This is a genomic window from Chitinophaga eiseniae (assembly GCF_012641265.1).
Taxonomy (GTDB): Bacteria; Bacteroidota; Bacteroidia; order Chitinophagales; family Chitinophagaceae; genus Chitinophaga; species Chitinophaga eiseniae_A.
This window is the reverse complement of sequence record NZ_JABAHZ010000007.1, coordinates 114,924-172,594: the sequence shown is the minus strand read 5'-3', so window position 1 is coordinate 172,594 and position 57,671 is coordinate 114,924. Positions and strand designations below refer to the sequence as shown.

Here is a 57,671-nt window from a genome sequence, read left to right as displayed (position 1 = left end):
GCTGATAGTTTGTATTGTTCCATCTTCATGATACACCAGCGGCGCTACTTTTACATTGCGTAAATGTGTTTTACCAGATAACTGTGTATCATGATAGAACAAGTACCATTTCCCGTTGACATCGATAATAGAATGGTGATTGGTCCAACCTTTAACAGGATTCAACACGATGCCTTTATAGGTAAAGGGACCGTAAGGGTTATCGCCAATAGCATAGGCAATATTATGCGTATCACCTGTTGAATAGGAAAAATAGTACTTGCCCTTGTACTTGTGCATCCAGGTGGCTTCAAAAAAGCGCTTGTCGTTATCCTTCTCCTTAAACAAATTTCCTGCACTGTCAAGTATTTTGATCTCTCTTACCGTTTCCGAAAAATGTTTCATATCCTTGTCCAGTTTCGCCATACGTGGCAAAATAGCGGGTTCGGTTCCCTGGCGTAACCTGGCAGTGGAATCATACACATTATTATTCCAGCGTTGCAGCTGTCCTCCCCATATACCGCCAAAGTACAGGTAACAGGATCCATCATCATCTTTAAATACACAAGGATCGATACTGTAACTGCCTGTTATGGGCGTTTTTTCTGCCACAAAAGGTCCTTCCGGCTTTGGCGCAGTAGCCACTCCTATCCTGAAAATGTCTTGTTTATCTTTTACTGGGAAATACAAATAATAGGTGCCATTCGCAAAAGAGGCATCTGGCGCCCAAAGCTGTCGGCCCGCCCAGGGAATATCCCTGATATGTAATGCTACTCCATGATCAGTGACTTTGCCCCCAACGCTATCCATAGAAAACACATGAAAATCCATCATATTGAAATGATCGCCATTATCATTTTCAGGCGTGCCGGTGGCGGTATCGTGCGATGGATACAGGTATATACGCCCTTCGAACAGATGAGCAGATGGATCGGCAGTATACATCGATGTAATCAGCGGCGGCGAAAGAAACACGGTGGAATCTTTTATCTCTGCGTTTTTGCTGGTATTGGGTGATTGGCAACTTTCGCTGGCAATTACTGTCACTGCGGTCAGCAGCAACAAACTATATCGGATAGCATGTTTCATAGCACGTGGAATATTTTATATGTCAATATAACAATTATTACGCACAAAACATAATACGATGGCTTATCCTCAATATCTATATATAGCCATCAGGTTAGATCAGCCCCATTATTTCTGCAATCCTGCAAGCTTCCAGGGAGTTGGATACTTTTAATTTTTCGAGAATATTTTGGCGGTGCCGGTGTACGGTATTGATACTAATAGATAGCTTCCCGGCGATTTCTTTACTGCTTCTCCCATTTTTAATGTGCCGCAATATCTCTTTCTCACGATGCGACAGTAAGTCGTTACATTGCTCCTTATCGGGAGTAATGGGTTGGCCGGTACGCGTATTAACAATCATTCCCTGGTACCGTTCTATGCTTCCTGGAGGATAACAATGGCTATATAAACAAAGAGCCAGCCATATACTGCCATTGCCTGCACTTAAAATATAAAAAATACGATGCTGTACCGCCACATACTGTTCCTCTTCGTTTTTCATCCGGATAGTGCTCTGTACCTGGTAGTCTCCGCGCTCAGCCACTGGTAAGGACTTTAGCAGCTGAAAGAACTGTAATTCCAGGGCATACTTTTGCAGTAGATCGTCGGGATGAATGCGGCTAAATATATCTTCTTCCCAGATTGACTTGATTTCCGTTACATTGCCGGTAGCAGGAAGCCCCATACCAGCTGCTATGCGCCCATTATAGATATAGCTGGTATTGGCGCTCAGGTCGCTCAGTACACTGATGGCATTTTCCAGTTTTGCATACATCTGTGCTATAAACCGGCCGGTGGCCAATTGTAGCTCCGGCTGTTGCTCGTCACTGAAAGTTTGCCCGAGCAGCGTATCATTTAATGCGGTATGAATATTATTCATTATCTGTCAAAATGGTTATTATTCACCATTGGGCGTTATCCGGTAACACTTTAGTTTTGCAAAGGTAGCCAACCGTTATGGTTAACCGGGATATTTTCTGCTGCATATACACGGCGCAGGATCCATTCATTAGTAATTATGATCATCGATATGAAGAAAATTATTGTCAGCCTAATGGCGCTCATGGCCATGCAATCGCTTACTGCCCAGAGCCTTGAAAAAATGCAATGGTTCAATGAACCCGCAAAATGGGAGATAAAGAATAAGTCGCTCACCATGTTTGTCACGCCTCAAACAGATTACTGGCGTATCTCGCACTATGGATTTACCGTAGATGATGCTCCTTTTTACTATGCCACCTATGGCGGAGAATTTGAAGCCAAAGTAAAGATTACAGGTGATTATAAAGCACGGTTCGATCAAATGGGGTTAATGATCAGAACAGATGAACAAAACTATATCAAAACAGGAGTCGAATTTGTAGACGGGAAATTCAATGTCAGCACCGTAGTCACGCATACGGTAAGCGACTGGAGCGTTACTCCGCTCGACAAAACGCCTCCTTTTATCTGGATAAAGGCGGTACGGAGATTAGATGCCGTAGAAATTTATTATTCCCTGGATGATCAAAACTATATCATGACCCGTAATGCGCCACTGAAAGACAACCATCCGGTAATGGTAGGACTGATGGCTGCATCACCCGATGGGAAGGGATTTGAAGCGAAATTCGAAAACTTCACCGTAAAGCATTTGCCCGATCAGCGCAGGTTGAACTGGCTGAAAAATAACGCAGCCCCTGAAAAACAATAGCGAGCAATATAAGACCCTCCAGCTAGCTGGGGTAATAAAAAAAGGACAAAATGGAGTTGATCCCACTTTGTCCTTTTTTCTGACTTAATTATTTATCAGCAATACAGCAGCCAGTGCTTCCTAATAGCTTTTAATCACTCCCTTCACCTTGTACATTTTATTTATCGCTGATATAGCAAGCGTTGTTGAAGGCTTCGACTGATTCCCGGTATTCAGTAAAATATAATCGTCTTTCTTTTCATGAGGGTATACGTATCTTACTATTTCAGTTCCCTTGTGGGTAAGCACCAGGTAATCATCTCCCATGATAATCTCATTTATATTCACCTCTTTACAAAGTATATAATCTCCATTACAGATTTTAGGGCGCATTTCATCTCCCGAAATCCGGATACCAAATGCACAATCTCTAAACGAAGGAATGGTTACATAACCAACAGGTGTACTTTCGTGATTAATAAGTGACAGCGCTATGGGAACATCAAATATCGGTACACCAATCCACCCGGCTCGCCCCCGCTTCTGCCGATAAGGTGTCGGCTGTTCAGCTACCGTATTGTTATTTGTCTCTTCCTCAACAAACATCTTCCCTTTCCCCGTCACTATCCATTCCCTGCTAATCGAATATACGACCTCCAATCTTTCCCGGAAAAGCTTGTTTATTTTTTTTGATCCGCCAAGGATATCCGACACATAATTTCTTGAATTATATGATAATTCTCTTGAAATTAATTGATTAGTAAGACCCTTTCTGGTCCTCTTCAAAATCTCTATTACCTCTTTTAATCTGTCAAGTTGGGTCATGTTAAGACTGAAGAATTAGTCGAATTTTCGATTTTTTATTTTTAACATTCTAATTTTTCGACTTAATATTGTATGGCAGTTCAATTACAATATTAAAAATCAGAATAAGTAAATATAGACCAAAATGATAACAAAAAAATCAGCATTGAAAGCGGTTGCAACTTTTGATAAAATTTTTATCATTTTTGTAGTACCTTTATCACTAAGCGATAAATTGAATTAATTAGGATTGTAACCTGGTTGGTGGTGTCTTATCTAAGTATTCAAATGGACATACTACAATACATAGAAATAAATCCGGAAATTATGATGGGAAAACCCGTCATTAAGGGCACGCGTATTACCGTTGAGCTCATCCTGGAAAAATTATCTGCAGGTGAAACAATGGAAGCTATCCTTACAGCCCATCCACATATTACCATGGAAGCTATTCAAGCAGCCCTGGCGTTTGCCGCACAGAGTTTAAAAGACACACATTACTATCCCATTGCCAGCTGAGAATGCAGCTATTTTATCGGTCCCTCTATAAAGACATCAAGTATAATCTTTTGATACGAGGGAGCATCATTACCCAAAATACTTTCTGTATTTACTCTTTTTCGTACCTTTCACAAAAGCTATTAATATTGTTGCCAGTGTAACAATGCGTAGCCACCTTACTTTCATATCTTTTTATGATTATTAAAAACAATTCATCCATATTGTTATGAGGTTTGTTGCTGACGAAAGCGTCGATGCACCTATTGTACAAAAGCTAAGAGAAGATGGTTATGACGTCTTTTCTATTGCAGAGCAATCGCATGGAATTAGTGATGAACAAGTATTAGCAATAGCCCATGAAAAAGATTCTTTGTTAATTACACAGGATAAAGATTTCGGTGAATTGGTATATCGGTTGGGCAAAGCACATCATGGTGTGATATTGCTGAGATTAGTGGGGTTAAATCCTTTTGATAAAGCTGATTTGTGTTTGATTGTAATCAATCAACATAAGAATGAACTTCCTGGAGCATTTACCGTCGTATACAAAGATTTTGTGAAGATCAGGAAAGGTCAATAAATAGTCCTCTTACCTAAAAAAGAAAACCGGACAAGCAGCTATTTATTGCACTTGTCCGGTTTTTTGTTGCCCAACCTGGATTCGAACCAAGACAAACAGAACCAAAATCTGTCGTACTACCATTATACTATTAGGCATTGTTTAACGGGATGCAAATGTAGTTTTTTTCTGAAATAAAACAACATTTGTGAAAATAAATTTCATTATTTCCTGATAGACGCGGCTGCGATACCCACAGCCACGGCGTCTTCCACGCCTCCCAGCGCCGCATCTTTTATAGGCAGCCGTTTTCCTGTTTCACGGCGCAAATAGAAAAATGCATACGCCGCAGCAATGGCTGTAACCCCGCCAATCAATGCACCTTTCCATGCTTTTCCATTTTGCGCCTGGTATAAAGTAGCGCCCGATAAAGCACCGGCAAGCGCCCGGCCGGCAATACCGGGAGCGGCTATACGATTTCCAACGCCCGGCGTCTTATCTATTACCAGTTCTCCCGCCGCCATTGTCTGGAGGTAATGCAACGTAGCAAGATGTTGCATAAAGCGCAAAGGTGATCTTCGCAGCTTGCCCGATGGTTGCCGGTTAACAAAGTAACTGGTAAATGCGGGGCCCATCGCACTGCGCATCCCGGTGACTATTCCTAAACCAATAGCCCGGAAAAAGGTAGGTAGTAATGCTTTCTTCATAACAGCAGCATATCAATCATTATGCCACCGGCATTTCTTAACAATACTATAAAAAATAACACGTAATAATATTATAATCAATTAATTAAAATCAATGTAGCTTTTTTGTAGTGTTATTTCCTGGTGATTGTAGATATCATGTAGTAGCTACTTTTTCCCAATTGCCACACCCTCCTTTTACTTTTGCGCTAAATCATTCTTAACTAAAAAAACCTCAACAGCTATGAAAACAAATCAATGGGCGATGATTGCTTACATCACGATTATAGGATGGATTATTGCTTTTGTAAAAAGTAAGGAAGAAAGAAGTTCACTGGTGAGCTACCACCTGGAACAAGCCCTGGGATTGGCTATCGCAAGCATCGTATGGTCTATTGCTGTAGGTATTGTTATTGCTGTTTTACCGGCTGCCCTGTCTGGTGTACTGTCGATTGCCGGCTTCCTGCCATTTATCTTCATGATTTTTGGCATTATCAACGCCAACAATGGCGTACAGAAACCAATACCGGTGATCGGAAAAATGTTTGAGAACAAATTTGCTTTTTTACAAGCCTGATGAAATGGGGACGCGGGTTCACTGCGTCCCCATTTCATGTTATTAACTGGCCACCGTCATCAGGTAGGCATCCAGCCCCTCGTCTTTCCCCAGCCCCAGTTTCTGCTTAATCCGGTAGCGCGACATCAGGATACTCTTTGGCGCCACTCCCATCCGGGAAGAAATTTCTTTTGTAGACAGCCCCATAGAAATATAAGAGCAGTGCTTCAAATCAAGCCTGGTGAGGGAGTTCCCTGCCTTTTCCTGAAGACGGGTAAAAAACTCAGGGTGAATATTTTCTAACTCCGTTTTGGACGTTTCAAAATCCTCATCCAAACGCCGGTCCTGGTCTATCATACGACTGATCTGCCCAATCAGGTTACGGTCTCCCGATTTCTCCTGGAGCTTTGCCTGCAGAGTTTGCAGCAATTCATTCTTTTGCTCTACCTGTAAAGTACCTGCCAGCAGGTCTTTTTGTAACTGCTCCTTCTGGGCCTGCATCAACTGCTGTTCTACCTGTAAACGGGCAGCAGCTTCGCTTTGCAGCTGTGCCTGCAGCGCAGCCTCCTGCTTTTCCAGCTCCAGTGTTTTTGCTTCTTCTTCTTTCAGGCGAACCTGTAATATCGCGTCCTGCTTTTCTTTCTCCAATAATGCCTGTTGTTGAATAGTTGATTTCAACCGGAAGTGATAAGAGCGGAAAAGGAATAGCAGCGCCAGTATACAGGCAACTATTAGTATCACATATGCAATATTCAGCTTTTTATTAAAAGCTGCCTTTTCCTGTAAGGATATCAGTTCCTGCTCCTTTTGTTGTGCCTGGTACTGGGCCTCCAGCTTTTTGGCAATGGCCATTTTTTCGGCATCGAAAGCGGCCGCATAATACTTGCTGTGCTCCCGGGCATAACTGAGCGCCGCCGGCAGATCCCCTTTCTTTTCTGCCACCTCAGACAAGGAGCTCATAAAATGCGCCATCAGGCTATTATCCGGGGTGGGCGATTGTTGTAAGGTATGTAACCCGCTTAGTAAGAGGCCAGCCGCTGCATCGTAATGCCCGTCGGCCAGTTCAAAGCTGCTCTGCATCCCGTAACTGCTGGCAATGATCTCCTGCTGATCGGTTGCTACACCAATCTCCTTGGCTATTCTTAAATAGTGCTGGGCGGAATCGCGGTAACTGCGGGGAAAATACTCGGCATACAGGTTAGCCGTATTCAATGCCAATATACCTAATACGCTCGGAAAGCTGATCCTGTTCTTGTTTTCCAGGTAGTATTGAATGGCCAGCCGGTTATAATACAGGGAAGAATCCAACAGGTTACGTGCACTGCTATCACCCGCAAAGCGGTGTTCATAGCTGGTGGCAATAGCCTGGTAGGCATTGCAGATATCATCGGGATCGGGAAAACGTTTGGCGGCATCGAGACTTGCAAAAGCATACCGGGACTGGTTTTCGAGGTCATCCCAATCACCATATACTGCCGAAAGATTATAATAGATGCTGGTAGCATAGCTGTTGGGCGGCTGTTTTTCCCCGAATTTTAATGCCTGCTGGAAACTCTTTACTGCATCATGCGGCTTGCCAATGCGGTTTTCCAGCCAACCTTTTCTATACCACACATTTTCCAGGGTATAGGGGTCGCCCGATTGTTCGGCCAGCGTAAAGGCGCTGTCTAACTGTAATCTTACCCGCTTTACATCTTCCTGGCCATACATTAATGATACCAGGGAAGAGTGTGATTGTGCGGCATACTTACTATCCTTCAGGGAACGGCTCATGGACAAAGCCACCTGGGCATTAGCAAGCGCTTCCTTTCGATTGGTGCTGAGCAGAGCGCGACTCAGTTTCAATCTTGTCAGTACCTGTTCTTCAGGTGTGAGACCCGGCTGGACCAACACCCGCTTCAGCGAGTCAACTACCGTTTGGGCCGACAAATCAACTTTATATAACAGGCTAATGATGGTACATAATAAAAATACCAGGCCTTTTTGGATATGGTTCATTCCGCAAAAATACTATTTGTAGATGTTTTGTAGATATAAAAAATGGCGTAGTGTAGTTACGTTGTAGAGGCCCTAAATGCCTGTAATCCGCCACCCACATGTATTTTTGTATTAGAGTTCATTTATGGAAAGGATCATATGGAAAAATTGAAAAACCTGCATCCTGGGTCTGAACTTACTATTACGTATATACGGCCTTTCTTCCCATTGTTAGTTGTCCCAAATGCTTTCTTTATAGAAAAGATAAAGGGTGTATCCAAACAGGTACACCCTTTTGTTTTTATCTCTCTAAAAAACATATAGCCATCACAGTGACTTTTCCCCTTTTTTTGCTTTTTTCCATTTTTTTTAAATTAAACATCAGATGTTTAATTTAAACATCATACCTTTACAATTGAAAAATTGAATATATGGAACAAGCCTCCAAATTATCGGACCGGGTCATTAATGCCATCCAGAAAGATATTTCCCAGGGGAAATACAAGCCTGGCCAGAAAATACCGGCTGAGCCCGAATTGATGGTACAGTATGCGGTAGGCCGCTCCACCATCCGGGAAGCCATCAAAACCCTGTCCATGTCGGGCATACTCCGGGTACAACAGGGCGCCGGCACCTTTATCAATGAATCTGTTCAGGCAGAATCCCTGGATCAGCGCCTCAGGCGGGCCGACTTCGAAGAAATTAACCAGGTAAGACGCATGCTGGACTATGAAATCGTAAAACTGGCAGCGGAAAATCATACGCCAGACGATCTGCATGAAATGCGGCTACAACTGGACCAACGCAAAAAAGCCATCCTGGAACAACAATACCAGCCCTGCATGGAAGCCGATATCGCCTTTCATATGGCTATTGCCAAAGCATCGGGTAACCACGTACTGGCAGATCTATATCGCAGCTTCACCAACGTGATCCGCGATTTTTTTGCCAAACGGGATACCCAGAGCATCAGTCACTTTGCCATCAGTCACCATACCCACGAGGCACTTTATAAGGCCATCAAAAGCGGAAACGCCAAATTATCCCGCCAGGCTATGGAGGATATACTAGACAACAACTATTAATTTTTTTATAAGATGAATATCCTGATTTTTAGCCTTATCCTGCTTGGAGGCGCCTACCTGGCGGGGTTGCTGGGCTCTTTAACCGGCCTGGGAGGAGGCGTGGTAGTCATCCCTTTGCTAACGCTGGTATTTCATGTAGATATCCGCTACGCTATCGGCGCTGCCCTGTTGGCCTCCATCGCTAACTCTTCGGGGGCAGCTACCGCCTATATTAAAGAAGGCATTACCAACGTGCGACTAGGCATGTTCCTGGAAATAGCTACCACGGCAGGCGCCGTAGGAGGCGCGCTCATTGCCATTTTTACGCCGGTTAACACCATCGCTATCCTCTTCGGTGTAGTGCTCATCTTTTCCGCCCTGATGACCATCCGGAAAAAAAATGAGCATGCAGCGCAAACCGGCAGTAAACTGTCTTACCTGTTAAAACTCAACGGCAGCTATCCTACTCCCGCAGGAGAAGTCAGCTATAAACTAAAAAATGTGGGAGGAGGGTTCTCTATTATGCTGCTGGCCGGCGTTTTATCCGGACTGCTGGGCATTGGTTCCGGCGCCTTAAAAGTATTGGCCATGGATGGCGCCATGCGCATTCCCTTTAAAGTGAGCACTACCACCAGCAATTTCATGATTGGCGTTACAGCTGCCGCCAGCGCAGTGGTGTACCTGCAAAGAGGTTATATAGATCCGGGTATTGCGTTTCCCGTGGTACTGGGGGTACTGGGTGGCGCTTTTACCGGCGCCCGTTTGCTCACCATCATGAATCCTAAAACATTGCGGATCATTTTCTGTATCGCCATTTCCTTTGTGGCCCTGGAGATGATCTATAACGGATTACATCACCAGTTTTAATTTACGCATCATGAAACTAGTCAGGAAATTATTAGGAGATCGCGATATAGAACTTTTTATCGGGCAGGTGTTGAGAGTTGGCGTCGTTACTGCCAGCAGCATCGCATTACTAGGCGGTATCGCCTACCTCGCTCAACAGGGAGCTGCCAGCATACCGGATTACTCGCAGTTTACCGGTGAAGGCGCCGGGTATACCTCTTTCCGCGGTATCTTCCGGGGAGTAGCCACCGGTAATGCTACTGAAATTATACAGCTGGGAGTACTGGTACTACTAGCTACGCCTATACTCCGCATCTTTTTTTCGCTGGTAGCTTTTGCTGTGGAAAAAGACAGGTTGTATGTGGCGATTACCACCATCGTATTGGGCATTATCCTGCTCAGTATGTTCGGCGGCCTGAAAATATAAACCTATTCTTCCCGTAACCGCTCATCGGTATAGGTGATCTCTGTTTTGCCGTGCGGCACCGGGCGCCCCTGCTCATCTACGCTTACAAACACCATCTTATCGATCGTTAGAATAGTTTTCTGCGTAATCTTATTCCTTACCTGGCAGGTGAGTGTGAGAGAAGTCCTGCCAAAATGCGTGGCTTTAATGCCCAGTTCCACAATATCGCCCTGACGGGCAGAGTTGATGAAATTGATTTCAGACATGTACTTGGTTACACAGCGATTGGTACCCAGTTGGATAATGGAATAAATGGCGGCTTCTTCATCTATCCAACGCAGTAAACTTCCGCCAAACAACGTTCCGTGTGCATTCAGGTCTTCCGGCTTTACCCATTTCCGTGTGTAAAAATTCATGACAATGATTTTATGCGCTAAAATGGCAAAGCTATTTATTTCTTATAAATGATGTACTATTTTTCCCGCTAACCAGCCCTGGAATAAATGCACTTAATTACGTATATACGTTACTGTTATAATTAAACTTCCCCGGCAGATGCCTGCTTACTTCTTCGTTTCCGGCAACTCGGGCTGATGGAGCTTTACCGGTTTTTCAGATTTTGCTTTCATACGCAGGTTGAGGGCCTCTATAAATACGGAAAAAGCCATCGCAAAATAGATATATCCTTTCGGGATGTGTTGGTCAAAGCTCTCAGCGATCAGTGATACACCAATCAACAACAGGAACGACAGGGCCAGCATTTTTACGGTAGGGTGCTGGTTTACAAAACGGCTGATCGTTTCAGAAGCCAGCATCATAACGGCAACGGCTATCACCACGGCAGCAATCATAATTTCTACATGGTCGGCCATACCTACGGCAGTAATGACCGAATCGAGAGAAAATACAATGTCCAGCAACAGTATCTGAACGATCACCTGCCCGAATTTCAGGGCTTTGGCATTGGGGTTACCATGTTCTCCTCCTTCCAGTTTTTCGTGGATCTCGGCAGTGCTTTTATAAATCAGGAAAAGTCCTCCTATCAGCAAGATCAGGTCCCTGCCTGAAAGCGCCGTTTTTTCCAGCCATTCAGGATTTTGCATGCCTATCCACGTACCCGGATTAAATAGCGGTTGTGTGAGCGACATAATCCAGCTGATCGACAGCAGCAGCAATACCCGCACAAACATTGCCAGTCCCAGACCCAGTCGCCGGGCTCTCTTTTGCTGGCTTTCCGGTAATTTTCCGGATAAAATAGAAATAAATACAATGTTGTCGATACCCAGTACAATTTCCAGCACAGTGAGTGTGAAAAGGCTTATCAATGCATCCACGGTAAGCAGCTGTTCCATAATAATTCGCAGTTATATATAGGTTATGTGTGGCTAAGATAGCGTCTTTTTCAACAGCGCGGAAATTGCGCTTATTCAGATGCCGGCGCCTGTAATTGGTCGCGGTAAGCGGAAGGACTGATCGTATGATATCTCCGGAAAAATTTATTCAGGTGGCTCTGATCGTTAAACCCCAGCTCATGACTGATTTCCTTCAATGACAACGAACTGTAGTGCAGCCGGTTTTCCAGTTGCCGTAATTTATATTGGTTCACATAATCGCGCAACGTGCTTCCCGTTTGCTCTTTGAAAAAAGTACCCAGGTAATGTTTGGAATATCCGAAAATATGCGCCAGCTGCTCCACCTGTACTTCGGCTACATCATAAATATGCTCATGGATATAATTCAGGATAGCTGTTACACGGGCGCCCGGATGCGGGCCTGCAGACGCCATGCCGGTAAGGGTCCATTTCTTGATCATCGCAAACAATGCCTGTAGCAGGAAAAAAATGGTTTCACTGTTCTCCTGTTTTTCTTCCTTCCATTCTCCGTTAATCAATCCCATCAGGGTAGCCATCCGGCCGGTAGGATCCGTAAAAGCCCTTTGCTGACGAGCCTGTAGCAACAGCGTATCCAGCTCCCGGTTCCAGTTCTGCTGTAATTGCAGGTTGCCGGTACCATGCAGGTATACATTGGTAAACTTGATAAAAGTAAAAGTAGTCGCAGTAGCAATGTGGAAATGGTGCGCATCACAGGGCGCCAGCAAAAACAGGCAAGGCCCGGTGTAAGGATAGCTCATATCTCCAATATGATGCGTACCGCTACCCCGGTGGATAAAAATAAGTTCGAAATGATTATGATTATGCACCGGATGCTGCCATTCTTCGCTGGTAAAATGCGACACCTTCAGGTATTCATGCTGTATATATCTCTTCATGGTTGAAATATACCAATTTACCCTGCTTTGATACAAGGCCAGCCAACCGTTTCCGGTGGATCTTTGTGTAGTGAAAAATTACTGGTAAAAATACAACATAATATGGAACAGCATCATCAACGGAAAGTAGCATTGGTAGCGGGTGCACAGGGCGTTATAGGCCGTAACCTGATTAATTACCTGCTAAAGCAGGAGGCCTGGGATATCATAGGGTTATCACGGAGGGGAGGCAACAATACCGATCATGTAACACATATCGCAGTAGACCTGCTGAGCGGGGAAGACAGCCGGCAAAAGCTCGGGCAACTGACTACGGTCACGCATATATTTTATGCCGCTTACCAGGATAGCAACAGCTGGTCGGGACTGGTAGCTCCTAACCTAACCATGTTGCGCAACGTAGTAGAAACGGTAACCCCGGTGGCCCAACAGCTGCAACACATCAGCCTGATGCAGGGATATAAAGTATATGGCGCGCACCTGGGACCCTTTAAAACACCCGCCGTAGAAACAGATGCCGGCACTTTTATGCCGCCGGAATTCAACATGGAACAACAACATTACCTGGAACAGCAGCAACAGGGGCAGTCCTGGACCTGGTCGGCCATACGTCCTTCTGTAGTAGGCGGTTTTGCCCTTGGCAACCCGATGAACCTGGCTATGGTAATCGCTGTATATGCTGCCATTTCCAAAGAGCTGGGACTACCCCTACGTTTTCCCGGCAAGCCGGGCGCCTACGATAAACTGATGGAAATGACAGATGCCCGGCTGCTGGCCAAAGCTACTGAGTGGGCGGCAAACAGCCCTGCCGGCGCTAACCAGGCATTTAATATCAACAACGGCGACCTATTTCGCTGGTCGGATCTATGGCCCCGTATCGCCCGTTATTTTGATATGGAAGTAGCTTCACCACTACCGATGCAACTGGAAGTTGTGATGGCCGATAAAGAAGCATTGTGGACTACTATGATGAAAAAATATGGACTGCAATATACTTACGCCGAAGTATCATCCTGGAAATTCGGCGACTTTGTCTTCTCCTGGGACTACGACTTCTTTGCGGATGGCTCCAAAGCCCGCCGGGCGGGGTTTCATGAGTTCGTGGAAACACCGGCCATGTTTATGGAAATTTTTGACAATTTCAGGGAGTGGAAGGTGATTCCATGATAAATACAGAGGGCAGCGATTTCTATAAAACCGTTGTCCTCTGCGCTTTGTTGCATATACAGCATCGTTTCGTTTATTTCGTTTATTTCGCTACATTTGTAATACAAATAATGACCCATGGAAGCGATATTGGAGAAAACGACAAAAAGTGATCAGAAAATTGCAAAGGCACTGAGAGCGAAAGTGACGGAGGCGGCTATCAAAGTCGCAAAGTCTGACACGGACACGGTTGCACTGAAAATTGATGGATACAAGCCTTCTCTCGACATTCCTAAATCTGCTATCAGGCTATTTTTTACCATTCTTAACAATATGGCAGATGGTAATTCCATTGCACTGCTACTGTCTGATAGTAACACCGATATCAGTACACAACAAGCCGCAGACTTGCTGGGTGTATCCAGGCCACATGTGGTGAGTTTGTTAGAGAAACGAGAAATTCCGTTCTTCAAAGTAGGCACACATCGTAGGATTCATTTGAAGGACCTGATTGCCTACGATAAGAAAGTAAAAAAGAACAGAGCCGATAAGCTGGACTTTCTGGCATCGCAGGCTCAGGAACTCAATCTTGGTTATTAACATGAAGGACCCCAAAAAGATTATTGCAGTACTGGATGCCAATGTACTGTATCCTGCTCCATTGCGGGATTTTCTTCTTCGCTTGGCACAAGTTGACCTGTTTAGCCCAAGATGGTCAAACGAAATTCACCACGAATGGACCCGAAATCTGTTAAAAATCGACCTGACCTGAAAGCGGTACAATTGAAAAGAACCTGTCATGCAATGGATAATGCCTTTGCAGAAGCAAATGTAACGGGATATAAAAATCTTCTCGCTGAATTAGAGTTGCCGGATAAGGACGACAGACATGTACTTGCCATAGCCATAAAGTCGGGGGCAGATACTATTATCACATTTAATAAAAAAGATTTTCCTGCAAGAAATCTTAAACTATATGGTATCGACTGCAAAGATCCAGACGAGTTTATTGGCCCATTACTTAAATCAAATCTATCAAGAGTATTGGTCGCCTTTGAAAGGCTTGTTAACGCGTTGAAAAATCCGCCTCAAAGCAAAGAGCAGGTATTAAATACACTGGAAAACTGTGGTTTGAAAGAAAGTATCATTGTTATCAGAACAGTAGCTATGGCGTTATAAAGAAGATTATATCCCATATTAAATTTTAAAACCCGCGTTTTTACAAAACCTGTTCTATCCTGATTAAATGAAATCTCCGGTCATTTTTGATAAAATCCTCCATCCAGGTATCGGTATTAATAAAAAAGTGCTTTATTGACATTATTTATAACAATTCGGCTAACCAATCTTACAAATAAAAAAAGGACAAAATGGAATCACCATTTTGTCCTTTTGTAGTTGCCCAACCTGGATTCGAACCAAGACAAACAGAACCAAAATCTGTCGTACTACCATTATACTATTGGGCAATACCCTTTATTGTTTGGGATGGCAAAAGTATAACTTTTTTTATTTCTGCAAAAAAAACTTGCGATAATTTTTAAATATCCTTTCAAATCAGCCGCCATGGCTCACCTGAAAATCACTGCATTTACCTTATCCGCTATCTGCGCGGGTTTTATCCACTCCATACAGGCATGATCCCCTCTGAAACAGGGTTTATTGCCAAATACAGAGCAAGGTCTACAAGCGAGGTCATCAATTTGTACAGCATGGGTGGCAGATTGCCCATATCCCATAAAACCGGCAAATGGGTGTGTAGCTCCCCAAATGGATACTGCGGGCACACCAAATAACGATGCCAGGTGCATATTGGCGGAGTCCATACTGATCATTACATCCAGCTGACTGATGATTGCCATTTCTTCTGCCAGTGAAAAGCGTCCTGCTACCACAATGGCGCCGGGCAGTTTCTCTGCTACGGCGGTCAGCTGCGCTACTTCCTGTGGCCCTCCCCCCATCAGCAACAGTTGTTGCCCGGGTTCCTGCGCCAATAACGCCAATGCTGCTTCCATTTTTTCCAGTGGGTACATTTTTTCGCGGTAAGTGGCAAAAGGAGCCACGCCTATCCACTTTTTACCGGCTTTGGCACCAGTCACCGCCAAAACGTTTTCAGGCAAAGAACGGGGCGGGAAAACGGGTTGTTGCCCCATTTGACAACGCAGTCCCAATTGACGGAAAACAATGGCATATCGCTCTATCGTAGTGGTCAACGGTTGCAGTACCTTATTTTCCTGCCGGGTGAGCGCCTTTTTCTCCGCACGTCCCTTGTCGATAACGGCGACCGGGGTACCCGTGAAACGGAAAAAGGTCCGGATAATCTTTGATCTCAGCACATGGTGCAGGTCGGCCACCGCATGAATGCGCCGCTGCTTCCTCACTTCCCGGAACAGGCGGTATAATCCCTTCACACCTTTATGAATTCCCTTCACATCTGCAGCGAAAAAGTGCAGGCGGGGTATACCCGCGCATAAAGCTCCCCAGTTCCGGTTGGTCACAAAAACAATCTCCACTTCCGGGTTCTCTTCCAGCACCTGTTTCATAACAGGGATGGTCATGGCCACATCTCCCATGGCCGACAACCGGGTAACCAGTATCGTTTTTACAGTGCCCAAATGATTGCGGATTTATTGTTCGGTTTTGTATAAAACGGGATTGAGAGAAGGATCATTATACATCTTCATCTGCTTATACACTTTCATAAATTTTCTACCTGCAGCAATATCCGCCAGCAACGCTTCAATAGCGGTAGCCAGGTCTTTTTGCTGTTCCAGTAAAATATTCAGTTTACGCTGGCAGGCTGCCCGGTGCTCAGGCGTAGCATCTGCACGGGTAGCTTCCTCCCGCATATGGTAGATCTTCAGTCCCAGGATAGACAAACGGTCTATTGCCCAGGCCGGACTTTCGGTATTAATACTGGCATCTGCCGCCGGCACTACCTCTTTATATTTATCCAGGAAATAGCTGTCTATATACTCCACCATATCCGTACGCTCCTGGTTAGAACGGTCAATCCAGCGCTTGAGCTCCAACGCAGCTACCGGGTCTATGTTCGGGTCCCGGATAATGTCTTCCAGGTGCCACTGTACTGTATCGATCCAGTTTTTCAGGAAAAGTAAATGCTCAATGCTGCTTTTTTCATACGGATTAGAAATAGCCTGATGCACATCATTGTGCTCATGATAGGCGGCGATACTCTGGTTAAATATCTTTATAGACAGTTCTGTAAACATGCCGCAAATGTACAAAAAACAGCCATTTTCAATAGCTGAAAGCAAAAAGCGCATGGTGGAAACCATACGCTTATTGTAAAAGATTGTCATGTGAATGTTCGAGAATGCAAATCGTGAAGGCTTTTAATGGTTATCTTGGGGTTGAGATGCCGTCAAGGTTATACCACCTTATTTCCTTTTTACCCTAAAAATGATGCGGTTACACACCATAGTTGGCAATAAATGTTTTTATAGTTATTTGTTGTTTTTTATTTGAATATCTTTTGAATGCAGTAAAAATCAACTACTCTAATGGCTATACTTTTATTGAGGGTTTGTAAATAATTGCTGTAATTGTTAACAAATTCCAGGTCACAAATTACAGGGTTCAAATCACAGACGTTTCATAAAATGGCGCAGCCTCTTGCTACATCTTTTTTATGGGATTCCTTCGCTAATGTTGACAATATCCTATGTTAAAAATATTCTCTAATAATTACCGGGTTTTCTAAATCGTCTAGGGTCCATTTTTCAGACATCACTATCGCCGTGTGTCTTAGTGCAAATTAAATGTGGCCACTGCAATACCGATTGCAGTGGCCACACTTTTTTATACAACGTTCGTGGTAAATCTCTGTTTTACTTGTCCATTTTAGCTCAATCAGCTCAAACTGCCTTTGCGCTGACGCGCCATAGCCAGGTAATACAGCGGAATACCCAACAAGATAATTCCAAGTCCAGGTAAGGTATAACTGGTTTCAAATACCAACAGCAACAATGCCAGCGAGGAAGCTACGATGATGTAAATCATCGGTAACACCGGGTATCCGAAAGCTTTATACGGACGGGCAGCTTCAGGGCGTTTCTTTCTTAAAATAAAAATACCCAGTATCGTCAGCACATAAAATATCAGTACGCCAAATATTACCAGCGCCAGCAAATCGTTGTAACGGCCTGTTAAACAAAGCAGCGAAGCCCAGGCACATTGGATCCATAACCCATGAGCAGGTACGCTGTACTTATTGAGCACGCCGGCCTGGCGGAAAAACAGCTTGTCTTCTGCCATCGTATAATAAATCCTGGCGCCTGATAATATCAGTCCATTATTACATCCAAAAGTAGAGACCATAATCATCACAGCGATGATAATAGCCCCGCTGGAACCAAATATTTTAGCCGCTGCAGCCACGCCCACACGGTCATTGGCAGCAAAGGCAATGTCATTCAGCGGTAACACCGCCAGGTACATCAGGTTGCAGCTCACATAAATAATCGTTACAATCAACGTTCCCAGGAACAATGAACGACCAATGTTTTTAGCCGGGTTCTTAATTTCCCCCGCAATAAAAGTCACGTTATTCCACGCATCGCTGGAAAACAGCGATCCCTTCATAGATACCGCAATAGCACCAAATAACGCCAGCCCCGACAACGCTGCGGTAATCACCTCTCCATTGGGTGAACTCACGGCGGTGGCATCCCAGGCATGTTGCCAGTTTGCCTGCCAGATTTCCTGTTTGGCGCCAATAGCAAATCCGAAAATAATCAACCCAAATAGCGACAACAGCTTCGCCAGCGTAAACACGGTTTGTATTACCTTGCCATGCTGTACGCCACGGGTATTGATAAACGTTAGTAAGATGATGGAGATAATAGCTACTATCTGCGCGGCAGAAATCTGTACAATACCAGCATCCAGCAGGATGTTTTTTTCACTGAACCCCGGAATCAGGTAGGCGGTAAACTTGGCAAAAGCCACTGCTACGGCGGCAATAGTACCTGTTTGGATCACGCCAAACTGCGTCCAGCCAAACAGAAAGGCTATAAACGGGTTGTATGCCTCCCGGAGATAAACATACTGGCCACCAGCCTTGGGATACATACCCGACAACTCTCCATAACTCAGGGCCGCAATAAGCGTTACCACTCCTGCCAGCACCCACATGGCAGTGATCCAGCCGGCGCCACCCACGCTACGGGCAATTTCTGCAGTTACAATAAAAATGCCGGAGCCTATCATGGAACCCGCCACAATCATGGTGGCATCCAATAAACTCAGCGATGGCTTGAACGATTTAGTCTGGTTGATTTCCATATGATGCACTATAAAAAATCCCGGCGCATAAAAACCGGGGAATAAGGTAGAATAAAATAGTTGTTTTACCGGCTTATACAGGGTTATACCTCATATATTCCTTCCTGCAATATAATAACATCTGCTGTTAACTGCTAACCTATTCCCTGATTTTCCCGGTATAACATAGCTGATATAAAAAATCCCGGCTCTTGACGAACCGGGATGATAAAAAGTTAGTTGACAGTATTCACTTATTTGGCAGGCGTTACATCCAGTGCATTCATGCCTTTAATAACATCTGCCGTTACATCATAGGCAGGATCTTTATACAGAATATTGCTGGCCGTGCTACGATAAGAGAATATAAATGCATAACGTTTGTCGGCATTGAAGGATTTCAGGAAAGCATCCAGTCTCTTCTGGAGTTCTTCGTTAAATTTAGTTTCCTGCTCTGTATAGGCAGCGCGTAAATTCTGCGCTTCCTGCTCCAGTTGCTGTTGTTTAGACATCAAACTACGCTGCGCGGTTTCTCCCTGCTCTTGTGTGAGGGTATTAGCTCTGCGCTGCAGGTCGGCATATTCGCTTTGTAAAGCGCGGGCCTTGCCTTGCAGCTGGTTGTCCATCTGTTGCTGTTTCTGCTCCAGTACCGCTCTTTTCTCTTTGAAATATTCAAAATGTGCTTCCAATGAATCCAGATCTACATACGCCATTTTGAAACCGCCCGCAGCAGCAGTATTGGTTCCTGCGGCAGGGGTGGCGGCTGGCGTAGTGCTGTTACCAGCTTTGTTTCCCTGGCAAGACATCAATAATCCGGCTGCTAATGCCGCTAATAATCCTTTGGTCACTAATTGTTTACGAGTGCGCATGTTAATAGGTGGATTTGCTTCTTTTAGTACATTTTTAAAAATGGAACGGCTAAAATAATGTTTTTACCGGATTTTCAAATTCCGGATACCTTTTTTTAGCTAGGTTTTAACTAATATCGCTACTTTACTTTATCCAACAGGATTTCGGGCTCATTGGTGGTAATAAAGTCGATACCATCCTTCAATAACGTATCCATTACTTCCGGATGATCTATTGTCCACGCATTGGTGGTTATTTTTTGCTGCCTGGCAGTGGCTATCAGCTGCGGATCTTTCTTAAATACCGCCTGGTTATAGTCCAGCCCCCAGATCCCATCAGCCTGTAATTCAGCAGGTGTTTTATCGCCATTCAGATAGGCAATCTTCGCCGTTGGCTCCAGTTGCTTCAGTTTCTTACAAATATTATAATCAAAACTGATATAAAACATCCAGGCCTGGGCCTTTTTGGCGCGAATCATCTCCACCGCTTTAGTGGCCAGCAATTCGCCCCTACCCGTTGCAGATGGTTTCAACTCCAGTACCAGCCTGGTTTTATGCTGTTCCATCACTGTATTGATATACTCTTCCAGGGTAGGAACCCGGTCGCCATTCTTTAACTGTACTGTCTGTAAATCAGCCAGGGTAGACGCTTCTACCTTCTTCCCTCCTATTTCCGGATCGTGGGATATCACCAGCTGGTCGTCGGAAGACAACCACACGTCAAACTCAGATCCTTCACAACCCAGTTTAATAGCATCTTTCAGAGAAGTAATACTATTCTGGCTGCCTTCATGATGTTTCCAGGCGCCACGGTGCGCTACTACCTTGTTACGGATAAACTGGTCAGCCACCAGCAGAAAATCAGCAGTATCTGCTCCCGCTTTAATCTTCACCGGGTAAACGGCCTTACCGGAAGCATCCACGGCGGCCTTCTTCTTAAGCTGTAACAGCCCATTGTTGATGGTAAACAGCCCCGATTTGTCTTCCAATAAGGTAGCAGGACCAATATTACCTTGCTTATCATAAATCTTTCCTATAACGGCCTGTTTTTGCTTTACCGGAATCGTGTAGGCATCGAGGTAAGGACCGGCTGCCTGTTGTGCCTGCGCCCCAGCCCCCATAAAGGCGATTCCAGCCATAAGCAATACTTTTTTGCAATTGTTCATGTTATTGGCGTTTTCTCTAAAATAACGTGCAATTTATCTATTTCCATCCCCGGACAGGGAAATAGGGTATTAAATTAAAATAAAGCTTTAATAATAATACATAAAAAACGAGGAAGTATTCATTTGAAATACTTCCTCGCGCTATTTCGATAACCGGAGCCGGCTATTAATTATTATTTACCTGCAATACATCCATTTTCGTTGAATCCAGCGGATACCCGGCCGTAATCAACGTGTATACCTTCCCGGTTTGTGCCGGCAGCTTGTACGACTTTAGTACCTTCAGGGAATCTGTCCACCGGAAATTAATTGTATAGGTGCTGTCGCCCGTTATGGGGGCGAAATCCGTTTGCGATGGGAATCCAAGGCCCCGGAAAAAACGGGGGAAAGTATCCGAATAAACATCTATTCCCAATGGCGTTCCGTTAGGTTTGAATCCCTGGCTCAAATCAATCACCCTGAATTTAGCCTGGTTGGCCTGCACCGTCAGGTCATCCTCTGTAATAATCAGCATTAATCCCCGTTTGGTGGTATCAACTCCCAGGAAAGCCGTGTAATAACGATTGTTTCTTAAAAAGATCTGTTGATTATATAATATGTTGCCGGGGTTACCTGCAGTGGTAATAATCAGGTTATATTTTTGTGCCCGGAAAGATTTATACCCGGTGCTGGTTTTGTAAGGTACATTACTGGCAAAGTCAATACTATCCAGCTTTACATTAAACAACGTGTCAGGTATCTGTGCAGCATTAACAAACATCAGGCTGCCATGCGTATCTGGTACGGCACTATCGCTGTTCTTCTTACAAGCCCCCAGCAACACCAGCCCAATAATTATAGGAATGATCAGGTATTTCATGAAATCCACTTCGTTTTACAACGTCAAAAATAGGTTTTAATTGGTTTTTAATAATCCCCCATTAAACAAATATTATCCAGCGCCGTCTATTCTTTACAAACAAATTAATTATCATATATTAAAACCTACAACAATTATGAAAATCACTACTGTCCTTGTACCCGCGCTTGTCTTAGGATTGACTTCCTTTACCACACAAGCCCAGCACCGTGTAAAACATGATAGAATCGATATTCACCACGACCGGAAAGACATTCAGCACGACAACAACGATATCAACAATTCAAAAAAGGATATCCGGCACGATCGTAACGAGGTAAAGCAAGACAACAACGATATCCATCGCGATAAAAAAGATATCAACAACGACCGTAAAGACCTCCACCACGACTACAACGATGCCCGTAAAGACAGGCATGACATCGCAAAAGACCAGAAAAAAGGAGATACCAAAGACCTGGCAAAAGATAAGGCAGACCTGAAAAACGATTACAACGACATCCATCACGATAAAAAAGACCTATCACGCGATGGTAAAGATCTGACGGCCGACAGAAAGGATAGAAATCGCGATAACAAAGACATTCAACAGGATAAACACCAACTGAACCGGGAAAGAAAAGATAAACAGCATGATGTAAAAGACCTGCAGCACGATAAGAAAGACCTGCAAAAGGATCAGAAAAATTCATAACAAAACGCTGGCAAGCAATCATCATCCATTTCATCCCCTTTTCTTAACATCCTGATGGCTGGCCCCAAATAAATGACAGGTGTCTCGAAAGTAATTTTGAGGCGCCTGTTCCATTTTATCCAGTCACTATCAGGCATAAAAAAGAGGGAGTTTCATATAGAAACTCCCTCTTTACTATTTCGTGAAATGCTTTGCAGCACTATTCTTCTTCATCAAACTGGAACACTTCCTTAGAAGAGGCCAGGATATCGTATTCTTCCTTAGAACCTACGATCATGTTTTCGAATTCACGTAAACCAGTACCGGCCGGGATCAGGTGCCCTGTGATCACATTCTCCTTCAGACCCATCATATCATCGGTTTTACCGTTGATAGCTGCCTGAGACAGTACTTTGGTGGTTTCCTGGAAGGACGCAGCGGAGATCCAGCTACGGGTACCCAGTGACGCCTTGGTGATACCTTGCAGTAATGGACTGGAAGTAGCCGGCTGTGCATCGCGGAATTCTACCAGTTTCTTATCTGCACGACGCAGTAAGGAGTTTTCTTCGCGAACCTGACGGAGGGTTACTATCTGACCTGCTTTCAGGTTAGTAGATTCACCTGCTTCAGTTACCACCTTCTTGTCGAAGATCATATCGTTTTCTTCGAAGAAATCGAACCTGTCTTCTGTATCGCCCTCGAGGAAGCGGGTATCACCCGGATCTTCGATGTTTACTTTACGCATCATCTGGCGAACAATCACCTCAATGTGTTTGTCGTTGATCTTCACACCCTGTAAACGGTATACTTCCTGGATTTCATTTACCAGGTATTCCTGTACAGCAAACGGTCCTTTGATAGACAGGATGTCGGCAGGCGTAGTAGAACCATCGGAGAGAGAAGTACCAGCCTTCACGAAGTCACCATCCTGTACCAGGATATGACGGGTTAATGGCACCAGGTATTTCTTGATCTGACTTTCACGGCTTTCGATGATGATTTCGCGGTTACCACGTTTGATGTTGCCAAATGCTACCACACCATCAATTTCAGAAACGATAGCTGGGTTGCTTGGGTTACGGGCTTCAAAGAGCTCGGTTACACGTGGCAGACCACCCGTGATATCTCGCAGTTTACCGATAACACGTGGGATCTTCACAATTACCTGACCTGCTCTCACCTTGTCACCTTCAGAGATAACGATATGAGAACCTACTGGTAAGTTGTAAGATTTCACCTCCTTGTTACCTTCTACCAGGATAGACGGAATCTTATTTTTGTCTTTCGTTTCAATTACTACTTTCTCACGGTGTCCTGTTTGCTCATCTGCTTCTTCACGGAAGGTAATACCTTCAATGATGCTGTCGAAACGAATGCTACCAGGTATTTCAGACACGATAACGGCGTTGAACGGATCCCATGTACAGATCATTTCACCTTTCGCTACTTTCTGTCCGTCTTTTACCAACAGGGTAGAACCGTAAGGAATATTGTTGGTTACCAGCAGACGGTCGTTTTTCACGTCCATGATACGCAACTCACCGGTACGACCGATAACCACCTGTACTTTTTCACCTTCGTTGTTTTCGTAGGTGGTAGTACGTAAGCCATCGAATTGTACAGTACCGTCAAACTTAGCTGGCATACCGGATTCAACAGAAGTAGAACCGGCCACACCACCCACGTGGAAGGTACGCAGTGTCAACTGTGTACCAGGCTCACCGATTGACTGGGCAGCGATGATACCTACTGCATCACCTCTCTGCGCCGTGTAACCACTGGCCAGGTTTTTACCGTAACATTTTACGCACACACCACGACGGCTTTCGCAAGTCAGTACGGAGCGGATTTCTACGGTTTCAATCGCACTCTCTTCAATTCTGTGCGCAATTTCTTCAGTGATTTCGGCACCAGCAGCAACGATCAGTTCCTCGTCGTTATGAGGATCAAATACATCGTGCAGGGAAGTACGTCCCAGGATACGGTCGTACAGTGTTTCGATCACTTCTTCATTGTCTTTCAATGCGGAAGTAGCAATACCACGGAGTGTACCGCAATCCTCTTCATTGATTACCACATCCTGCGCAACGTCTACCAGACGACGGGTCAGGTAACCCGCATCCGCTGTTTTCAACGCCGTATCCGCGAGACCCTTACGGGCACCGTGCGTAGAGATGAAGTATTCCAATACGTTCAAACCATCTTTAAAGTTGGACAATACCGGGTTCTCGATGATCTCAGAACCAGTAGATCCACTCTTACGTGGCTTAGCCATCAGACCTCTGATACCAGCCAGCTGTTTAATCTGCTGTTTGGAACCACGCGCACCGGAATCCAACATCATGTATACAGAGTTGAATCCTTGCTTGTCTGTTGCCAGCTCACGGATCAGGGTTTCTGTCACCTTCGTATCCACACGTGACCAGATATCGATGATCTGGTTGTAACGTTCGTTGTTGGTGATCAGACCCATGTTATAGTTATCCCAAACTTCTTCTACTTCACCGGCTGCACCATCAATCATGTCCTGCTTAACATCCGGGATGATCAGGTCATTAATGTTAAATGACAGACCACCGCGGAACGCCATGCGGAAACCTAATTGTTTGATGTCATCCAGGAACTTGGCAGTTGCAGGGATATTGGTAGCTTTAATGATATCACCGATGATTTCACGCAGTGATTTTTTGGTCAGCAAGGCGTTTACATAACCGGCAGCTTTAGGTACGAACTGGTTGAACAGTACGCGACCTACGGTTGTTTCGATCAGTTTTTTCTCCAGCTCACCGTTTGCATTTCTTACATCAGCTTTAACACGGATGTGAGCATGCAGGTCGATGCGGTCTTCATTCAGCGCAATGATCACTTCTTCAGCAGAGTAGAAAGCTTTACCTTCTCCCCTTACCACTACATCTCCCATTGTTTTCTTACCCTTGGTAATGTAATACAGACCAAGCACCATGTCCTGTGAAGGCAGGGTGATAGGCGTACCATTCTGCGGGTTGAGGATGTTGTGAGAAGACAGCATGAGCAGTTGGGCCTCCAGGATCGCAGCATTGCTCAAAGGCACGTGTACCGCCATCTGGTCACCATCGAAATCGGCGTTGAACGCAGAACACACGAGCGGGTGCAGCTGTATCGCTTTACCTTCCACCAGTTTAGGCTGGAATGCCTGGATAGACAAACGGTGCAGGGTCGGAGCACGGTTTAACATTACCGGGTGACCTTTCAGTACGTTTTCCAGGATATCCCAAACCACCGCTTCTTTACGATCCACCAGCTTCTTCGCTGATTTCACGGTTTTAACGATACCTCTTTCGATCAGCTTACGGATAATAAACGGTTTGAATAACTCAGCCGCCATATCCTTGGGCAAACCACATTCATGCAGTTTCAGTTCAGGACCTACCACGATTACAGAACGTCCGGAATAATCCACACGTTTACCGAGCAAGTTTTGACGGAAACGACCTTGTTTACCTTTCAGTACGTCTGACAGGGATTTCAGTGCACGACCACCTTCCGCTTTTACCGCGTTGGATTTACGGGAGTTGTCGAACAGGGAATCCACTGCTTCCTGTAACATACGTTTTTCGTTACGAAGGATCACCTCAGGCGCCTTAATTTCGATCAAACGTTTCAGACGGTTGTTACGGATAATTACCCTGCGGTAAAGGTCGTTCAGGTCGGAAGACGCAAAACGGCCACCATCCAAAGGAACTAACGGACGCAGTTCTGGTGGTACCACAGGAATATATTGCATAACCATCCATTCAGGACGGTTTTCTACACGACCATTGGCTTCACGGAAAGCTTCCACTACACTCAAACGTTTCAGCGCTTCCGCTTTACGTTGCTGGGAAGTTTCAGTTGCCGCCTGGTTACGCAGCTGGTAAGAAAGGCCGTCCAGGTCAATCCGGGCCAGCATCATTTCTACGGCTTCCGCTCCCATCTTGGCAATAAACTTGTTAGGATCTTCATCCGGTAACAGCTGATTGTCTTTTGGTAACGTATCCAGGATATCCAGGTATTCTTCTTCTGTGAGCAAGTCACCGTAGTTCATACCTTTCTCCTGTTTCATACCCGCCTGGATGATCACATACCTTTCATAGTACACGATAGTTTCCAGTTTCTTGGAAGACATACCGAGCAGGTAACCAATCTTATTAGGCAGGGATTTGAAATACCATATATGTACAACGGGCACCACTAAACGAATGTGTCCCATTCTCTCACGACGTACTTTCTTCTCCGTTACCTCTACACCGCAGCGATCACACACAATACCCTTATAACGGATACGCTTATATTTTCCGCAATAGCACTCGTAATCCTTTACAGGACCGAATATTCTTTCGCAGAACAAACCATCACGTTCCGGCTTGTAAGTACGGTAGTTGATGGTTTCAGGTTTCAGCACTTCACCGTATGAACGCTCCAGAATAACATCCGGAGAAGCCAGACTGATGGTAATGCTGTTAAAATTTGATTTAGGACGATTTTCTTTCTTGATAGCCATCTGTAATTAGCTTTTAGCTGTTAGCCGTTGGTGATAAGCCAGCGACAAAAATTTTATTCCTGCGAAATATCCAAGCTATCAGCCACTAGCAGTGCTGCTAATGGCTGGTAGCTAAAAGCTCTTAGTCAAATTTCAGATCCAGACCCAGACCACGCAATTCATGAATCAATACGTTGAAGGATTCAGGTACACCCGCTTTCGGAATGTTGTCACCTTTCACGATAGACTCATACGCCTTGGCACGACCTACGATATCATCTGATTTAATAGTAAGCAGTTCCTGCAGGATGTTGGATGCACCATATGCTTCCAGTGCCCACACTTCCATCTCACCAAAACGCTGACCACCAAACTGGGCTTTACCACCCAGCGGCTGTTGGGTAATGAGACTGTACGGTCCGATAGAACGGGCGTGCATCTTATCATCCACCATGTGGCTCAGTTTAAGCATATAGATAACACCCACGGTTGCTTTCTGGTGGAAACGATCTCCCGTTTCACCATCATGCAGGTACGCGTGACCAAAGCTGGGCAATCCAGCTTCGCTGATATAAGCAGCAATTTCTTCGGTAGTAGCACCATCAAAAATCGGCGTAGCAAAACGTACTCCCAGTTTCAGACCAGCCCAACCTAATACGGTTTCGTAGATCTGTCCAAGGTTCATACGGGAAGGTACCCCGAGTGGGTTCAGTACAATATCCAGTGGTGTACCGTCTTCCAGGAATGGCATGTCTTCATCACGCACAATCTTGGCAACGATACCCTTGTTACCGTGACGTCCCGCCATCTTATCACCTACTTTCAACTTACGCTTGCTGGCCAGGTAAACCTTCGCCAGTTTCAATACGCCCGCTGGCAGCTCATCACCGATAGAGATGTTGAACTTCTCACGTTTGTAACGACCCAGCTCTTCGTTGAACTTGATGTTATAGTTGTGCAAGAGGGTATTGATCTGATCATTCACCACTTCGTCTGTTGTCCAGCCCAGTGGGTTTACGTTCATGAAATCAATATTTACCAGGTTCTTCGGAGAGAACTTGGAACCCTTAGAGATCAATACTTCACCGTAAGTGTTGGTAATACCCTGAGAGGTTTTATCCTTCAGTAATACCAGCAACTTGCTCATCAGCACTTCCAGCAGGTCTTCAGCGTTCTTCTGGTGAATTTTCTCCAGTTTCTCGATCGCTGCTTTCTCACGGGTCTTGGAATTCTTATCTTTCTTAGCGCGGCTAAACAGTTTTTTGTCGATTACCACACCTTCTGTTGATGGAGGTGCTTTCAGCGACGCATCTTTCGCATCAGAAGCTTTATCACCGAAGATCGCTCTCAGGAGTTTTTCTTCAGGAGAAGGATCAGATTCACCACGCGGAGTAATTTTACCGATCAGGATATCACCTTCCTTGATGTGCGCACCAACACGGATAATACCGTTCTGGTCGAGGTCCTTGGTAGCCTCTTCACTCACGTTAGGAATATCCGGTGTCAGCTCTTCTTCACCCAGTTTGGTATCGCGAACTTCCAGCTCATATTCATCAATGTGGATGGAAGTAAAGAGGTCTTCACGTGCAACACGCTCAGAAATTACGATCGCATCCTCAAAGTTGTAACCTTTCCATGGCATGAACGCTACCTTCAGGTTGCGTCCCAGCGCCAGTTCACCACCGCGGGTAGCGTAACCTTCTGTGAGGAAGTCGCCATCTTTCACGCGCTGACCTTTCTTCACACAAGGTCTGAGGTTGATACAGGTGCTTTGGTTGGTTTTAACGAATTTAGTCAGCGTGTAAACGAGCAGATCGTCTTCAAAGCTCACCAGTTTCTGCATTTCATCACGCTCGTAACGAACATGAATTTCGTTTGCATCCACAAATTCTACCACACCGTTACCATCTGCGGTAATCTGCAAACGGGAGTCACGTGCAGCCTTGCCTTCCAGACCGGTACCTACGATAGGTACTTCAGGATTCAGCAATGGTACTGCCTGACGTTGCATGTTTGATCCCATCAACGCACGGTTGGCATCATCATGTTCCAGGAACGGAATCAGGGAGGCGCTCAAACCTACGATCTGGTTAGGTGCCACGTCCATGAACTCCACTTCATCTCTGTCGAGAATCGGGAAGTCGCCGGTTTCGCGGGATTTCACCTTATCATTTACGAAATTGCCTTTATCATCCAGTGGGGCGTTTGCCTGCGCAATCTTCACAGAATCTTCCTCTTCAGCGCTCAGGAACTCCACTTTATGCATATCTACTTTACCACTGTTTACTTTGCGGTAAGGCGTTTCAATGAAGCCCATTTCATTCACCTTCGCGTGTACGCAGAGGGTAGAAATCAGACCGATGTTTGGTCCTTCTGGTGTTTCAATGGTACACAAACGGCCATAGTGGCTGTAGTGAACGTCACGCACCTCAAAGCCTGCTCTTTCACGACTCAAACCACCGGGTCCGAGAGCGGAGATACGGCGTTTGTGGGTGATTTCAGACAGCGGGTTTGTTTGATCCAGGAACTGTGACAACTGAGAAGTACCAAAGAAGGAGTTGATAACAGAAGACAAAGTCCTCGCGTTAATCAGGTCTACCGGAGTAAATACCTCGTTATCACGAACGTTCATTCTTTCACGGATGGTACGGGCCATACGTGCCAGACCAACACCAAACTGAGCATATAACTGCTCGCCTACAGTACGCACACGACGGTTAGACAGGTGATCGATATCATCGATTTCCGCCTTACCGTTAGTCAGCTGTACCAGGTACTTGATGATGGAGATGATGTCATCCTTCGTTAACACTTTCATGTCTAACGGAGTAGGAAGACCTAATTTTCTGTTGATCTTATAACGACCTACGTCACCGAGATCGTAACGTTTGTCGGAGAAGAACAGTTTATCGATGATACCCCTTGCTGTTTCATCATCCGGCGCATCGGCACCGCGCAGTTGGCGGTAGATGTGCTGAACGGCTTCCAGCTCGGAGTTAGATGTATCCTTATTTAATGTATTGTAGATGATGGAGAAATCACCGCTCACCTCTTCCTTCTGAACGAAAACGCTCTTCAATCCCATGTCTACGATGGTCTCGATGTTCGCTTCATCCAGGATGCTATCACGCTCGAGCATAATTTCGTTACGCTCAATGCTCACCACTTCACCGGTATCTTCATCCACAAAGTCTTCTACCCAGCTTCTTAAAACACGGGCAGCCAGCTTTTTGCCGGCATATTTATCAAGACTCTTTTTGTCTGCTTTTACTTCATCTGCCATGCCAAACAGCTGCAGAATATCCTTATCTGTTTCATAGCCGATGGCACGTAACAGTGTGGTAACCGGGAATTTCTTCTTACGGTCGATGTAAGCGTACATCACGTTGTTGATGTCAGTTGCAAACTCCATCCACGCGCCCTTGAACGGAATCACCCTTGCAGAGTAGATTTTAGTACCGTTCGGATGTACAGATTGACCAAAGAAAACACCAGGTGAACGATGCAGTTGGGATACAACTACGCGTTCAGCACCATTAATAACGAAAGTACCTCTGGGAGTCATGTACGGAATGTTCCCTAGGAACACATCCTGCACAATTGTCTGGAAATCCACATGCTCCTCATCATTACAGCTGAGGCGGAGTTTCGCTTTCAACGGTACGGAATAAGTAAGCCCACGCTCAATACACTCCTCAATAGTATAACGTGGAGGATCCACGAAATAATCGAGGAATTCCAGATTAAAGATATTTCTGGTATCTGTAATCGGGAAGTTCTCTTTAAATACTTTAAAAAGGCCTTCGTTGTTTCGCTTGTCTGGTGTGGTTTCTAATTGGAAGAAATCCTTGAAAGATTGGATTTGGATAGCCAACAGATCCGGTGTCTCAGTAACTTGTTTGATCTTTCCAAAATTTACTCTTTCGTTTGTTTGGGCTTTTTTTAGAGACATATTCGAAGTTAGCAGTTATATGACTTGTAAGAATTAGGGAAATTAAGATTTCTTTGCCAATACCATCCCAATTTATTTATGCCTTCTGCACGTGGTCAAAGTCACTTAACGTGATTCCCCGTTTTGACTCTCTGAAAAAGACACTTTCCCAAAGGGAATAAGGCCAAAAGTGCAAAAGCACTTTTGACCTTTAAAAGATGTATACTTAAGCAAAGAATTACTGAATTTCAACTTCAGCACCAGCTTCAGTCAGCTTAGCTTTCAGGTCTTCAGCCTCAGCTTTGCTTACGCCTTCTTTCAGAGCTTTAGGCGCGCCGTCAACCAGTTCTTTCGCTTCTTTCAGACCTAAGCCGGTCAGGTCTTTAACGACCTTAACAACGTTCAGTTTGCTAGCACCTGCAGATTTCAGGATTACGTTGAAAGCAGTCTTTTCTTCAACTGCTGCTGCACCTTCACCTGGAGCTGCAACTACTACTGCTGCTGCTGCTGGTTCGATACCGTAGTCAGCTTTCAGAACATCTGCCAGTTCTTGTACTTCCTTAACAGTTAAACCTACTAATTGTTCAGCTAATGCTTTTACGTCTGCCATTTTATAATGTTTTAATGTAATGTTTGTAAAATGTTGTTAGTTATATTGTGACTTGGAAGCCAATGTTATATACGGATAGCGGGTAGCTATTCGTACTATTCTGCTGCTGGTGCTTCCACTGCAGCTTCTTCTTTGTTGCCTTTCTCCAGCAAAGCAGCGATAACGCGTTTTGCAGGGGATTGCAACAGACCAACGATTTCGCCGATGAGCTCGTTCTTGGTCTTGATGTTGGTCAGCGCTTTCAGCTGGTTGTCGCCTACGAATACTTCGTCAGCAACGAAAGCAGCTTTCAGTACTGGTTTTTCCAGTTTACCGTTAGCCTTACGGAAAGAAGAGATGATCAATGCCGGCTCTTTAGGGCTGTCAGAGAACATCAGCGCAGTTACGCCATGCAGACTGTCATAAACACCTGCATACTTTTCGCTGTCCAGAGATTCCAGTGCCTTACGGATCAGGGTGTTCTTAGCCACCTTCATTTCCACTTTCTTGTCAAAGCAAACCTTCCTCAGATCATTTACCTGCGCAACCGTTAAGGACTCAGTGTTAGTGATATAGAAGTTGCTGTATTGAGAGAACTTGCCTTTCAGCAGTTCAATCACTTCATTTTTTTGATCTTTATTCATATTAAAACGTTTGTAGCAAGCCCCATCTTCACAGATAACGGCTACAACTCGTGATCAATTTAGTTTTGAACAGATTTAGTATCGATAACAATACCAGGACTCATGGTGCTTGCCATAGACAGCCCTTTCAGGTAAGTACCTTTTGCAGTAGCTGGTTTCAGCTTGATAATAGCATTGATCAGCTCCAGGGAGTTCTGTTCAATTTTATCAGATGCGAAAGATACACGACCGATAGAAGCGTGGATGATACCAGCTTTATCTACCTTAAAGGTGATTTTACCGCCTTTAACATCGTTTACTGCAGCTGCAACATCGTTAGTAACAGTACCGGTCTTAGGGTTCGGCATCAGGTTACGAGGACCTAAGATCTTACCCAGTTTACCGATTTTCGGCATTACAGCAGGAGTAGCTACGATTACATCTACATCAGTCCAACCAGCTTCGATCTTCTGGATAAATTCATCCAGACCTACGAAGTCAGCACCTGCTTCTTTTGCAGCAGCTTCTTTATCAGGTGTGCAAAGCACTAAAACCTTCTTGGTTTTACCGGTACCGTGTGGAAGCGTAACGGAACCACGGATAGCCTGGTCTGCTTTCTTAGGATCAACGCCTAAGCGGATATGTAAATCGACAGAACTGTCGAATTTAGTACAGTTAATATCTTTAACTAAGCTGGAGGCTTCTTTCAGGCTATACACCTTATTTTTTTCCACCTTCGTGTCAGCTACTTTTCTCTTTTTAGTTGCCATTTGTCAAAATGATTTTAAGTCCTGCCTCAACAGGGTGAAACAATTAGTTTTCCCAAGGAGCTTTACCATCAACAGTAATACCCATGCTACGTGCAGTACCAGCTACCATTCTCATAGCGCTGTTCAGCGTAAAGCAGTTCAGATCAGGCATCTTGTCTTGTGCAATCGCCTCAATCTGAGCCCAGGAAACTTTACCCACCTTGTTACGGTTAGGTTCTTTAGAACCACTCTGTAATTTAGCAGCTTCCAGCAGCTGTACAGGTGCCGGAGGAGTTTTGATTACGAAGTCGAAAGATTTGTCAGTGTAAACTGTCAGCAACACAGGCAATACTTTACCCATTTTATCCTGGGTGCGGGCATTGAACTGTTTGCAGAACTCCATGATGTTCACACCTTTGGAACCCAATGCGGGACCAATTGGAGGTGCAGGGTTGGCCTGGCCGCCTTTAACCTGCAATTTCACGTACGTTGCGATCTCTTTTGCCATGTTTTTTGATTTAATTTGGTTAAACGTCCCCCGTCAAACAGAGAACTCCCAAAACTAAAAGGAACTTAAAATAACCTTTTAAAGGGGATGCAAAGGTATATATTATTGTGAAATTGTCAAAAAGTATTTGAAATTGGGCATCCTTTTTGCTCTGGTTCACATTTTTTTTACAAATCTATTGCATTTCCCGGAAATTTTCCTTATCATTCGAAGCCGGCAAAGTTACAACTTATCCGCCACTTGTACATAAAACAATTCCTTCCGCTTCTCTCTGGCCGTCTTTATATACTTATTCACAAAAGCCTGCTCATTTACCACCTTCTCCTTCATCTCTCCTATCGCATCAGATAATTCCTTCATATTATGCTGCATACTGTCATCTCCCACAGGAAGCCCGGCAAGCGCCTTCTCTGCTCCCAGCAGTTTCACGGAAATCCCCTCAATCATCCGCTTGATCGCCTCATCCTTCATTTCCGGCAGAAACTGGTGATTTTTAAAGGCTACATATTCGTTATACTGTTTCACCACCTCCGTATAATTCCTGTTAATCTCATTAAATTGGTCTATACTCCGGTTCCTGGCTTCTATTTGCTGGTTATCCGCCAGCACCCGGATGGTCTGATCCATCCAGTCGAGCTCCGATACTATAAATGGATTACTCATTCCCCCATAACGCCGTATCCTTGCTGCCGCTCCCTGCAATCGTTCTAACCGCGACTGCCGCGCCCAGACATTCAGGGTGTCGTTAAAGGCAAACACCGGGCGTTGAGTTGCTGCAGCAAAGCCCTGGGCATTCAGCTCATCATGACGCAGCGGAAAAGACAGCAGTTGCCACAACGGATCGTATGGGATATGCCTTTTTACTGCCAACTGCGGCGATAATTGGAACCAGGTCCAGTTAATACCAGGTACAAACCGCCCGTTATCCACGGCGCCAGCTCCCCAGGTAGGATCCGTAATCGTCCAACGCCCACCGTCCTTCACAGCAACCCAGTCGTGCGAACCCGTAGGCGTCATCATATCAGGCAATAAGCCGTAGCCACTCACCATGACTGCATTAATTCCACCCGCCCGGCAAATCCAGGCATATAACACCGCATAGTCTGTACAAAGGCCCTTCCGGGTACGCAAGGTCCTGGTCATTGCGGCCAGTGAATCACGGTAGCTATTGGGGCTGTTCATATTTTCCACGTCATAGGCAATATGCGTGGACATCCAGTTGAATAAAGACTGTTGAAACCCCTGGCTCCCCCTGGTATGGGCTTTCAGCCACGAGGCTATCTCCCCCGGTGTAGCGGTTACCGTTTCCGGTATCTGAACAATAGCGGCGGTAGCCACTTCTTTTACCGGCTTACCTTTCTGCGCACCTGCGGATATAAACAATAATAACCCAAGCAGTACAGCAATGGCTGATTTCATATGTGATGAAGATATAGGGAGTATAAAAAAATTATTTGCGCTAAACCTGACATACTAAAATATAAAAATGCCGGCAGTAAAACTACTTCCAGCTCAGTTTATAAAACAATCCTTTCCGGAATAATTTGCCTGTTTTAATGTATTTCGTTACAAAATCCTGTTCTGCCGTTATCCTTTGGCGCATCCCAGCCATGGCTGTACTGATTTCGGCAATGCTATTCCTGACCGGCGCCTCATTGGAGGTAACACTTTTCAGCAATTTGTCGATATCTTCCAGTTTCTTCGCCATTCCATCCACCCAGTCCCGGATTTCCTGGTCAGGTTTGCTGGGTGTAAACTGCTGATTTTTAAACACTACGTATTCGTTAAAGGAATTAGTCAGTTCGTTATATTGACTGCTGGCCCGGTTCACTACACTTACCTGTTGGTTATACACGGCCACGTGTTCATTTTGTTTAGTGTAGGCTATGAGGTTTTTCAGGTTAGTCAGCTCCACTGAGATCATCTGGTTGGTGATCCCGTAGCGCTCCATTCTGTCAATAGCATTTTGTGCCCGTTGACTTTCATTCATCCTGGCAAACCCCGCGAGCGTGTCGGGGTAAGCAAATACCGGGTTGCCGGCCGCTGCAGTCCATTTACCGTCCCGGATTTCGTCGTGACGTAACGGATGATCCAGGAACTGAAACAATGGATCAAATGGTACATGGGTATGGATATACTCAGCAGGCGCTACGCCAAAGTGTTTCCAGTTGAGCGAGGCCACGTATTTATTGTTTTGTACATAACCTGATCCCCAGGTAGGGTCGTAGAGCAGCCATTTATTGCCGGTAAATGCGGCTACCCAGGCATGGCTGGCGTTATCCATCTTGCCGCCGGTGATGGTATATCCGGTCACCAGCCAGGCAGGAATATCAGCATGCCGGCAGATATCCACAAACAGGCTGGCATATCCCTGGCATACAGCGGTGCGCGTTTGCAGGGTCTTTTGGACGGCATCTGCAGTATCCTTATAATAATCGGGTTTGAAGGTATTCACCATATCGTAAGTGATATGCGAAGCCATCCAACCATATAGCGCTTTCAGCATATCCGTCTGACTGGTATGATGCGTGCGTAAGTATGCTCCCATGGCCGCTGAAGAGTTGGTAACCGCGTCAGGAATAGGAGCATAGGTAATAGCGGTTGCGGGAGCCGGCTTTACTGGTTGCTTTATGTTGACCTGTGCATAGGTGGTGGTACTAAGCGCAATGCAGGTGGCTACCGCCAGGTGTCGAATGTTCATAGTTATGAATACGGGTAAACAGAAAAAAGCGTCCCGAAATATCGGAACGCTTTTCAATAAAGAGTTTATAAAAACTTATGCGAGTTTCTCTACCTGCATAAAGTTGAGTTCTACCGGAGTAGCACGGCCGAAGATCTTTACTGTTACTTTCAGTTTCTTTTTGTCTTCGATCACTTCTTCGATTACGCCGTTAAAGTCGTTGAACGGACCATCGATGATCTTAATTGTTTCGCCAACGATGAAAGGTTCGCTCATGGTGAGTCCCTGATCGCTCAGTTCGTCTACCTTACCTAACATTTTATTTACTTCAGCTTTACGGAGTGCGATAGGTTTTTCCTTTCCGAGGAAGTGGATAACACCGGATACGTTACGTATAGCTTGTATTACTTCATCGGTCATTTTACCATCTACCGCTTCGATCATCACATAACCGGGATAGAAGTTTTTTTCGCGCATTACTTTTTTACCAGCCTGCACTTTATAAACTTTTTCTACCGGCAGGAAAATCTGGCTGATGACGTTACCCCAATCGGAGCGGCGTACTTCAATATCCAGGTATTCCTTTACTTTTTTTTCCTTGCCACTAACAACGCGGAGTACATACCACTTTGTTTCCTGAGCAGGAAGATTGGCTGCATCCATTTATTTAGCTTTGAAAATTTCGTAATAGTGTGTTAACACAAAATTGGAAGCGGCATCCATACCCCAAACCAGCGCGGTAACAAATATTGTTGCTATCAGAACAATCATGGTAGATGACTGGAGTTCCTGCCAGGTAGGCCAGGACACCTTATAAACCAATTCATGATAAGACTCGCGGAAATAATTTCTGATCTTATTCATTATGTAAAGTTAACGATTTATGGTCAATTGTTTAAAGCCTAAAAAATGGTTGACTTGTTTTATTTTGTAATAACAACAATTCAACCATTTAATTATTTTGTTAGACCTGGCACGGGTACTAGGATTCGAACCCAGATCAAAGGTTTTGGAGACCCGTATGCTACCGTTGCACCATACCCGTGTATAAAGCCATTAGCGTTGAGCTTTCAGCAATCAGCAAATCTATATAAATTTTCTGACATTTAATCGCCAAAGCTAATGGCTTTTAATATTGTGAAATGCTTATTTCAGGATTTCAGTTACCTGACCAGCACCTACTGTACGACCACCTTCACGGATAGCGAATTTCAGACCTTTATCCATTGCGATTGGCTGAATCAGTTTCACAGTCAGTGTAACGTTATCACCAGGCATTACCATTTCAACACCAGCTGGTAATTCAACTTCACCGGTTACGTCAGTAGTACGGAAGTAGAACTGAGGACGGTATTTGTTGAAGAACGGAGTGTGACGGCCACCTTCTTCTTTGCTCAGTACGTATACTTCGCATTTGAATTCAGTGTGTGGAGTGATGGTACCTGGCTGGCAGATAACCATACCACGACGGATTTGAGTTTTCTCAATACCGCGGAGCAACAGACCAGCGTTATCACCTGCTTCACCTTCGTCGAGGAGTTTTTTGAACATCTCAACACCAGTACAAGTAGATTTCAGTGGTTCTTCCTGCAGACCTACGATTTCAACGTTCTCACCAACTTTGATACGACCGCGTTCGATACGACCAGTAGCAACGGTACCACGACCAGTGATAGAGAATACGTCTTCAACAGACATCAGGAATGGTTGATCAACCGGACGAGGAGGCAGTGGGATGTAAGAATCTACAGCATCCATCAGTTGGTCGATAGCAGCAACCCATTTTTCGTCACCAGCGAGAGCGCCAGTTGCAGAACCCTGGATTACAGGAACGTTATCACCGTCGAAACCATTAGAAGACAGCAGATCACGAATTTCGATCTCTACCAGTTCCAGTAATTCTGGATCGTCTACCAGGTCAACTTTGTTCATGAAAACAACGATACGAGGTACACCTACCTGGCGAGCCAGCAGGATGTGCTCTCTGGTTTGTGGCATAGGACCATCGGTAGCAGCAACCACCAGGATAGCACCGTCCATCTGAGCAGCACCGGTAATCATATTCTTCACATAGTCAGCGTGACCTGGACAGTCAACGTGAGCATAGTGACGAGAAGCTGTCTGATACTCTACGTGAGCTGTATTGATAGTGATACCTCTTTCTTTTTCTTCAGGAGCAGCATCGATCTCATCATAACCTCTCTTCTCTGCCAGACCTTTATTTGCCAAAATCGTAGTAATGGCAGCAGTCAAAGTAGTTTTACCATGATCCACGTGGCCGATGGTACCAATGTTTACGTGGGGTTTATCCCGCTTGAAGGTTTCTTTTGCCATTGTATTTTCTTTTTAGATGGTTTGTAAAGATTGTATTGATAGTTGTTTTTAAAAAACGGTTTTACAAACTTGTACCGTTGATGAGAATTGAACTCATGGCCTCCCCGTTTTCTGTTGAAGATGGGTTGCTCTTCCATTGAGCTACAACGCTAAGTTTTAATTTCGGAGTGCAGAATTTACAAATTCGAATTCCGAAATTCGAATTTTATGGAGTTTGTTGAGGCGATTATTCACTCACTACAACTATTCTTCTAAAATTCAATTGAGCTGTTGAAGAGAATTGAACTCTCGACCTCTTCCTTACCAAGGAAGTGCTCTACCCCTGAGCTACAACAGCTTGAAAATTGCATTTAATGCGAGCGGGAGACGAGGTTCGAACCCGCGACCTACAGCTTGGAAGGCTGTCGCTCTACCAACTGAGCTACTCCCGCATATGTAATTCACTAAGTTTCCAGCAACACGTAGCAACTTTTCACTTATAGAATTATAGAATAAAAAAAAGAGCTTTAAAAGGCTGTTGTAGCACAAGGCCAGGGTAATCTTAGTATCTTAAATTACTCACCTTTCACTTAACAAGTATGTTCCGCCTCTGCGAAGGGCAAAAGCGGAACACGCTGTTTTGGTGGGCAGGATAGGATTCGAACCTATGAAGACGTAGTCAGCGGATTTACAGTCCGCCCCATTTGGCCGCTCTGGAACCTGCCCAAACATTCTTGGATTTTGTCGCCCGTCACTTTCATGAACAAAGCAAAAATCGATGAGCCAGCAGAGGGATTCGAACCCCCGACCCACTGATTACAAATCAGTAGCTCTGGCCAACTGAGCTATGCTGGCATCTTTTCAAAAAACATTCTTTCAATTAAAGTATTTCTGTTCGTTTAACTCGTTGAAAGAGAGCGCAAAATTAAGAGTTTTTTTCAATTCTCAAAATCTTTTTTTCAGTTTGTTATAAATATTTAAAAATTTATCTACTTCCCTGAAGACGCCCTGCTATAAAGAACTTTGCTACTTTTACCAACCCTCTTTTTGAATCGGGATGGCAAAGGTAGCAAAGAGATTAATATTTCCAAAATTATTTCAGAAAATTATTGAAATTTCTTTTCCTTAGTACGTTTTACCTGGTTAACAAGTGAATCATAGGCTAAATCAAACGACTCTTCGAAAGACTTGGACTCGTGCTTGACAAATAGGTCCTGACGGGGTATTCGAACTCTGATTTCAGCTATTTTATCTTTAACCTGATGTGCTATATTATCCAATTTTAAAAAAACATCCACGCTTACAATACGATCATAAAAGGTGTTCAACTTCTGAATTTTCTTGTTCACGTGATCAATCAATTTAGCATCCGCATCAAAATGCACAGTTTGAATTTGTACGTTCATAGCACTAATTTTTTAAATATTTAACAATCTAGGTTCTAGTTAGTAAACCATGGTCATAGGCACTCTCGTTTAGTAGAAAAGAACTTCATTACTAATATAGTCACTTTATTAATGCAATGCTGCTATACCGCGTAATATTTTGTTAAAAGCTGAAAAAAAATCTACGCCTTTGGGTGCGCCTGCTTGTACACCTTCTTTAATTGCTCTATGGTATTGTGCGTGTAAACCTGTGTGGCAGCGAGACTCGAGTGCCCCAGCAACTCTTTGATCGCATTGAGATCTGCACCATTGTTAGCCAAATGAGTAGCAAAAGTATGCCGCAGCATATGCGGACTTTTCTTCTTTAGGGTAGTGATCTGGTGCTCCGTGAGATATTTTCGCACCATCAGGTATACATACTTGGGATACAACCGTTGTCCTGTATGTGGATGCACCAGCAATACACCGCTTTCAAACTCCTCCAGTTGAACGCGCTTTTGCTCCATATATACGGCTATCTGCGACAGCAGCCTTTCACTGATAGGTATAATACGCTCCTTTCCTCCTTTCCCCATTACCTTCACCGACAGGTTGCTGCGGTCTACCCTGAATTCTGGTAAAGCAATCAACTCCGACAACCGGATACCTGTCTGGTAAAAGATCTCAAAAATGAGGCGGTGGGTCATCCCTTCAAAATCGTCGGCGAAAATATGCAGGGAACTCACAGACACCGGGCTGATATTATCTTCCAGGGCGCGCATTCCCTTTTCCTCAATATACCCCGGCAAACGGCGACTTATTTTAGGTGCAATTACTTTCACCATGGGCGACTGTTTGACAAGCCCCTGGCGAAGACAATATTTGAAAAAGGATTTAAGCGTGGATATTTTCCGGTTTACACTTTTAGCCGTCATGGCATCTTCCATCAGGTGGGCCAGCCAACTGCGGATCATTACATGACTAATATCACCCACCGGGGTGTTGCTATAACTGGCAGTAATGTAATCGAAAAACTGGAGGAGATCATTGCGATAGGCAATGCAGGTATGAGCGGAGTAACGCTTTTCGAGCTGGATATAGGAAATGAACCGCTCAGCTAATGAATATAATGGCTCGTTCAACACAAAAAGATTGATGACTGTAAAGTTATTAAATAACCTTACAATCATCAAATATTTTGAGTTGCAATCAGCCTATGGCTAACGCAATTAATTAAGCATCGAATTTACCGGTAGACAGCTGTTGCTTGTAAACGGCTTTTAACACCTCGTTACGACGTTTAACAGATGGTTTGGTAAAAGACTGGCGCGATCTCAGCTGCAGTAAAATGCGAGCTTTCTCAAATTTCTTTTTATACTTTTTAAGCGCCTTGTCTATGTTTTCGCAATCTTTAGAATCAATGATCAACATAATTTTTGCCTCTTATTTTTAGGAACGCAAAGATAATATAAGATTTACTAAAAAACAAAAGATTGCCGAATTATTCTGATTCTCCGCCTTCCGGGCCGTATAGGACCACCCACAACAATATATCGGCCGTACAATTCCGGAAGCGATGCGTACTCCCTGCAGGCACAAACAGGAAATCTCCGACGCCTACCTGTACTACTTTGTCTTCCAGCTCAAATTCCCCGCTCCCCCGCATCACCAGGTAGATTTCATCCTGGACATGTGGCTCCTGTCCATCCATTTCATCGGGACCGAAAATAATCCCCCTCATGGAACCGTGCTCAAACAATACCGCGAAATCATCATCGCTTTTCTGCAATTGTCGTAAAGACTCGGCAAAAGAAACATGAAACCTCATGCTGTGGTTGATTTAACGTGTGCTGTGATACCCGAATTTAAGAAAGAAATGCGAAACAAAGCGGCAGGCGTCTTCCTGCAGCCAACGAAGATTACCGGGAAAATGCCCACAAAGGGGGTCATTCCGGCAAATGGTGCAATACCGGAGCAATGGGATTCTATTAAATAACAGTGGAATTAAGGCCCCAGGCACGTGGCATATACGCGGAGCAACAGCAACTCCCTGGCCTGCTCTCTCCAGAGAACAGCCATATCCATGGGAGCATTCAACGCAGTCACCCAGGGAGAGGTGGCTCTCCCCTATAACTGCTAATACGTTTGTCTTAGTCTTTCAGCTTCTTTTTCAACAGGCTTACCTGGTCCTGTAGCTGGCTGACCATATCGGCCAGGTGGTTAACGCTCATACGGCTTTGCTGGCCCGCTTTACTGATAACGGCATCAGACTGCCAAAGCTCTAGTACTTCTTCCATTTCTACTCCATATGGTTCAAACTGGGGATTGTCGGATACCAGGGTAATTTTTGACTTAGCGCGGTTATTCTTCTGGATCCGCTTAAACACAATACCTTCACGGGAAGTAACTACAATATATGTTTCATTGTTCTTGATCTCTTCCCAGCCATCTACCTTGTGGCAAACGATGACAGAGCCGGAAGTAACCGGGAGCATAGAATCTCCGGCAATTTCAAAAGCCCGGTAATCGCCGGCGCCCAGCATAGGCAGGGTAAAAGTGTTCAGTTCCTCGATGAATTCATCATCATTATAACCGGCGAGATAACCGGCGGCCGCTTTTACCGGGACAAACTGGATGGCTTGCCTGGAAGTCCCCATTTTGAGCTGGCGGCGCTTTTCCAGGAAACTATCTTTCTGGGAACCCAAATCCCTGCGGAGCAGATCATCGATGGATACCCGGAACATATCGCTTACCTGTTCCAGGATTTCCGTACGGGGCTCTGCACGTTCTTCCTCATATGCCCCCAGCAGGGAACGCTTGATACCGAGTTTATCGGCAAACTCTTGCTGCGTCCAGCCTTTTTGCTTACGCAGATATTTCAAATTCTGACATACTACGGACATAACCTAAATAATTTAGTACCTTGCTAACAAAATTAGCAAATATTTTTATGAATTACCAAATATATTCGACATTCATCGCTTATTTTTGCCCGGTATAAATCCAACTCGACATGTTAAACTATGTACACTCGTTCTTAAGATGGGCAATATTATTAGCTGGGATATGGGCAGTGATCCGCTCTCTCAGAGGTGTTACCGGTAAAACACCCTTTACAGCAGCAGACAGTAAAGCAGGACTTTTTTTTATGATCTTCTGTGACCTGCAGTTGCTGGTAGGGCTGATTCTTATGTTTGTAAGCCCGCTGGCCAAACAAGGCTTTGCAGATATGAGTGTGGCGATGAAAACACCGGTATTAAGATTTTTTACCGTAGAACATGAAGTCATGGCTGTTATTGCCATTGCGCTGGTGCATATTGGTAAATCCAAAATAAAGAAAGCTGCTACAGATGCGCAGAAACATAAGCTGGGCCTGATTTTCTTCGGCCTCGCACTGATTGTTATACTGGCGCTCATTCCATGGCCTTTCCGCGAAGCGCTGGGCAAAGGATGGTTCTAGTCAATAATCGCTCTCTATAAAAATATTAAATGGCGTCCTTGTCAGGGACGCCATTTCTTTTTGTATGAATTGACCACGGAATCACAGCAGGTTTATATTATCCTTTATCCTTATTATACAACCGGAAGGAATAAATATAGGGCAGGGCTGCCAGTACAATGGAAAGAAAGAAAAAGATAAACACTCCTGTAATCAGCGACAGGAAGAATCCGGCGATGATGGTTACAATGCCCGCGCTTGTCCACAGGTTACTGGCCATCAGGTGTGTTTCTTTCCATATCTGCGGGTTCTGCAGCGTCCATGGTGTCCGGACGCCTATATAATTATTGGGCTTTAACCTGCGGAGATAAAGCCCTATTCCGGTGATCAATATCCCCACCCCGATAAATGCCCAGCGCTCCATAACGAACGGGTTTCCCTGGCTTACCAGGAATATGATGACACAGGTAAAAACTGCCAGGCAGGTATGGATTAAAAACCGGATACGGTAATAGTCCTTATGTACGGCTTCTCCTTTCGGCACAGACTGGCTTTCGTCCACAGCAGGGATATAGCGAAAAAGGAAGTACAGCAGGCCGTTTGTAAAAAACAGGAAAATCATGAGTAACAGGAAATCGCTTTTTGACCTTATTTCCGCGGAACCCAGCGGGTTTGCCGCAGCGGGAATGGCGGTGGGTAAATGATTCCAGATAATGGCGAGGTAAGCCATGGGGACCAGCAACAATGCGAGAATTAGTAATTCTTTGGTTAAATCCGGTTGTTTCATTGGAGATCAGTTTAAAGGTAAAACCATTCACATACTCCCTTTCTCCTTCATTTCCACTCTCTTACTCATTACATATTGAATGCCAGATATGCCATACTAAAGTTACGAAAAATAGCAGCGCGAGATTTTTGAATATTTATTGCTAATTTTATTAGCAATAACTAAAATAATTAGTAAATTGCAGGTCCAGATGAAAGTGATTCCGGCTGGCAGGCCTGTTGCCTTACTATCCTTCCCCATTGCCCGGTCCGCCATCCGTATCGCTTTTATACGGTGTACCCGATCCGTCCTTGTTTATCCCTTAAACCAACTTAGTTATGATTACTTTACAACAGCGCACCATTGCGCATTTCGACCTGGATTGCTTCTTTGTATCCGTCGAATGCCAGCGGGACAGCCGGTTAAGCGGGCAGCCATTACTGGTGGGCGGTAGCAGTGACCGGGCCGTAGTAGCAGCTTGCAGCTATGAAGCCCGGCGCTATGGTATTCATTCTGCCATGCCCATGAAAACCGCGCTGCGGCTATGTCCGCATGCCATTATACGCAGCGGGGACATGGAACTGTACAGCGCTAAATCGAGGGAAATCACGGAGATGATTGCAGCAAAAGCACCGCTTTACGAGAAGTCATCTATCGATGAATTTTACCTGGATATTTCAGGGATGGATAAATTTTTCGGATCCCTGAAATGGACCACAGCGCTGCGAAGGAGCATCATGAAGGAATCAGGGCTTCCTATCTCCTTCGGACTGGCATCCAACAAGCTGGTGTCTAAAGTAGCCACAGACGAAGCAAAACCAAATGGTCAGCTGGAAATACTGTTTGGTGAAGAAAAAAGTTTTCTGGCACCGCTGGCGGTGGAAAAGATCCCGATGGTAGGCCGTGAAACCGGCGCCCTGCTCAGGCGCCGTGGCGTAGAAACCGTGAAGACACTGAGCGAAGTGCCCATCTCCCTGCTTGAAGCATGGATGGGGAAAAACGGGATAGCCCTATGGAAAAAAGCCAATGGGATCGATGAATCGCCGGTAGTGCCTTTCTATGAACAGAAATCTATCTCTACAGAAAGTACATTCCCTGCAGATACCATCGACCTGCAATTCCTGCACGCAGAACTGGTGAGGATGACAGAGAAAATTGCATTCGAACTCCGGCAGCAACAAAAACTTACTGGTTGTATTACCCTGAAAATCCGCTATGCCGATTTTGAAACAGTCACCAAACAGATGAGTATCCCCTACTCCTGCGCCGATCATGTACTACTGGAAAAAGTAAAAGACCTGTTTAAAAAACTATACGACCGGCGCCTGCTGGTACGCCTGATAGGCGTACGTTTCAGTCACCTGGTACATGGAAATTACCAGATCAGCCTGTTCGATGACAAACAGGAAATGATTGCCCTCTACCAGGCCATAGACCAGATCAAAAACCGCTTTGGATGGGAATACCTGATGAAAGGCACCAATGTAACCGCCCCCGGGAAAAAAGACCCAACAAGGCCTCCAAAGGATATCATGCCCTATTTCAAAGCTTAACCCCGGTTTATTGGTATGTATCTCAACTGTAAAACATTCTTTAGTCTCCGCTATGGCACCATGTCGGCCGCAATGCTGGTTAAAAAAGCGCATGAACTGGGCATTATCAGCCTGGCACTGACCAATATCAACATGACTGCCGATGCATGGGAGTTTGTAGACCTTTGCCGGCAATACCTGATCAAACCTATACTGGGATTGGAATGCAGGAATGGGAACGATTTTAAATACCTGTTACTGGCCCGTAACCAGGAGGGCTGGTATCATATCAACCACCTGTTGTCCGACGACCTGCAGCGGGAAATTCCTTTTCCTGATAACGCCCCCCAGCTACCACACACCTTTGTCGTTTATCCCTGGGGCAGCCGGCCACCCGACAGTCTGGATGCCCACGAACTGATAGGTATCCGCCCCTGGGAACGCAATAAACTTTTCAGAACTGATACGCTTGCCTGGAAAAAGAAGCTGGTGGTTTTACAACCCGTTACCTTCCAGGACAACGAACACTATGAATTACATCGCCTGCTTCGCGCGATAGATCAGAACATGCTGATCACCCAAGTCACACCTGCTATGACGGGGCATCCGGCCGAACAATTAACACATCCGGCGCAACTGGTCGATCACTTCTCCGACTACCCGGACATTGTACAAAATACCCTGGAAATAATGGATGCCTGCCAGGTGGAGATGACCATGAACACACCCAGCAATAAAAAACATTTTACCGGCAGCGTAGCGGGCGACAGGAAAAAGCTGCGGGAGTTGGCCATAGCCGGCATGTACCAGCGGTATGGCAAAGATCATACAGTGGCATTAGCACGCATTGAAAAAGAACTGGACATCATTGCCCAGCAAAATTTTGAAGCCTATTTCCTCATTACCTGGGATATGATCCGGTATGCCCGGGAACAAGGGTTTTTCTATGTTGGCCGTGGAAGCGGCGCTAACTCCATTATTGCCTACTGCATTCAAATTACCGATGTAGATCCTATTGAGCTCGATCTTTACTTTGAACGATTCCTGAATCCTTACCGCAAGTCGCCGCCCGACTTTGATATCGATTTTTCCTGGCGCGACCGTGACCAGGTAATCCGTTATATTTTTGATACCTATGGACCGGAACATACCGCGCTATTAGGTACGGTGACTACCTTCCAGACGAACGCCATTATCCGGGAACTGGGAAAAGTGTATGGACTGCCGAAAAAAGAAATTGACAAAATACTGGAGAATGGCTTTCAGCTTCAGTTGGAAAATGATCATATTCACCGGCAAATTGCCCGCTATTGTGAACTGATGAATACTACGCCGGCATTCCCCAATCACCTGAGTATTCATGCCGGCGGTATATTGATCAGTGAAGCGCCCATACATCACTACTGCACTACTTATTTACCGCCCAAAGGCTTTGTAACAGCCCAACTGGACATGTGGCAGGCAGAACGTATCGGGTTGCATAAGTTCGATATCCTCAGCCAGCGCGGGCTTGGTCATATCCGGGATGCTATTGATATTATCCGGGAAAACAGGCAGGTAGAAATTGATATCCATGATGTGAAAGCATTTCAACAGGATCCCCGTGTAAAAAACAATCTTAAAACGGTCAATACGATTGGATGCTTTTATATCGAATCACCGGGGATGCGCCAGCTATTACAGAAACTACAATGCGATAATTATCTCGCCCTGGTGGCTGCCAGCTCTATTATTCGCCCTGGCGTAGCACAATCGGGCATGATGAAGGCCTATGTAGAACGATATCGCAACCCGGATAAAGTCTCCTATTTGCACCCGGTGATTGAAGAACTGCTGAAAGAAACTTTTGGTATCATGGTGTACCAGGAAGATGTGATTAAAGTTGCGCATCATTTTGCGGGGCTGGAGCTGGCCGATGCAGATACGCTGCGTCGGGCCATGGGCGGGAAATACCGGGAATCGAATGAGTTTAAAAACATCGAACATCGTTTTTTTGCCAACTGCGCCCAACGTGGTCATTCCCCTGCAGTGACAGCAGAAGTATGGCGACAGATAGCCAGCTTCGCTAATTTTTCCTTTTCCAAAGCACATTCGGCCAGCTTTGCTGTAGAGAGTTATCAGAGCCTCTATCTGAAAACATATTTTCCGGCGGAATTTATGGTGGCCGTGATCAATAACTTCGGCGGCTTCTATAACCGGGAACTTTATTTCCGGGAACTGCAGAAAACCGGCGTAGACCTGCACCCTCCCTGCATTAATAACAGTGACTACTATACGAATATCAAAGGCCGGCAGGTATATGTGGGATTCATTCATGTGGAAGGCCTGGAGCAGCAACTCGCGGAACGGATACTGGCAGACCGCCGGGAATATGGTCCTTTTTCCCACCTGGAAGATTTTACCAACCGCATCATGCCCGGAGAAGAACAGCTGGAAATACTGATCCGTATTGGTTGCTTCCATTTCACTGGTTATACGAAAAAAGAATTATTGTGGAAAAGTAGCCTGTTGGTGAGCAGGAGAGATAACAGCCATACCCATGCCCTGCCTTTATTCGGGGCTACGACAGTAAATTGTGAGTTACCCACGTTGGCATATCACGCCCATGAAGATGCCTTTGATGAGATAGATCTACTGGGCTTTCCCCTGCAATCGCCTTTCCAGGTACTGCAGCATGATCAACAATCGTATATGCCTGCCCGTGAGTTTGACCAGCATGTGGGCTTACCGGTAACGACATTGGGCTATCTGGTTACCACCAAGAATTTACGCAGCGCTAAAGGCGAGCCAATGTGTTTTGGTACCTTCCTGGATAGAGAGGGCTCCTTCGTGGATACTGTTCATTTTCCCGATAGTTTGCGGCAATATCCTTTTCAGAAGGGCGGTTTTTATGTACTGAAGGGCAAAGTGGTAAAGGAGCATGATGTGATTACTCTGGAAATCAATAAGATGTGGAAGATTGGCTATTTTGAAGACAAGCAATTGAAATAACGACAAATTGTTGTATTTTTGTGACAAATGTCGGGTATTATGAAACATATTAAAGGATACCAGGTGCAGGAAAATGCGTTGTTGATCGTAGAACAGCCGGGGGCCGCCTATGTGGCCAGTAGTGGTTATTTTGATTTTATACAGCTTTCCCGCAGCGGGATTCTCAAGCGGGCATTATTAAACCTGAGCAGGCAGATTTCGTTTTCCTTATCTGAGCTGGCGCAGGTAGTACATATTTCAGAGAGAACGTTGCAACGTTATGCCGATGACACGAAATTATCAGCCGACACGTCTGAGCGGGCCATCCTGCTTTCACAGCTTTACCAACGGGGCACCGAAGTATTTGGTCACCTGGAAAACTTCAAGGAGTGGATGCGTACGCCGCTGCCCGCCTTCAATTATCAATCCCCTATTTCGTTGTTAGACACCACTTTCGGGTTTCAACTCATCCAGGATGAGCTGGGACGTATTGAGCATGGCATCTTTGCGTAAATCAACGAAAACAACAGCATGGAAGTATACAGGATCAGTAAATGCGCTTACATTAACGACCTGAGTGGAACGGGAGCACGTTTATACGGTGGGAGATGGAATAGTCCGGGGCATGCCGTGATGTACACAGCCGGCAGCAGGGCCTTGTCGGCACTGGAAGTATTGGTACACATTCCGCTTAAAACCATTGTACAGGATTTCTGTATTGCCACCATTCATATACCGGACAACGTTGCCATCAAAGTGCTGACCAAGCACGATTTACCTTCGGGCTGGCAATCGCTGGCTCCTTTCCCGGCGCTGCAACAGATTGGGGACGAATGGATAGATACCGCCCGGTATGCCGTATTGAGAATACCCTCTGTGGTGATTGCAGATGAATATAATTACCTGCTAAATCCCCTGCATCCCGATGCTGCCAACATCAGCATTGCAGATACCCAACCTTTTGTGTTTGACCAGCGGCTAAAAAAGTAAAAAGCAGTGAAGACATGCTCCACTGCTTTTATGGAAAAATAGCATGGTCTTTTATTCCAGACCAAACAATCCTTTATTCAGCACCTGTAATGTTCTCTCTTTATACTGGCCGTTGATCAGGATAGAGATATTGTGCCTGCTACCACCGTAAGAGATCATGCGCAACGGAATTTCCTCCATGGCATCAAACAATTTAGTGATAATAGACGGTGTGGCAGCCACCTCGTTGCCTACAATAGATACGATGGTTTGGTGATAATCCAGTTCTACTGTACCAAATGGTTGCAGTTCTTTCAATATCTGATCGAGGTACTGATCGCTATCGATGGTGATAGACACCGCTACTTCGGAAGTAGTGATCATATCGATGGGCGTGCGGTATTTTTCGAAAATTTCGAAGATCTTGCGCAGGAAGCCGTATGCCAGCAGCATGCGGCTGGACTTGATCTTGATGGCGATGATACCATCTTTGGCAGCAATCGCTTTAGCGCCGTTACCATTAGGTAATTCGGTGATGATAGTGCCTTTCGCTTCCGGCTGCATGGTGTTCAGCAATTTCACCGGGATGTTGAAATGCTGTGCAGGCCAGATAGAAGCCGGGTGGAGGATTTTAGCGCCAAAATAGGCCAGTTCCGCCGCTTCATCGAAGGAGAGTTGCTCGATCGGGAAGGTTTTCTTCACTACGCGGGGATCGTTGTTGTGCATACCATCGATGTCTGTCCATATCTGTACTTCGTCTGCCTGGATAGCGGCGCCGATCAGGGAAGCGGAATAATCGCTACCCCCGCGTTTCAGGTTGTCTACCTCTCCCCTGGCATTGCGACAGATATATCCCTGGGTAATAAAGATGGTTTGATCTTTATGTTGACGGATCAGGTCGGCCAGTCTATTTTTTATTTTCGGAATTTCCGGCTCTTCATACTCATCGATACTCATGAAGTCGAGCGCAGGCAGCAATACCGCCTGGATGCCGGCTTCTTCGAGGTATGCACAGAAGAGACGGGTAGATAATAATTCGCCCTGGGCGAGAATATCTTTATTCAGTGCCTCATTGAAAGATATCTTCAGGATGATATTCAGAAATTCGAAGTGTTCATCAACGATCGCCTTGGCTTTAGCGCGGCCGGCGTCCTGCTTCACTAAATCATTGCAAAAAGTACGGTAGTGGCTTTCCAGCTTATCAATCTGCTGCTTCGCCAGTTCCTTTTTACCTCCTGACAATGACTGGCTGATTTCCACAAGAGAGTTTGTGGTGCCTGACAGTGCGGAAAGGACCACAATTTTCTGATCTTTATCTGCTGTGATCAGTTGTGATACCGACTGCATACGCTCTGGTTTTCCCACGGAGGTTCCACCAAATTTTAACACTTTCATCTGAATGTTTTGTTTTTGCTTTAGCAACCTGAAATCCAGCACGGGCTTTATTCCGGGTGTTTTTTATGAATGATGGTGATTTAAAAATTCAAGTTAAACTTCGCTGCTACTTCCTTCATATCCTTTACCACTGGCGCAATTACGGGAATACCATTTTCCAGTCGTTCCTGGTGCATTTCTCTTTCAGGGTCACCTGGTATTAATACTTTTTTACCGGGAATCGCTTCAGCATTGCGGAAGCGGCTGATCCAGGTATCCATATTGGATTTAAACTCATCAGCCGGCCGGAAGGCATCTACACGCATGGCGCCGAAGAAATGCCCCAGGCCTTCCCCTACCGGGTTGGGCGACAGCGGCAGAAAACTTACAAATGGGGGCGCCCAGGGTCCGTAATTGGCCCCTGAAAGAACGGCCGAAAATATGTCAACAATTGCTCCCAAACAATACCCTTTATGGCTTCCGTGTTCCCGGTCGCCGCCGAGGGGCAGTAAAGCCCCGCCGTCCTTGAGTTCATGCGGATTTTTGCTGGGATTACCGTTTTTATCCTGTATCCAGCCATAAGGCGCCTCTTCATTTTTACGCTGCAGGATTTCCAGTTTACCATTGGCAGCGGTCGTGGTGGCGAAATCGGCTACAAAAGCCGGTTGTTCTTTTGCCGGAATGGCCACTGCGATAGGGTTGGTGCCCAGCATACGCTCTGTGGAAAAGGTGGGTGCTACGAGGGGACTGGCATTGGTCATCGCCATCCCGATCATATCCTGTTCGAGCGCTTTCATAGCATGGTAACCGGCAATACCGAAGTGATTGGAGTTTTTAACGCTCACCCAGCCGGTACCTACCGCTGCGGCTTTTTGCATCGCTATTTCCATGGCATATGGCGCCACTACCAGGCCTAAGCCGGCATCTCCATCCACCACAGCGGTGCTGGGGGTTTCGTGTATGATCCGGATATTAGGACGGGGATTGATCCGCTTAGCTTCCCATAAACGCACATAGCCCGACAGACGGGCTATGCCATGAGAATCTATGCCTCTCAGATCGGCTGACACCAGCACTTCGCTCGCCAGCGCAGCATGTTCCAGGCTACACCCCATGTGGATAAATACCTCGCGGGTGAATTCCCTCAAATGATGATAAGAAAAAATATGTTCCATCTGACTTACGAATTATGCCTGAGCGGTGGGTCCACCAAAATTTAAGGGTACAGACACCTGCTCCTGGTCCTGGATAGGCCCATGTATGGATTCGTATTTCTTAATATTATCCAGCATGGCCTTCATAAAGCGCTTGGCATGCTGAGGAGTGAGTATGATACGGGATTTCACTTTCGCCTTGGGTAAACCGGGCATCACATTGACAAAGTCCACTACGAACTCGGCGTTGGAATGGGTGATAATAGCAAGATTCGCATATTGCCCTTCGGCTATTTCTTCATTCAACTCAATATTAAGCTGATTCTGTTCTTCGTGCTGATTTTCCATGTTGTAAGATTTTGCCGTACAAAAATAGAAAAAGAGGGCTCAAATAAGCCCTCTTTTTTTTATTGACCAGTATATTGACCACTAATAATAGTCCTCTTCGTCAAATTTGCTATGCAATATTCTTGCTGCTGGCATCAATTAACGCCTGTGCGGGTGTCCCAATACATTTGTGCACCCCAGTAGTTATCTTTTATTGAACCCACCGCTGCACCGCTATTGGCGCCGTTCAGGGTAGTTTCAGTGTTAGGATAAGGCAGGCGGAAAGATGTGCGGGTATGGCCAGGATAAGGAGATCCTGTGGCAGCTGGCAATAAAGGCACATCTGTTCTTCTGGTTTCAGCCCATGCTTCGTGACCGTCTTTAAACAGGGCAAGCCATTTCTGCATATATATCTTTTTCACATCGCCATCCCATTTTACACCGGCACTTGCTTTATATGCCGCATTGGACACCCCATTTTCTTCCAGGGACAGATCAATGCCCGCCTCGTAGGCGTCTTTTGCGCTTACTCCTACATTCCAGCCGTTAGCAGCCGCTTCTGCCAAGATGAATTTCACTTCTGCGGCGCGCATAAATGGCGTAAATCCTGTTTTATTGTCCCTGAAACGGGCGCCGATTCTGGAATACAGTGCAATAGAAGGCAGTTTTTCGCTATCCTTGATACCAATTCCTACCCCACGGTATTTGCCATCACCTGTGGCAGGTTTAGCATACACGGGGAGACGGGGGTCGTTTAACTCGAGGAGTTTATTAACCAGTACGTCGCTGACAGCGTGGTCGTCACGACCATCGTCGTATTTGTTGGAAGACCAGGGTTCGTTGTAAGGTTTACCTCCAGGCCAGTTCAGGAACGCATTGTCAGCATTGCCTGTCATAACTGGGAATTTGGCTGGATTACCGGCAATTTCCTCAATATTTGCTTTGGCAGTTGCCACATCTTTCTTGCTCAAACGGATAGCTACCCTTAACCGGAGAGAGTTACAGAACTGACGCCATTTGGTTGCATCAGCTGAATACAGAACGTCTCCATCGCTTAATCCGCCGGCGGCACTGTTCTTTGCAAAAAGATCATTGGCAGTTTTCAAATCTGCCAATATCGCCGCGTAAACATCCTTCTGGCTATCATATTTGGGTGTAATTACCCCACTGCCACCTTTTATCGCGTCAGAGTAAGGAATGTCTCCCCAGGTATCAGTAGCAATTTGCGCCACATAACACTTGAAAGTAAGCGCTGCCGCCTGCTGATTTATTTTATTAGTGGCGATAGCATCATTAATGGTGATCTGGAGGTTATTTAACACATTGTAATGATAAGCCCAGAAATTCTCGATCGCTGCTGGTCTAAACACATTGCGCGCCTCGTCAATGTACTGAATCTTACCCAGGTGGCCTCCGAAACATTCTGGCTCATTCATATCAGCTGTAGCATCAAAAATGTTTTGTGCGTAATAGACAAGGGAATAGGCCAACGTATTGTTACCCGGCACCTTCAAAGGCGTGTTCGGATCCGTATTTATTTTTTCAAAGTTCTTGGTACAACTTCCACCGGTTATCATTATCAACGCCCCGACCAGGAAATATTTTGATAATCTTCTATTATACAGTTTCATAATACTAATTTTAATTAAATCATTAATCTGCTTCTGCACTAGGTTAGAAATTCAGATTTAATTTCAAACCGATACTTCTGTTTGAAGGAATCTGGTATTCTTCAAAACCCAGTTGGGCCACATTATTGCCAAATCCGGTTTCCGGGTCAATATGTGCTTTGTTACTTTTATCTGTATACAGGAGTGCTACGTTCTGTGCAAACACCGATACACCGGCGCTTTTCAACCATCCCCATCTGCTGATTAGATTAGCTGGAATGTTATAGCCAAATTGTATGGTGCGAAGTTTTATATAAGTACCGTCGATGATATCGAACCTGGTTCCGGAAGAAGCTCCGTCATAAGAAAGATATTTAAAGGCATTGTCGGCCGCTACGACTTTGGTGTTCGGATTGCCACTTGCATCTACAAACTTTTTGTCGGTCAGGATATCTTTACCCAATACCACACCAGTTTCACGAATATTGCCGGCCGCAGTAAAATCTAACACACCAGTATTGGCGCCGAACATATGCGTTACGCTGAATATATCACCACCTTTTTTCATGTCGATCAGGAAGCTAAGATTGAAGTTGCGATATCTGAAGGTATTATTCACACCACCGATCCAATCGGGCACAATATTACCAATTACCTGGTCTTTCTTGAAAGAAGGTAATCCATTTGCTCCCACCACGATAGCGCCCGATTTAGGATCTGTTACATAATCAGCTCCCCTGATGATACCATAATCTTGACCAGGAATAGCTCCGATAGTAGTACCCCAGTTACGTCCTAGTTGGAACCATGGCAATTCCTCACCTGTTCTTGGGTCAGTATACAGTTTGGTTACCTTGCTGTTATTTTTTGCCCAGTTGATAGTCATATCCCAGTTAAAGCCATTGTCGCTACGCAGAATACCTAAATTCAGTTGCAGTTCCACGCCCTTACTCACAATTTCACCAGCATTAATCTGCGCAGTAGTAGCTCCTGACGCAGCGGAAACAGATATAGGCATGATCTGGTTGATTGTTCTCTTATCGTAATAAGTCGCATCCAGATTCAGCCTGTTATCAAGGAAATGTAATTCAGCACCAACTTCAACACTCTTGGCACGTTCTGGCTTCAGGTCCAGCGGCGGTAGTCTATATGACTGATGATAGAGGGTCACCCCATTGAATGTATTTGATTGAGGAACGAAAGATCTTAGAATCATGTAAGGACTTGTTCCAGAACCTACTTCGGCATAGCTCACGCGCAATTTACCATAGGTAAAGGCAGATGAGTTGCTAATTTTCAATGCGTCGCTGAAAATCCAGCTTAAGCTGGCGGAAGGATAAAAATAAGAAAGATTATTGGCTGGTAACGTAGAGTTCCAGTCGTTCCTTGCCGTCAGATCCAAATACAGCCAGTTGCGGAATCCTAATGATGCTTGTGCAAATACGCTGTTAGAGCGGAGTTGCGAAATATACATGGTATTAGACGCTGCACCTTTTGCGTTACCAATGGTGTACAGATCAGGAACAGTCAGATCGTTAGCTGTAGAAGAAACATTTTTAGTTTTTGCATCCCGGTAGTTTCCACCAACGGTATATGACAAGGAGAAATCTTTACCCAGTTTACCACCGCCGTTTGCGATCAGGTCGGCATTCACTTCATTTCCGTAAATACTCCAATCAGTAAACTGACCGCCTACGCCATATAAAAAGTTGGCGGTAGCGAGAGAGGAAGTATTTTGGGTTCTGCTTTCAGAATACCAATCGGTACCAATACGACCCATCAGGTTAAACCATTTGCTGAATTCGTATGAAACACTCGCATAACCGAATACACGGTCTTTTTTACGGGCGTTTAAGTTTCTATATAAACTCAGGAATGGGTTATCGTGATAGTTCAGGTTCCAGTTGTATGGAACACCGGTACCAGGGAATGCCGGATTAGGCATCATTTTATCCCAGTTATTTTTCAGGTCATTCATATCTATTTGGCGTCCGAACCAGCTACCTATTGACTGCATAGGGTTGAACTCATTATATCCCTGTCCTACGAGGTTGTCGTTGAGTGTTTGTACGTAGTTAGCCATGGCTTCTACTTTCAACTTATCAGTCAGGTTCTGGCTAGTGCTCAACATCGCCGAATACCTGGTTTGGTCGGTGTTGGGAACGGTACCCATCTGGCGCTGATGACTCAGTGAAAGCCTGGTGCTACCCTTGTTGGTGTTACTGGTTAATGATACGTTGTTATTGAGTGAAAATCCTGTTTTGAAGAAATTCTTCACATTGTTAGGGTGTGACACCCAGGGAGTAGCGGTTCTGTTACCATTGGCATCCAGCGGGCTGTTGTACTGCGGCAATTTCAGTCCAATATCCATTCTTGGGCCCCAGCTTTCATCCACACCATCATTTACACCGGCTCCTTGTCCATCAACATAGGCAAATCCATTTTGTAATGCCCAGTCCTGGTATGACAATGTATTAGCAGGATCTGCTGCCTTATACAGGTTATACCAGTATTCGCTACTGGTGGAACCCTGTCCGTACTTATTCTGGTATTTAGGCAGAATGTATTGTTTTTCTAAAGAAGCACCGCCAGTGTAAGAAACCCCAATGCCTTTAAAGGCAGATTTCCCGCTTTTGGTGGTGATCAGGATTACACCATTACCTGCCCTGTAACCATACAAAGCGGCTGCATTGGCGCCTTTCAGGATGGAAACGGAAGCGATGTTTTCCGGGTCAATATCATTGATACCATTACCATAATCCACAGCGGATTGCTGGTCAGTAGCACTGGGTGTAAGGGCTCCTGGTATTACCGTTGACTGTGGGTTATTGATGGGAATACCATCTACCACGATGAGTGGCGCATTGTTGGTAAAAGAGTTGTAACCACGCAATACGATGCTGACACTGGATCCCACAGCACCACCGTTGTTATTGATCTGTACACCTGCTGCCCGACCAGACAATGAGTTTAAAACATTCGTTTCATTTGTTTGGGTAAGTTCAGTTCCCTTTACTTCCTGCACAGCATATCCCAGCGCTTTCTTCTCTCTTTTAATACCCAGCGCTGTTACTACTACTTCATTGATCGTTCTGTCTGATTTTGCGAGAACGACATTCAGTGTATTACCATTTACTGTAACTTCTTTTGTTTCGTAACCGAGGCCGGAAATAACCAGTACCTGGCCCTTTTCGGCTTCCAGTTTAAAAGCACCATTCGGATCGGATACAGTACCTTTTGCCTGTCCTTTAAATTGAATGGTAACACCAAGCACAGGATCGCCGGTTGCATCGGTGATTTTACCTGTGATAAGTTTTGCTTGTCCGATGACAGTGGCTATGTATAGCACCAACATCGTTGTTAATAAAAACGATTTTCTCATATGCGGGCTGTTTTTTTTTATGTTATTTAATTGAATGATCCCGGCAGGTATAGCGACGGATTTCTTCTGAAAGCAAACCAACATTGTCAGTATCCGATTTTGGTTGAATACCGGATGCTCCTACATGGTAGGGGCATCGGGCGACAATGATGTCAGTATAAACCTTAGCTGTTGTTTTGAATGAATGCGCCGGGTGCTTTTAAACGGTTCGATTTGGTTGAATGTTAAGTATCCTGACTTTAAAATAATGCACGCAGGGACGTATATCCCAGCAACGTCGTGTTACCGGAAGTATCGTTTGCAGTATAGGGTTCAAAAATACCTGGTTGAAATGTGTCAGTGCGCGCTGCAATGACCACCCTTACAACCGCCAGCGGCATGGCAAAAAGGAATGATGTCCTTTTCATAAAAGATTCAAATTTTGGTTGAAAAAGAAAAAACTTAGTTTATTATTTATTGGCTCAATTACCTGCTTTAACTACGCTATTGTAAATATTCTTCGTAAAATATAGGGCATAGTATTCC

The 57,671-nt window shown here is 45.1% G+C and carries 53 protein-coding genes and 7 tRNA genes (1 of these 60 only partly in view); 16 read left to right on the top strand and 44 right to left on the bottom strand.

Features of this window, described 5'->3' with window-relative positions; genetic code table 11:
• Both HGH91_RS25085 and HGH91_RS25080 read right to left on the bottom strand, forming a co-directional pair.
• A protein-coding gene (locus HGH91_RS25085; RefSeq protein ID WP_168741631.1) for a glycoside hydrolase family 43 protein crosses the window boundary here: on the bottom strand, positions 1 to 1,068 show its 5' portion. It extends 18 nt beyond the left edge of the window; only the first 1,068 of its 1,086 coding nucleotides appear in the window; the start codon lies at positions 1,066 to 1,068; the stop codon falls past the left edge of the window.
• A 94-nt stretch (positions 1,069 to 1,162) separates the two neighbouring features.
• Positions 1,163 to 1,930, bottom strand: a complete 768-nt coding sequence (locus HGH91_RS25080; RefSeq protein ID WP_168741630.1) for a response regulator transcription factor — start codon at positions 1,928 to 1,930, stop codon at positions 1,163 to 1,165.
• A gap of 150 nt (positions 1,931 to 2,080) precedes the next feature.
• Here HGH91_RS25080 and HGH91_RS25075 point away from each other — a divergent pair, with 150 nt between their 5' ends.
• Positions 2,081 to 2,743: a DUF1349 domain-containing protein gene (locus HGH91_RS25075; RefSeq protein WP_168741629.1), complete on the top strand. Its 663-nt coding sequence runs from the start codon at positions 2,081 to 2,083 to the stop codon at positions 2,741 to 2,743.
• A gap of 120 nt (positions 2,744 to 2,863) precedes the next feature.
• On the opposite strand, the gene HGH91_RS25070 is transcribed toward HGH91_RS25075, so the two are convergent.
• A complete protein-coding gene (locus HGH91_RS25070; RefSeq protein ID WP_168741628.1) occupies positions 2,864 to 3,547 on the bottom strand; it encodes a helix-turn-helix transcriptional regulator in 684 nt (227 codons plus the stop codon).
• Positions 3,548 to 3,814: 267 nt separating this feature from the next.
• Between HGH91_RS25070 and HGH91_RS25065 the strand changes: the two genes are divergently transcribed.
• Positions 3,815 to 4,045 (top strand): DUF433 domain-containing protein, encoded by a 231-nt coding sequence (locus HGH91_RS25065; protein WP_262888352.1) that lies wholly within the window; start codon positions 3,815 to 3,817, stop codon positions 4,043 to 4,045.
• A 208-nt stretch (positions 4,046 to 4,253) separates the two neighbouring features.
• On the top strand, positions 4,254 to 4,607 hold the full coding sequence (locus tag HGH91_RS25060) for a DUF5615 family PIN-like protein (RefSeq protein ID WP_168741627.1): 354 nt from the start codon (positions 4,254 to 4,256) through the stop codon (positions 4,605 to 4,607).
• A 66-nt stretch (positions 4,608 to 4,673) separates the two neighbouring features.
• On the opposite strand, the gene HGH91_RS25055 is transcribed toward HGH91_RS25060, so the two are convergent.
• A tRNA-Gln gene (locus HGH91_RS25055) sits at positions 4,674 to 4,744 on the bottom strand.
• A 66-nt stretch (positions 4,745 to 4,810) separates the two neighbouring features.
• The gene (locus HGH91_RS25050) at positions 4,811 to 5,293 is read right to left on the bottom strand and encodes a DUF4126 family protein (protein WP_168741626.1); all 483 of its coding nucleotides are present in this window, start codon (positions 5,291 to 5,293) and stop codon (positions 4,811 to 4,813) included.
• A gap of 223 nt (positions 5,294 to 5,516) precedes the next feature.
• Between HGH91_RS25050 and HGH91_RS25045 the strand changes: the two genes are divergently transcribed.
• The gene (locus HGH91_RS25045) at positions 5,517 to 5,849 is read left to right on the top strand and encodes a DUF4870 domain-containing protein (RefSeq protein WP_168741625.1); all 333 of its coding nucleotides are present in this window, start codon (positions 5,517 to 5,519) and stop codon (positions 5,847 to 5,849) included.
• 42 nt (positions 5,850 to 5,891) lie between these two features.
• Here the strand turns inward: HGH91_RS25045 and HGH91_RS25040 are convergent, their stop codons facing one another.
• Positions 5,892 to 7,826, bottom strand: a complete 1,935-nt coding sequence (locus HGH91_RS25040; protein WP_168741624.1) for a hypothetical protein — start codon at positions 7,824 to 7,826, stop codon at positions 5,892 to 5,894.
• Positions 7,827 to 8,236: 410 nt separating this feature from the next.
• Between HGH91_RS25040 and HGH91_RS25035 the strand changes: the two genes are divergently transcribed.
• The 3 genes from HGH91_RS25035 to HGH91_RS25025 are packed head-to-tail and all read left to right on the top strand — an operon-like array spanning position 8,237 to position 10,142.
• Positions 8,237 to 8,890 (top strand): FadR/GntR family transcriptional regulator, encoded by a 654-nt coding sequence (locus HGH91_RS25035; protein ID WP_168741623.1) that lies wholly within the window; start codon positions 8,237 to 8,239, stop codon positions 8,888 to 8,890.
• Positions 8,891 to 8,902: 12 nt separating this feature from the next.
• Positions 8,903 to 9,736 carry a sulfite exporter TauE/SafE family protein gene (locus HGH91_RS25030; protein ID WP_168741622.1) on the top strand — a complete coding sequence of 278 codons (834 nt, stop codon included), beginning with the start codon at positions 8,903 to 8,905 and terminating at the stop codon, positions 9,734 to 9,736.
• A gap of 10 nt (positions 9,737 to 9,746) precedes the next feature.
• A complete protein-coding gene (locus HGH91_RS25025) occupies positions 9,747 to 10,142 on the top strand; it encodes a DUF1634 domain-containing protein (protein WP_168741621.1) in 396 nt (131 codons plus the stop codon).
• Positions 10,143 to 10,144: 2 nt separating this feature from the next.
• Here HGH91_RS25025 and HGH91_RS25020 read toward each other — a convergent pair whose 3' ends face one another.
• The 3 genes from HGH91_RS25020 to HGH91_RS25010 form a co-directional block, all read right to left on the bottom strand.
• A complete protein-coding gene (locus HGH91_RS25020; RefSeq protein ID WP_145672358.1) occupies positions 10,145 to 10,537 on the bottom strand; it encodes an acyl-CoA thioesterase in 393 nt (130 codons plus the stop codon).
• A gap of 147 nt (positions 10,538 to 10,684) precedes the next feature.
• Complete coding sequence (locus HGH91_RS25015) at positions 10,685 to 11,473, bottom strand: TerC family protein (protein ID WP_168741620.1); 789 nt, start codon at positions 11,471 to 11,473, stop codon at positions 10,685 to 10,687.
• A gap of 71 nt (positions 11,474 to 11,544) precedes the next feature.
• Positions 11,545 to 12,390, bottom strand: a complete 846-nt coding sequence (locus tag HGH91_RS25010) for a helix-turn-helix domain-containing protein (protein WP_168741619.1) — start codon at positions 12,388 to 12,390, stop codon at positions 11,545 to 11,547.
• 102 nt (positions 12,391 to 12,492) lie between these two features.
• Here HGH91_RS25010 and HGH91_RS25005 point away from each other — a divergent pair, with 102 nt between their 5' ends.
• From HGH91_RS25005 to HGH91_RS24995, 3 genes are all read left to right on the top strand, one after another.
• Positions 12,493 to 13,557, top strand: a complete 1,065-nt coding sequence (locus HGH91_RS25005; protein ID WP_168741618.1) for an SDR family oxidoreductase — start codon at positions 12,493 to 12,495, stop codon at positions 13,555 to 13,557.
• A gap of 117 nt (positions 13,558 to 13,674) precedes the next feature.
• Complete coding sequence (locus HGH91_RS25000; protein ID WP_168741617.1) at positions 13,675 to 14,136, top strand: helix-turn-helix domain-containing protein; 462 nt, start codon at positions 13,675 to 13,677, stop codon at positions 14,134 to 14,136.
• A 135-nt stretch (positions 14,137 to 14,271) separates the two neighbouring features.
• Complete coding sequence (locus tag HGH91_RS24995) at positions 14,272 to 14,715, top strand: hypothetical protein (RefSeq protein WP_211092418.1); 444 nt, start codon at positions 14,272 to 14,274, stop codon at positions 14,713 to 14,715.
• 219 nt (positions 14,716 to 14,934) lie between these two features.
• On the opposite strand, the gene HGH91_RS24990 is transcribed toward HGH91_RS24995, so the two are convergent.
• From HGH91_RS24990 to HGH91_RS24960, 7 genes are all read right to left on the bottom strand, one after another.
• Positions 14,935 to 15,005: transfer RNA gene (locus HGH91_RS24990), tRNA-Gln, on the bottom strand.
• 102 nt (positions 15,006 to 15,107) lie between these two features.
• Positions 15,108 to 16,151 carry a glycosyltransferase family 9 protein gene (locus tag HGH91_RS24985; protein WP_211092417.1) on the bottom strand — a complete coding sequence of 348 codons (1,044 nt, stop codon included), beginning with the start codon at positions 16,149 to 16,151 and terminating at the stop codon, positions 15,108 to 15,110.
• Positions 16,152 to 16,163: 12 nt separating this feature from the next.
• Positions 16,164 to 16,769, bottom strand: a complete 606-nt coding sequence (locus tag HGH91_RS24980; protein ID WP_168741616.1) for a DUF4254 domain-containing protein — start codon at positions 16,767 to 16,769, stop codon at positions 16,164 to 16,166.
• Positions 16,770 to 17,409: 640 nt separating this feature from the next.
• Entirely contained in the window at positions 17,410 to 18,843 is a 1,434-nt protein-coding gene (locus HGH91_RS24975; RefSeq protein WP_168741615.1) for an APC family permease, read from the bottom strand.
• Between the two features lie 233 nt (positions 18,844 to 19,076).
• Positions 19,077 to 19,691, bottom strand: a complete 615-nt coding sequence (locus HGH91_RS24970) for an OmpH family outer membrane protein (protein ID WP_168741614.1) — start codon at positions 19,689 to 19,691, stop codon at positions 19,077 to 19,079.
• A gap of 119 nt (positions 19,692 to 19,810) precedes the next feature.
• Positions 19,811 to 20,836 (bottom strand): glycerophosphodiester phosphodiesterase, encoded by a 1,026-nt coding sequence (locus HGH91_RS24965; protein WP_211092416.1) that lies wholly within the window; start codon positions 20,834 to 20,836, stop codon positions 19,811 to 19,813.
• Positions 20,837 to 21,002: 166 nt separating this feature from the next.
• On the bottom strand, positions 21,003 to 21,695 hold the full coding sequence (locus tag HGH91_RS24960; RefSeq protein WP_168741612.1) for a DUF4397 domain-containing protein: 693 nt from the start codon (positions 21,693 to 21,695) through the stop codon (positions 21,003 to 21,005).
• A 136-nt stretch (positions 21,696 to 21,831) separates the two neighbouring features.
• Between HGH91_RS24960 and HGH91_RS24955 the strand changes: the two genes are divergently transcribed.
• Positions 21,832 to 22,389, top strand: a complete 558-nt coding sequence (locus HGH91_RS24955; RefSeq protein ID WP_168741611.1) for a hypothetical protein — start codon at positions 21,832 to 21,834, stop codon at positions 22,387 to 22,389.
• 199 nt (positions 22,390 to 22,588) lie between these two features.
• On the opposite strand, the gene rpoC is transcribed toward HGH91_RS24955, so the two are convergent.
• The 21 genes from rpoC to HGH91_RS24850 all read right to left on the bottom strand — a co-directional run bounded on the left by rpoC (position 22,589) and on the right by HGH91_RS24850 (position 42,526).
• Positions 22,589 to 26,887 carry a DNA-directed RNA polymerase subunit beta' gene (gene rpoC / locus HGH91_RS24950; protein WP_168741610.1) on the bottom strand — a complete coding sequence of 1,433 codons (4,299 nt, stop codon included), beginning with the start codon at positions 26,885 to 26,887 and terminating at the stop codon, positions 22,589 to 22,591.
• 121 nt (positions 26,888 to 27,008) lie between these two features.
• Entirely contained in the window at positions 27,009 to 30,818 is a 3,810-nt protein-coding gene (rpoB, locus tag HGH91_RS24945) for a DNA-directed RNA polymerase subunit beta (protein WP_168741609.1), read from the bottom strand.
• 217 nt (positions 30,819 to 31,035) lie between these two features.
• Positions 31,036 to 31,407, bottom strand: coding sequence for a 50S ribosomal protein L7/L12 (gene rplL / locus HGH91_RS24940; protein ID WP_168741608.1), 372 nt, complete (start codon positions 31,405 to 31,407; stop codon positions 31,036 to 31,038).
• A 95-nt stretch (positions 31,408 to 31,502) separates the two neighbouring features.
• A complete protein-coding gene (rplJ, locus tag HGH91_RS24935) occupies positions 31,503 to 32,030 on the bottom strand; it encodes a 50S ribosomal protein L10 (protein WP_168741607.1) in 528 nt (175 codons plus the stop codon).
• Between the two features lie 59 nt (positions 32,031 to 32,089).
• Positions 32,090 to 32,779: a 50S ribosomal protein L1 gene (gene rplA, locus HGH91_RS24930; protein ID WP_168741606.1), complete on the bottom strand. Its 690-nt coding sequence runs from the start codon at positions 32,777 to 32,779 to the stop codon at positions 32,090 to 32,092.
• A gap of 43 nt (positions 32,780 to 32,822) precedes the next feature.
• A complete protein-coding gene (gene rplK, locus HGH91_RS24925) occupies positions 32,823 to 33,266 on the bottom strand; it encodes a 50S ribosomal protein L11 (protein ID WP_168741605.1) in 444 nt (147 codons plus the stop codon).
• A 222-nt stretch (positions 33,267 to 33,488) separates the two neighbouring features.
• Positions 33,489 to 34,685, bottom strand: coding sequence for a transglutaminase domain-containing protein (locus HGH91_RS24920; RefSeq protein WP_168741604.1), 1,197 nt, complete (start codon positions 34,683 to 34,685; stop codon positions 33,489 to 33,491).
• A gap of 82 nt (positions 34,686 to 34,767) precedes the next feature.
• Entirely contained in the window at positions 34,768 to 35,967 is a 1,200-nt protein-coding gene (locus tag HGH91_RS24915) for a transglutaminase domain-containing protein (RefSeq protein ID WP_168741603.1), read from the bottom strand.
• Between the two features lie 75 nt (positions 35,968 to 36,042).
• A complete protein-coding gene (gene nusG / locus HGH91_RS24910) occupies positions 36,043 to 36,609 on the bottom strand; it encodes a transcription termination/antitermination protein NusG (protein ID WP_145672408.1) in 567 nt (188 codons plus the stop codon).
• On the bottom strand, positions 36,610 to 36,810 hold the full coding sequence (secE, locus tag HGH91_RS24905) for a preprotein translocase subunit SecE (RefSeq protein ID WP_106527941.1): 201 nt from the start codon (positions 36,808 to 36,810) through the stop codon (positions 36,610 to 36,612).
• A gap of 107 nt (positions 36,811 to 36,917) precedes the next feature.
• A tRNA-Trp gene (locus tag HGH91_RS24900) sits at positions 36,918 to 36,991 on the bottom strand.
• A gap of 101 nt (positions 36,992 to 37,092) precedes the next feature.
• Positions 37,093 to 38,280, bottom strand: a complete 1,188-nt coding sequence (gene tuf / locus HGH91_RS24895) for an elongation factor Tu (protein ID WP_145672410.1) — start codon at positions 38,278 to 38,280, stop codon at positions 37,093 to 37,095.
• Between the two features lie 265 nt (positions 38,281 to 38,545).
• Positions 38,546 to 38,617: transfer RNA gene (locus HGH91_RS24890), tRNA-Thr, on the bottom strand.
• 21 nt (positions 38,618 to 38,638) lie between these two features.
• Positions 38,639 to 38,711 (bottom strand) — tRNA-Gly (locus tag HGH91_RS24885).
• A 189-nt stretch (positions 38,712 to 38,900) separates the two neighbouring features.
• A tRNA-Tyr gene (locus HGH91_RS24880) sits at positions 38,901 to 38,985 on the bottom strand.
• Between the two features lie 55 nt (positions 38,986 to 39,040).
• A tRNA-Thr gene (locus HGH91_RS24875) sits at positions 39,041 to 39,114 on the bottom strand.
• Between the two features lie 251 nt (positions 39,115 to 39,365).
• Positions 39,366 to 39,665, bottom strand: coding sequence for an HPF/RaiA family ribosome-associated protein (locus HGH91_RS24870; RefSeq protein ID WP_145672412.1), 300 nt, complete (start codon positions 39,663 to 39,665; stop codon positions 39,366 to 39,368).
• Positions 39,666 to 39,826: 161 nt separating this feature from the next.
• Positions 39,827 to 40,813 (bottom strand): tyrosine-type recombinase/integrase, encoded by a 987-nt coding sequence (locus HGH91_RS24865; RefSeq protein WP_168741602.1) that lies wholly within the window; start codon positions 40,811 to 40,813, stop codon positions 39,827 to 39,829.
• A gap of 43 nt (positions 40,814 to 40,856) precedes the next feature.
• Positions 40,857 to 41,054 (bottom strand): 30S ribosomal protein S21, encoded by a 198-nt coding sequence (gene rpsU, locus HGH91_RS24860; protein ID WP_168741601.1) that lies wholly within the window; start codon positions 41,052 to 41,054, stop codon positions 40,857 to 40,859.
• Positions 41,055 to 41,124: 70 nt separating this feature from the next.
• Positions 41,125 to 41,451, bottom strand: coding sequence for a cupin domain-containing protein (locus tag HGH91_RS24855; protein WP_168741600.1), 327 nt, complete (start codon positions 41,449 to 41,451; stop codon positions 41,125 to 41,127).
• A gap of 322 nt (positions 41,452 to 41,773) precedes the next feature.
• Entirely contained in the window at positions 41,774 to 42,526 is a 753-nt protein-coding gene (locus HGH91_RS24850; RefSeq protein ID WP_145672419.1) for an XRE family transcriptional regulator, read from the bottom strand.
• A 110-nt stretch (positions 42,527 to 42,636) separates the two neighbouring features.
• Here HGH91_RS24850 and HGH91_RS24845 point away from each other — a divergent pair, with 110 nt between their 5' ends.
• The gene (locus HGH91_RS24845; protein WP_211092415.1) at positions 42,637 to 43,083 is read left to right on the top strand and encodes a hypothetical protein; all 447 of its coding nucleotides are present in this window, start codon (positions 42,637 to 42,639) and stop codon (positions 43,081 to 43,083) included.
• Between the two features lie 97 nt (positions 43,084 to 43,180).
• Here the strand turns inward: HGH91_RS24845 and HGH91_RS24840 are convergent, their stop codons facing one another.
• A complete protein-coding gene (locus tag HGH91_RS24840) occupies positions 43,181 to 43,849 on the bottom strand; it encodes an SdpI family protein (protein ID WP_168741599.1) in 669 nt (222 codons plus the stop codon).
• 317 nt (positions 43,850 to 44,166) lie between these two features.
• On the opposite strand from HGH91_RS24840, the gene dinB reads away from it, so the two are divergent.
• Genes dinB through HGH91_RS24820 form a run of 4 tightly spaced genes read left to right on the top strand, consistent with a single transcriptional unit; the run spans position 44,167 to position 49,320 of the window.
• The gene (gene dinB, locus HGH91_RS24835; protein WP_168741598.1) at positions 44,167 to 45,381 is read left to right on the top strand and encodes a DNA polymerase IV; all 1,215 of its coding nucleotides are present in this window, start codon (positions 44,167 to 44,169) and stop codon (positions 45,379 to 45,381) included.
• 15 nt (positions 45,382 to 45,396) lie between these two features.
• On the top strand, positions 45,397 to 48,351 hold the full coding sequence (locus HGH91_RS24830) for a DNA polymerase III subunit alpha (RefSeq protein WP_168741597.1): 2,955 nt from the start codon (positions 45,397 to 45,399) through the stop codon (positions 48,349 to 48,351).
• Positions 48,352 to 48,390: 39 nt separating this feature from the next.
• Complete coding sequence (locus HGH91_RS24825; RefSeq protein WP_168741596.1) at positions 48,391 to 48,843, top strand: antitoxin Xre/MbcA/ParS toxin-binding domain-containing protein; 453 nt, start codon at positions 48,391 to 48,393, stop codon at positions 48,841 to 48,843.
• Between the two features lie 18 nt (positions 48,844 to 48,861).
• Positions 48,862 to 49,320: an RES family NAD+ phosphorylase gene (locus HGH91_RS24820; RefSeq protein WP_168741595.1), complete on the top strand. Its 459-nt coding sequence runs from the start codon at positions 48,862 to 48,864 to the stop codon at positions 49,318 to 49,320.
• A gap of 51 nt (positions 49,321 to 49,371) precedes the next feature.
• Here HGH91_RS24820 and HGH91_RS24815 read toward each other — a convergent pair whose 3' ends face one another.
• From HGH91_RS24815 to HGH91_RS24790, 6 genes are all read right to left on the bottom strand, one after another.
• Positions 49,372 to 50,694, bottom strand: coding sequence for an aspartate kinase (locus HGH91_RS24815; RefSeq protein WP_168741594.1), 1,323 nt, complete (start codon positions 50,692 to 50,694; stop codon positions 49,372 to 49,374).
• Between the two features lie 80 nt (positions 50,695 to 50,774).
• Positions 50,775 to 51,848, bottom strand: a complete 1,074-nt coding sequence (locus tag HGH91_RS24810) for an Ldh family oxidoreductase (RefSeq protein WP_168741593.1) — start codon at positions 51,846 to 51,848, stop codon at positions 50,775 to 50,777.
• A gap of 12 nt (positions 51,849 to 51,860) precedes the next feature.
• Positions 51,861 to 52,175, bottom strand: coding sequence for a DUF3467 domain-containing protein (locus HGH91_RS24805; RefSeq protein ID WP_145672432.1), 315 nt, complete (start codon positions 52,173 to 52,175; stop codon positions 51,861 to 51,863).
• Between the two features lie 134 nt (positions 52,176 to 52,309).
• Positions 52,310 to 53,785 (bottom strand): SusD/RagB family nutrient-binding outer membrane lipoprotein, encoded by a 1,476-nt coding sequence (locus HGH91_RS24800; protein ID WP_168741592.1) that lies wholly within the window; start codon positions 53,783 to 53,785, stop codon positions 52,310 to 52,312.
• A 43-nt stretch (positions 53,786 to 53,828) separates the two neighbouring features.
• Positions 53,829 to 57,146: a SusC/RagA family TonB-linked outer membrane protein gene (locus HGH91_RS24795; RefSeq protein WP_168741591.1), complete on the bottom strand. Its 3,318-nt coding sequence runs from the start codon at positions 57,144 to 57,146 to the stop codon at positions 53,829 to 53,831.
• A 239-nt stretch (positions 57,147 to 57,385) separates the two neighbouring features.
• Positions 57,386 to 57,553, bottom strand: coding sequence for a hypothetical protein (locus HGH91_RS24790; protein ID WP_168741590.1), 168 nt, complete (start codon positions 57,551 to 57,553; stop codon positions 57,386 to 57,388).
• Positions 57,554 to 57,671: the final 118 nt, after the last annotated feature.

What these genes read in the sequence shown, in the direction of transcription:
- HGH91_RS25080 (WP_168741630.1), bottom strand. Translation starts at nt 1,930, where the DNA reads ATGAATAATATTCATACCGCATTAAATGATACGCTGCTCGGGCAAACT.
- HGH91_RS25075 (WP_168741629.1), top strand. Translation starts at nt 2,081, where the DNA reads ATGAAGAAAATTATTGTCAGCCTAATGGCGCTCATGGCCATGCAATCG.
- HGH91_RS25070 (WP_168741628.1), bottom strand. Translation starts at nt 3,547, where the DNA reads ATGACCCAACTTGACAGATTAAAAGAGGTAATAGAGATTTTGAAGAGG.
- HGH91_RS25065 (WP_262888352.1), top strand. Translation starts at nt 3,815, where the DNA reads ATGGACATACTACAATACATAGAAATAAATCCGGAAATTATGATGGGA.
- HGH91_RS25060 (WP_168741627.1), top strand. Translation starts at nt 4,254, where the DNA reads ATGAGGTTTGTTGCTGACGAAAGCGTCGATGCACCTATTGTACAAAAG.
- HGH91_RS25050 (WP_168741626.1), bottom strand. Translation starts at nt 5,293, where the DNA reads ATGAAGAAAGCATTACTACCTACCTTTTTCCGGGCTATTGGTTTAGGA.
- HGH91_RS25045 (WP_168741625.1), top strand. Translation starts at nt 5,517, where the DNA reads ATGAAAACAAATCAATGGGCGATGATTGCTTACATCACGATTATAGGA.
- HGH91_RS25040 (WP_168741624.1), bottom strand. Translation starts at nt 7,826, where the DNA reads ATGAACCATATCCAAAAAGGCCTGGTATTTTTATTATGTACCATCATT.
- HGH91_RS25035 (WP_168741623.1), top strand. Translation starts at nt 8,237, where the DNA reads ATGGAACAAGCCTCCAAATTATCGGACCGGGTCATTAATGCCATCCAG.
- HGH91_RS25030 (WP_168741622.1), top strand. Translation starts at nt 8,903, where the DNA reads ATGAATATCCTGATTTTTAGCCTTATCCTGCTTGGAGGCGCCTACCTG.
- HGH91_RS25025 (WP_168741621.1), top strand. Translation starts at nt 9,747, where the DNA reads ATGAAACTAGTCAGGAAATTATTAGGAGATCGCGATATAGAACTTTTT.
- HGH91_RS25020 (WP_145672358.1), bottom strand. Translation starts at nt 10,537, where the DNA reads ATGAATTTTTACACACGGAAATGGGTAAAGCCGGAAGACCTGAATGCA.
- HGH91_RS25015 (WP_168741620.1), bottom strand. Translation starts at nt 11,473, where the DNA reads ATGGAACAGCTGCTTACCGTGGATGCATTGATAAGCCTTTTCACACTC.
- HGH91_RS25010 (WP_168741619.1), bottom strand. Translation starts at nt 12,390, where the DNA reads ATGAAGAGATATATACAGCATGAATACCTGAAGGTGTCGCATTTTACC.
- HGH91_RS25005 (WP_168741618.1), top strand. Translation starts at nt 12,493, where the DNA reads ATGGAACAGCATCATCAACGGAAAGTAGCATTGGTAGCGGGTGCACAG.
- HGH91_RS25000 (WP_168741617.1), top strand. Translation starts at nt 13,675, where the DNA reads ATGGAAGCGATATTGGAGAAAACGACAAAAAGTGATCAGAAAATTGCA.
- HGH91_RS24995 (WP_211092418.1), top strand. Translation starts at nt 14,272, where the DNA reads ATGGACCCGAAATCTGTTAAAAATCGACCTGACCTGAAAGCGGTACAA.
- HGH91_RS24980 (WP_168741616.1), bottom strand. Translation starts at nt 16,769, where the DNA reads ATGTTTACAGAACTGTCTATAAAGATATTTAACCAGAGTATCGCCGCC.
- HGH91_RS24975 (WP_168741615.1), bottom strand. Translation starts at nt 18,843, where the DNA reads ATGGAAATCAACCAGACTAAATCGTTCAAGCCATCGCTGAGTTTATTG.
- HGH91_RS24970 (WP_168741614.1), bottom strand. Translation starts at nt 19,691, where the DNA reads ATGCGCACTCGTAAACAATTAGTGACCAAAGGATTATTAGCGGCATTA.
- HGH91_RS24965 (WP_211092416.1), bottom strand. Translation starts at nt 20,836, where the DNA reads ATGAACAATTGCAAAAAAGTATTGCTTATGGCTGGAATCGCCTTTATG.
- HGH91_RS24960 (WP_168741612.1), bottom strand. Translation starts at nt 21,695, where the DNA reads ATGAAATACCTGATCATTCCTATAATTATTGGGCTGGTGTTGCTGGGG.
- HGH91_RS24955 (WP_168741611.1), top strand. Translation starts at nt 21,832, where the DNA reads ATGAAAATCACTACTGTCCTTGTACCCGCGCTTGTCTTAGGATTGACT.
- rpoC (WP_168741610.1), bottom strand. Translation starts at nt 26,887, where the DNA reads ATGGCTATCAAGAAAGAAAATCGTCCTAAATCAAATTTTAACAGCATT.
- rpoB (WP_168741609.1), bottom strand. Translation starts at nt 30,818, where the DNA reads ATGTCTCTAAAAAAAGCCCAAACAAACGAAAGAGTAAATTTTGGAAAG.
- rplL (WP_168741608.1), bottom strand. Translation starts at nt 31,407, where the DNA reads ATGGCAGACGTAAAAGCATTAGCTGAACAATTAGTAGGTTTAACTGTT.
- rplJ (WP_168741607.1), bottom strand. Translation starts at nt 32,030, where the DNA reads ATGAATAAAGATCAAAAAAATGAAGTGATTGAACTGCTGAAAGGCAAG.
- rplA (WP_168741606.1), bottom strand. Translation starts at nt 32,779, where the DNA reads ATGGCAACTAAAAAGAGAAAAGTAGCTGACACGAAGGTGGAAAAAAAT.
- rplK (WP_168741605.1), bottom strand. Translation starts at nt 33,266, where the DNA reads ATGGCAAAAGAGATCGCAACGTACGTGAAATTGCAGGTTAAAGGCGGC.
- HGH91_RS24920 (WP_168741604.1), bottom strand. Translation starts at nt 34,685, where the DNA reads ATGAAATCAGCCATTGCTGTACTGCTTGGGTTATTATTGTTTATATCC.
- HGH91_RS24915 (WP_168741603.1), bottom strand. Translation starts at nt 35,967, where the DNA reads ATGAACATTCGACACCTGGCGGTAGCCACCTGCATTGCGCTTAGTACC.
- nusG (WP_145672408.1), bottom strand. Translation starts at nt 36,609, where the DNA reads ATGGATGCAGCCAATCTTCCTGCTCAGGAAACAAAGTGGTATGTACTC.
- secE (WP_106527941.1), bottom strand. Translation starts at nt 36,810, where the DNA reads ATGAATAAGATCAGAAATTATTTCCGCGAGTCTTATCATGAATTGGTT.
- tuf (WP_145672410.1), bottom strand. Translation starts at nt 38,280, where the DNA reads ATGGCAAAAGAAACCTTCAAGCGGGATAAACCCCACGTAAACATTGGT.
- HGH91_RS24870 (WP_145672412.1), bottom strand. Translation starts at nt 39,665, where the DNA reads ATGAACGTACAAATTCAAACTGTGCATTTTGATGCGGATGCTAAATTG.
- HGH91_RS24865 (WP_168741602.1), bottom strand. Translation starts at nt 40,813, where the DNA reads ATGATTGTAAGGTTATTTAATAACTTTACAGTCATCAATCTTTTTGTG.
- rpsU (WP_168741601.1), bottom strand. Translation starts at nt 41,054, where the DNA reads ATGTTGATCATTGATTCTAAAGATTGCGAAAACATAGACAAGGCGCTT.
- HGH91_RS24855 (WP_168741600.1), bottom strand. Translation starts at nt 41,451, where the DNA reads ATGAGGTTTCATGTTTCTTTTGCCGAGTCTTTACGACAATTGCAGAAA.
- HGH91_RS24850 (WP_145672419.1), bottom strand. Translation starts at nt 42,526, where the DNA reads ATGTCCGTAGTATGTCAGAATTTGAAATATCTGCGTAAGCAAAAAGGC.
- HGH91_RS24845 (WP_211092415.1), top strand. Translation starts at nt 42,637, where the DNA reads ATGTTAAACTATGTACACTCGTTCTTAAGATGGGCAATATTATTAGCT.
- HGH91_RS24840 (WP_168741599.1), bottom strand. Translation starts at nt 43,849, where the DNA reads ATGAAACAACCGGATTTAACCAAAGAATTACTAATTCTCGCATTGTTG.
- dinB (WP_168741598.1), top strand. Translation starts at nt 44,167, where the DNA reads ATGATTACTTTACAACAGCGCACCATTGCGCATTTCGACCTGGATTGC.
- HGH91_RS24830 (WP_168741597.1), top strand. Translation starts at nt 45,397, where the DNA reads ATGTATCTCAACTGTAAAACATTCTTTAGTCTCCGCTATGGCACCATG.
- HGH91_RS24825 (WP_168741596.1), top strand. Translation starts at nt 48,391, where the DNA reads ATGAAACATATTAAAGGATACCAGGTGCAGGAAAATGCGTTGTTGATC.
- HGH91_RS24820 (WP_168741595.1), top strand. Translation starts at nt 48,862, where the DNA reads ATGGAAGTATACAGGATCAGTAAATGCGCTTACATTAACGACCTGAGT.
- HGH91_RS24815 (WP_168741594.1), bottom strand. Translation starts at nt 50,694, where the DNA reads ATGAAAGTGTTAAAATTTGGTGGAACCTCCGTGGGAAAACCAGAGCGT.
- HGH91_RS24810 (WP_168741593.1), bottom strand. Translation starts at nt 51,848, where the DNA reads ATGGAACATATTTTTTCTTATCATCATTTGAGGGAATTCACCCGCGAG.
- HGH91_RS24805 (WP_145672432.1), bottom strand. Translation starts at nt 52,175, where the DNA reads ATGGAAAATCAGCACGAAGAACAGAATCAGCTTAATATTGAGTTGAAT.
- HGH91_RS24800 (WP_168741592.1), bottom strand. Translation starts at nt 53,785, where the DNA reads ATGAAACTGTATAATAGAAGATTATCAAAATATTTCCTGGTCGGGGCG.
- HGH91_RS24795 (WP_168741591.1), bottom strand. Translation starts at nt 57,146, where the DNA reads ATGAGAAAATCGTTTTTATTAACAACGATGTTGGTGCTATACATAGCC.
- HGH91_RS24790 (WP_168741590.1), bottom strand. Translation starts at nt 57,553, where the DNA reads ATGAAAAGGACATCATTCCTTTTTGCCATGCCGCTGGCGGTTGTAAGG.